The organism is Methanosarcina sp., from assembly GCF_049706645.1.
Lineage (GTDB): Archaea > Halobacteriota > Methanosarcinia > Methanosarcinales > Methanosarcinaceae > Methanosarcina.
This window is the reverse complement of sequence record NZ_JBNAKP010000034.1, coordinates 1-54,006: the sequence shown is the minus strand read 5'-3', so window position 1 is coordinate 54,006 and position 54,006 is coordinate 1. Positions and strand designations below refer to the sequence as shown.

The 54,006-nt window shown below is 40.9% G+C and carries 43 protein-coding genes; 25 read left to right on the top strand and 18 right to left on the bottom strand.

The genetic code is table 11. The features are described 5' to 3' along the window. Positions 1-381: 381 nt before the first annotated feature. The 9 genes from ACPK8D_RS12105 (at position 382) to ACPK8D_RS12065 (ending at position 16,358) form a co-directional block, all read left to right on the top strand. A complete protein-coding gene (locus tag ACPK8D_RS12105) occupies positions 382-1,239 on the top strand; it encodes a metallophosphoesterase (RefSeq protein ID WP_424718109.1) in 858 nt (285 codons plus the stop codon). A 770-nt stretch (positions 1,240-2,009) separates the two neighbouring features. Beyond that, complete coding sequence (locus tag ACPK8D_RS12100; protein WP_424718108.1) at positions 2,010-5,516, top strand: PAS domain S-box protein; 3,507 nt, start codon at positions 2,010-2,012, stop codon at positions 5,514-5,516. A gap of 604 nt (positions 5,517-6,120) precedes the next feature. Continuing rightward, on the top strand, positions 6,121-7,677 hold the full coding sequence (gene lysS, locus ACPK8D_RS12095; protein ID WP_424718107.1) for a lysine--tRNA ligase: 1,557 nt from the start codon (positions 6,121-6,123) through the stop codon (positions 7,675-7,677). A gap of 383 nt (positions 7,678-8,060) precedes the next feature. Next, positions 8,061-9,611, top strand: a complete 1,551-nt coding sequence (locus tag ACPK8D_RS12090; protein WP_424718106.1) for a PAS domain-containing sensor histidine kinase — start codon at positions 8,061-8,063, stop codon at positions 9,609-9,611. Positions 9,612-10,299: 688 nt separating this feature from the next. Next, complete coding sequence (locus tag ACPK8D_RS12085) at positions 10,300-13,173, top strand: DEAD/DEAH box helicase (RefSeq protein ID WP_424718105.1); 2,874 nt, start codon at positions 10,300-10,302, stop codon at positions 13,171-13,173. A 240-nt stretch (positions 13,174-13,413) separates the two neighbouring features. After that, complete coding sequence (locus ACPK8D_RS12080; RefSeq protein ID WP_424718104.1) at positions 13,414-13,710, top strand: nucleotidyltransferase family protein; 297 nt, start codon at positions 13,414-13,416, stop codon at positions 13,708-13,710. Beyond that, positions 13,707-13,877 carry a DUF86 domain-containing protein gene (locus tag ACPK8D_RS12075; RefSeq protein WP_424718103.1) on the top strand — a complete coding sequence of 57 codons (171 nt, stop codon included), beginning with the start codon at positions 13,707-13,709 and terminating at the stop codon, positions 13,875-13,877. The genes ACPK8D_RS12080 and ACPK8D_RS12075 overlap by 4 nt, the downstream gene beginning before the upstream one ends. A 362-nt stretch (positions 13,878-14,239) precedes the next feature. Beyond that, positions 14,240-15,553, top strand: a complete 1,314-nt coding sequence (locus tag ACPK8D_RS12070; RefSeq protein WP_424718102.1) for a beta-propeller fold lactonase family protein — start codon at positions 14,240-14,242, stop codon at positions 15,551-15,553. 292 nt (positions 15,554-15,845) lie between these two features. Continuing rightward, positions 15,846-16,358, top strand: a complete 513-nt coding sequence (locus tag ACPK8D_RS12065) for a hypothetical protein (RefSeq protein ID WP_424718101.1) — start codon at positions 15,846-15,848, stop codon at positions 16,356-16,358. Positions 16,359-16,819: 461 nt separating this feature from the next. Here ACPK8D_RS12065 and ACPK8D_RS12060 read toward each other — a convergent pair whose 3' ends face one another. Continuing rightward, on the bottom strand, positions 16,820-17,203 hold the full coding sequence (locus tag ACPK8D_RS12060; protein WP_424718100.1) for a YkvA family protein: 384 nt from the start codon (positions 17,201-17,203) through the stop codon (positions 16,820-16,822). A gap of 580 nt (positions 17,204-17,783) precedes the next feature. Between ACPK8D_RS12060 and ACPK8D_RS12055 the strand changes: the two genes are divergently transcribed. Further along, complete coding sequence (locus tag ACPK8D_RS12055; protein WP_424718099.1) at positions 17,784-18,296, top strand: GNAT family N-acetyltransferase; 513 nt, start codon at positions 17,784-17,786, stop codon at positions 18,294-18,296. A gap of 593 nt (positions 18,297-18,889) precedes the next feature. Here the strand turns inward: ACPK8D_RS12055 and ACPK8D_RS12050 are convergent. Further along, entirely contained in the window at positions 18,890-19,312 is a 423-nt protein-coding gene (locus tag ACPK8D_RS12050) for a protease inhibitor I42 family protein (RefSeq protein WP_424718098.1), read from the bottom strand. A gap of 326 nt (positions 19,313-19,638) precedes the next feature. Here ACPK8D_RS12050 and ACPK8D_RS12045 point away from each other — a divergent pair, with 326 nt between their 5' ends. Next, positions 19,639-19,917: a type II toxin-antitoxin system HicB family antitoxin gene (locus ACPK8D_RS12045; RefSeq protein WP_424718097.1), complete on the top strand. Its 279-nt coding sequence runs from the start codon at positions 19,639-19,641 to the stop codon at positions 19,915-19,917. Positions 19,918-20,075: 158 nt separating this feature from the next. On the opposite strand, the gene ACPK8D_RS12040 is transcribed toward ACPK8D_RS12045, so the two are convergent. Both ACPK8D_RS12040 and ACPK8D_RS12035 read right to left on the bottom strand, forming a co-directional pair. Then, positions 20,076-20,477, bottom strand: a complete 402-nt coding sequence (locus tag ACPK8D_RS12040) for a hypothetical protein (RefSeq protein ID WP_424718096.1) — start codon at positions 20,475-20,477, stop codon at positions 20,076-20,078. A 218-nt stretch (positions 20,478-20,695) separates the two neighbouring features. Beyond that, entirely contained in the window at positions 20,696-21,568 is an 873-nt protein-coding gene (locus tag ACPK8D_RS12035; protein ID WP_424718112.1) for an NADP-dependent oxidoreductase, read from the bottom strand. 1,497 nt (positions 21,569-23,065) lie between these two features. Between ACPK8D_RS12035 and ACPK8D_RS12030 the strand changes: the two genes are divergently transcribed. After that, positions 23,066-25,657, top strand: a complete 2,592-nt coding sequence (locus ACPK8D_RS12030; protein WP_424718095.1) for a NosD domain-containing protein — start codon at positions 23,066-23,068, stop codon at positions 25,655-25,657. A 368-nt stretch (positions 25,658-26,025) separates the two neighbouring features. Here the strand turns inward: ACPK8D_RS12030 and ACPK8D_RS12025 are convergent, their stop codons facing one another. Further along, positions 26,026-26,574, bottom strand: coding sequence for an N-acetyltransferase family protein (locus tag ACPK8D_RS12025; protein WP_424718094.1), 549 nt, complete (start codon positions 26,572-26,574; stop codon positions 26,026-26,028). Between the two features lie 340 nt (positions 26,575-26,914). On the opposite strand from ACPK8D_RS12025, the gene ACPK8D_RS12020 reads away from it, so the two are divergent. The 3 genes from ACPK8D_RS12020 to mtaA all read left to right on the top strand — a co-directional run bounded on the left by ACPK8D_RS12020 (position 26,915) and on the right by mtaA (position 31,882). Next, positions 26,915-28,006 (top strand): hypothetical protein, encoded by a 1,092-nt coding sequence (locus ACPK8D_RS12020; RefSeq protein ID WP_424718093.1) that lies wholly within the window; start codon positions 26,915-26,917, stop codon positions 28,004-28,006. Positions 28,007-28,822: 816 nt separating this feature from the next. Further along, positions 28,823-30,520 (top strand): histidine kinase N-terminal 7TM domain-containing protein, encoded by a 1,698-nt coding sequence (locus ACPK8D_RS12015; RefSeq protein ID WP_424718092.1) that lies wholly within the window; start codon positions 28,823-28,825, stop codon positions 30,518-30,520. Between the two features lie 336 nt (positions 30,521-30,856). Further along, positions 30,857-31,882 (top strand): methylcobamide:CoM methyltransferase MtaA, encoded by a 1,026-nt coding sequence (gene mtaA, locus ACPK8D_RS12010; RefSeq protein ID WP_424718091.1) that lies wholly within the window; start codon positions 30,857-30,859, stop codon positions 31,880-31,882. Here mtaA and ACPK8D_RS12005 read toward each other — a convergent pair. Beyond that, positions 31,874-32,821: a DMT family transporter gene (locus ACPK8D_RS12005; protein WP_424718090.1), complete on the bottom strand. Its 948-nt coding sequence runs from the start codon at positions 32,819-32,821 to the stop codon at positions 31,874-31,876. The two genes, mtaA and ACPK8D_RS12005, sit on opposite strands and share 9 nt — an antisense overlap. A 155-nt stretch (positions 32,822-32,976) precedes the next feature. On the opposite strand from ACPK8D_RS12005, the gene ACPK8D_RS12000 reads away from it, so the two are divergent. Beyond that, positions 32,977-33,690: a cupin domain-containing protein gene (locus tag ACPK8D_RS12000; RefSeq protein WP_424718089.1), complete on the top strand. Its 714-nt coding sequence runs from the start codon at positions 32,977-32,979 to the stop codon at positions 33,688-33,690. Between the two features lie 198 nt (positions 33,691-33,888). On the opposite strand, the gene ACPK8D_RS11995 is transcribed toward ACPK8D_RS12000, so the two are convergent. Then, a complete protein-coding gene (locus tag ACPK8D_RS11995; RefSeq protein WP_424718088.1) occupies positions 33,889-35,010 on the bottom strand; it encodes a hypothetical protein in 1,122 nt (373 codons plus the stop codon). A 242-nt stretch (positions 35,011-35,252) separates the two neighbouring features. Beyond that, positions 35,253-35,795: an IMPACT family protein gene (locus ACPK8D_RS11990; RefSeq protein WP_424718111.1), complete on the bottom strand. Its 543-nt coding sequence runs from the start codon at positions 35,793-35,795 to the stop codon at positions 35,253-35,255. A 461-nt stretch (positions 35,796-36,256) separates the two neighbouring features. Between ACPK8D_RS11990 and ACPK8D_RS11985 the strand changes: the two genes are divergently transcribed. The 3 genes from ACPK8D_RS11985 (at position 36,257) to ACPK8D_RS11975 (ending at position 39,506) form a co-directional block, all read left to right on the top strand. Continuing rightward, positions 36,257-36,655, top strand: coding sequence for a hypothetical protein (locus tag ACPK8D_RS11985; RefSeq protein ID WP_424718087.1), 399 nt, complete (start codon positions 36,257-36,259; stop codon positions 36,653-36,655). Between the two features lie 857 nt (positions 36,656-37,512). Then, a complete protein-coding gene (locus tag ACPK8D_RS11980) occupies positions 37,513-38,406 on the top strand; it encodes a prenyltransferase (RefSeq protein ID WP_424718086.1) in 894 nt (297 codons plus the stop codon). A gap of 176 nt (positions 38,407-38,582) precedes the next feature. Next, complete coding sequence (locus ACPK8D_RS11975) at positions 38,583-39,506, top strand: prenyltransferase (protein WP_424718085.1); 924 nt, start codon at positions 38,583-38,585, stop codon at positions 39,504-39,506. A gap of 80 nt (positions 39,507-39,586) precedes the next feature. Here the strand turns inward: ACPK8D_RS11975 and ACPK8D_RS11970 are convergent, their stop codons facing one another. The 3 genes from ACPK8D_RS11970 to ACPK8D_RS11960 form a co-directional block, all read right to left on the bottom strand. Beyond that, the gene (locus ACPK8D_RS11970; RefSeq protein ID WP_424718084.1) at positions 39,587-40,558 is read right to left on the bottom strand and encodes a dimethylarginine dimethylaminohydrolase family protein; all 972 of its coding nucleotides are present in this window, start codon (positions 40,556-40,558) and stop codon (positions 39,587-39,589) included. 28 nt (positions 40,559-40,586) lie between these two features. Further along, positions 40,587-41,612 carry an L-histidine N(alpha)-methyltransferase gene (locus tag ACPK8D_RS11965; protein ID WP_424718083.1) on the bottom strand — a complete coding sequence of 342 codons (1,026 nt, stop codon included), beginning with the start codon at positions 41,610-41,612 and terminating at the stop codon, positions 40,587-40,589. 93 nt (positions 41,613-41,705) lie between these two features. Then, the gene (locus tag ACPK8D_RS11960; RefSeq protein ID WP_424718082.1) at positions 41,706-42,776 is read right to left on the bottom strand and encodes a radical SAM/SPASM domain-containing protein; all 1,071 of its coding nucleotides are present in this window, start codon (positions 42,774-42,776) and stop codon (positions 41,706-41,708) included. 320 nt (positions 42,777-43,096) lie between these two features. Between ACPK8D_RS11960 and ACPK8D_RS11955 the strand changes: the two genes are divergently transcribed. After that, positions 43,097-44,047 (top strand): SPL family radical SAM protein, encoded by a 951-nt coding sequence (locus ACPK8D_RS11955; protein ID WP_424718081.1) that lies wholly within the window; start codon positions 43,097-43,099, stop codon positions 44,045-44,047. A gap of 191 nt (positions 44,048-44,238) precedes the next feature. Here ACPK8D_RS11955 and ACPK8D_RS11950 read toward each other — a convergent pair whose 3' ends face one another. Further along, positions 44,239-44,571: a carboxymuconolactone decarboxylase family protein gene (locus tag ACPK8D_RS11950; protein WP_424718080.1), complete on the bottom strand. Its 333-nt coding sequence runs from the start codon at positions 44,569-44,571 to the stop codon at positions 44,239-44,241. A gap of 268 nt (positions 44,572-44,839) precedes the next feature. On the opposite strand from ACPK8D_RS11950, the gene ACPK8D_RS11945 reads away from it, so the two are divergent. Then, entirely contained in the window at positions 44,840-45,013 is a 174-nt protein-coding gene (locus ACPK8D_RS11945; RefSeq protein WP_424718079.1) for a hypothetical protein, read from the top strand. A 65-nt stretch (positions 45,014-45,078) separates the two neighbouring features. Here ACPK8D_RS11945 and ACPK8D_RS11940 read toward each other — a convergent pair whose 3' ends face one another. The 6 genes from ACPK8D_RS11940 to ACPK8D_RS11915 all read right to left on the bottom strand — a co-directional run bounded on the left by ACPK8D_RS11940 (position 45,079) and on the right by ACPK8D_RS11915 (position 51,334). Then, positions 45,079-45,648: a GNAT family N-acetyltransferase gene (locus ACPK8D_RS11940; RefSeq protein ID WP_424718078.1), complete on the bottom strand. Its 570-nt coding sequence runs from the start codon at positions 45,646-45,648 to the stop codon at positions 45,079-45,081. A gap of 204 nt (positions 45,649-45,852) precedes the next feature. Then, complete coding sequence (locus ACPK8D_RS11935; protein ID WP_424718077.1) at positions 45,853-47,598, bottom strand: hypothetical protein; 1,746 nt, start codon at positions 47,596-47,598, stop codon at positions 45,853-45,855. Between the two features lie 123 nt (positions 47,599-47,721). Next, positions 47,722-48,426 (bottom strand): class I SAM-dependent methyltransferase, encoded by a 705-nt coding sequence (locus tag ACPK8D_RS11930; protein ID WP_424718076.1) that lies wholly within the window; start codon positions 48,424-48,426, stop codon positions 47,722-47,724. An 810-nt stretch (positions 48,427-49,236) separates the two neighbouring features. Next, complete coding sequence (locus ACPK8D_RS11925; protein ID WP_424718075.1) at positions 49,237-50,136, bottom strand: permease; 900 nt, start codon at positions 50,134-50,136, stop codon at positions 49,237-49,239. 245 nt (positions 50,137-50,381) lie between these two features. Continuing rightward, positions 50,382-50,768, bottom strand: a complete 387-nt coding sequence (locus ACPK8D_RS11920; RefSeq protein WP_424718074.1) for an ArsR/SmtB family transcription factor — start codon at positions 50,766-50,768, stop codon at positions 50,382-50,384. A 263-nt stretch (positions 50,769-51,031) separates the two neighbouring features. Beyond that, positions 51,032-51,334 (bottom strand): hypothetical protein, encoded by a 303-nt coding sequence (locus tag ACPK8D_RS11915; RefSeq protein WP_424718073.1) that lies wholly within the window; start codon positions 51,332-51,334, stop codon positions 51,032-51,034. Between the two features lie 252 nt (positions 51,335-51,586). Here ACPK8D_RS11915 and ACPK8D_RS11910 point away from each other — a divergent pair, with 252 nt between their 5' ends. From ACPK8D_RS11910 to ACPK8D_RS11895, 4 genes are all read left to right on the top strand, one after another. After that, complete coding sequence (locus ACPK8D_RS11910) at positions 51,587-51,886, top strand: ArsR/SmtB family transcription factor (RefSeq protein ID WP_424718072.1); 300 nt, start codon at positions 51,587-51,589, stop codon at positions 51,884-51,886. 466 nt (positions 51,887-52,352) lie between these two features. Beyond that, the gene (locus tag ACPK8D_RS11905; RefSeq protein WP_424718071.1) at positions 52,353-53,324 is read left to right on the top strand and encodes a permease; all 972 of its coding nucleotides are present in this window, start codon (positions 52,353-52,355) and stop codon (positions 53,322-53,324) included. Positions 53,325-53,417: 93 nt separating this feature from the next. Next, entirely contained in the window at positions 53,418-53,651 is a 234-nt protein-coding gene (locus ACPK8D_RS11900) for a thioredoxin family protein (RefSeq protein WP_424718070.1), read from the top strand. Positions 53,652-53,857: 206 nt separating this feature from the next. Beyond that, on the top strand, positions 53,858-54,006 hold a 149-nt coding region (locus ACPK8D_RS11895; protein ID WP_424718110.1), incomplete at its 3' end, for a DUF6951 family protein.

The window sequence follows — 54,006 nt, the reverse complement described above, 5'->3', positions numbered from 1 at the left end:
TTTCTGCAGAATTAGAGCATACATTTCTACAATCAGAAAGAATAGTTTGCCTGTTATAGAGGGTATTCTTGCGGCGCTCAAAGGAGCGCCGCTAACTATACCCTGAATAGTTACTTTTAGTTAAGAGATTCTTCTTTATGGTCTGGAGTTTTATGGTAAAAGCAGGAATATTGAAGCATGGTAAAAGCAGGAATATTGAAGCCGTCTGTATGCTTTAAGTCCATTCAGCCAGATTCAACCTTTTCTACTATTTTCCTTTTTATATCCTCTATTTTATTTATATGGCGTAAAGTATATATCTATACGCGTTAAGATTGAGCCTGTTTCAGGCTATCTTTTGATATGCAATTTTAAGTTCTGAAAAACAACTTTTCATCGATTATGCCACCCGAAATCATACCTATTATTGAAGAGCCTGCTCTAATTGTTACCAATACCGAAACCTCACTGGTAGTTGCCGATATCCACCTCGGGATCGAGTGGGATCTGTACAGGAGCGGGATCAATTTGCCCAGCCAGATGGAAACACGGCTGGAAAGGATTCTGGGCTATATCCAGGCAAACTCCCCTGACAGAGCAGTACTTCTAGGGGATATAAAGCATAATGTCCCTCAGGTGTCCTGGCAGGAGAAAGACGAAATTCCTCATTTTCTTGAAACACTTGCGGAATATACACACGTGGATATTCTTCCTGGAAACCATGATGGGGGAATCGAATTTCTTTTCAACAGGCAAAAGAATATCAGGGTTCATTCAGCACGCGGTGCGGTTCTCGATGGGGTAGGGTATTTTCACGGGCATACCTGGCCTGCGCCTGAACTGCTGGCTGCCTCTCATATAATTGTTGCCCACAACCATCCTGCGGTTCGTTTTACGGATGCTTTCGGCTACTCCATAGTTGAACCTGCCTGGATCAGGACAAAATTCAATGCGGAAATCCTCAAGGGCCGTTTCGGAAATCTTGATTTTGAGAATCCTGCACAGTGGGCAGATCCTGAACTCTTCGTAATGCCGGCTTTCAATGAACTATGTGGAGGCGTGCCTTTTAACGAATCCACTCAGGAGGATCTCCTGGGCCCGATTTTTTCTTCAGGCGGGATTGAACTTGAGGCTTCCGAAGTGTATTTGCTTGACGGGACAAGGCTAGGACTGCTCAAGAATATTCGGAAGCTGCAACATACAAGGGCTCGAACCAGGCCCTCCGGCAGGAGATATAAAAATTCTGAGAGCTCATTATGAGCTGACTGGAAAGCAGCCAGTAAATTCAGCTTTAAGTATAAATTGCTTTTAGTAAGGATCGCCTTTAAGTGTGGATTGCCTTTAAGTACGAATCGACAATCGGTATCAACAGGCGGTAATATAAGAGCAACCCGGTTGCAAAACAACTTTTCAGTCTAAGGTTTGCATATATTCAGGTCTTTCACACAAAATAAATACATTCTCGTTCCGAATTCTAAGGCTTTCTCCAAAAACGATATTATATTCAATTTTTTCTAATTTTTCTCTCAAAATCCTTTTAATATTAAGTTCTTTCAGTAGTATCCAAATGTTTTTATGAAATTGATGATTTATTGTTGATATAAATCTTTGAATAGTTTAGAGAGAATCTGAAGATCAGTAAGATAACAGATAATAATAACAGATAATAGAGAATTTAGAAAGATTAATATATAATTTATTTAAATGCTAATATAATATTGTAATTGTCAGGCAGATTGATCCTCTGTTTTTCTGAAAACGTGATCTTGGGACTTACTCTGCTTAACACGGCAGGAACTTCAGAAGAGTTCTATGGCGTCAAAACGATTACCTGCAAGCAATTTAATGTAAGTTTTTAAAATCATCTTCGTAATTGGGAAAGGCTGAATGAAGGAGTAACTGAGAAACTCTGATCTCGATTTATTGGAGATTTGCCTGGGGTCGTACTTATGTCAATTCTTCAGATAAATGATCTTTGATGGAAAATTTGATGAAAGTACTGATACCTATTTAAGACCGGTTGGAAAATTATGACTGTCTCGGATCGCCTGAGTGCCGACAAACTGGATAAAACCAATAAAGAGTTGCGCGCCGAAATTTTCGGATGCAAGCGCTTGAAGCACGAACTGATTGAACTTAAGGATAAACTCGAAGTAGAGGTTCGAGACACAAGCATTCTTCATAAACTGAGCACGCGGTATATCGAAGGCAGCGATTCATTTTCAATTTTTCAGGAAATGGTTGAAGCTGCAATTGCAATTACCAGAGCGGACAAAGGGAATATACAGATTCTTGATCTGTCAACAGGAAAATTGAAGATCGAAGCCCAGAGAGGTTTTAGCCTTCCTTTTTTAAAATTTTTCGAGTTTGTGGGTGCGGGGGAAGCGGCGACTTGCGGAGCTGCGATGGAAAAAATGGAACGTGTGGTCGTTGAAGATATTACTCACAGCCCGATCTTCTCCGGAAGTGAGGCCCTTGATATACTGCTGGACGAAGGGGTAAAGGCCGTTCAATCCACGCCTCTGTTTAGCCGGTCGGGCAAACTGCTTGGTATTATCTCCACTCACTTCAGCCAGGTTCACACTCCGGATGAGCGCGAGCTAAGGCTTATCGATATTCTGGCCAGGCAGGCTGCAGACATCATCGAGCGTCAGAAGGCTGAGGAGGAACTGTGCCAGAGCGAGCGGCGCACCAGGCTGAAATTAGAGAATCTTATATCGCCTTCCCTTGATACAGTTAACCTGGAGCTTGCTGAGATCATTAATATCCAGGCGGTCCATTCACTTATGGAAGATTTCCATAAATTTGCTCACATTACCATGGCCTTAATTGATCTCAAAGGCAATGTTCTGGTAGCCGTCGGCTGGCAGGATATATGCACGCGATTCCACAGGTTTCATCCTGAGACCTGCAAGTACTGCGTAGAAAGCGATACTGAGCTATCTAAGGGCATTCTTCCTGGAGAATTTAAGCTCTACAGGTGCAAGAATAATATGTGGGACATAGCGACCCCCATTATGGTGGGAGGCCAACGAGTCGGCAGCATCTTCTCAGGGCAGTTCTTTTTTGAGGATGAACCTCTGGACTATGAGCTCTTCCGAGCCCAGGCCAGAAAATATGGCTTCAATGAGGAGCAATATATAGACGCGCTTGAAAAAGTTCCACGGCTGAGCAGAGAGGCTGTGGACACAAGCATGGCCTTCTTTACGAAACTTGCCAATGTTCTTTCTCAACTAAGCTACAGCAATTTCAAGCTGACCAAGTCGCTGTTAGAACGGGATTCTCTGCTGGAAGCGCTGCGAGAGAGCGAGGAGAGGTTCAGATGGGTTATTGAGAACTCGCTGGATGCGGCATACCGGCGAAACCTTCAGACTGACAGTTATGATTACATGAGCCCTGTGATAAAACAGCTAATAGGCTTCTCTGCCCGGGAGATAGGTGTAATGAGTGTCAGTGAGGCTCTTGACCATATCCACCCCGATGACCGTTCTCTGGTTACTGAGAAGCTGGCCCAGGCTTTTAACTCGGGTTTCGGGACTCTTGAATACAGATTCAGGTGCAAGGACGGCCAGTACCGCTGGTTTGCCGACCACTTCACGGTTACTAAAGATCAAAATAGGAAGCCTCTATTCAGCGGAGGTATCGTCCGCGACATCACCGAGCGCAAGCAAGCTGAAAATGAATTGAAGGAGAGTGAAAAACGATTCCGTACCCTGGCTGAAAACTCTCCTGATGCAATTACCCGCTTTAATATCCAAAATCGTTACATGTATGCTAATCCAGCAGCTGCAAAGGTCTACAGTCTCTCTCAAGAGGAAATAATTGGAAAAACTCACAGTGAACTGGGAAGGGAACCTGAACTGGTAAAGTTCTGGGAAGAATGCCATCAGAAAGTTTTTGCTGCAGGAAAACCCGAAACAATGGAATTCCAGTATATATCGCCTCAAGGAAAAGAGTACTATTTTAATACGCGGGTAGTACCGGAATTCGTTAATGGTAAGGTGGCCTCTATTCTTGCGATTTCTCGTGATATCAAAGATAAAAAAGAAGCGGAATCCAGGTTAAAAGAAACCCTTGATAATCTAGAAGAGCTGGTTAAGGAACGTACAGCAGAGCTTGAGAAGGCTTATACCTCGCTGGAAGAGAGTGAAAAAGGTCTTGCTGAAGCCCAAAAAATGGCTCATATCGGAAACTGGGATTGTAATTTTATAACTTGTGAGGTTAACTGGTCTGATGAACTGTATCGTATTTTTGGATGCGATCCGAAAAAATTAGCACTATCTTACAATGAATACTTAGATCATGTACACCCCGACGATCGAGACTATGTCGATGATGCCTATACAGAAGCTATTAACGGAAGTCCCCTTGACATAGATCACAGGATTGTTCTGGCTAATGGAGAAGTCCGCACAGTCCATATAATATGCGAAGTTATTTCTGATGAGGAAAATATCCCTATTCGAGCGAAGGGAATAGTTCAGGATATTACTGAGCGCAAAAAAACAGAAGAGAAAATTCAGATACTGGCGAATGCTGTAGAATCATCAAACGATGCTATTTTAACCAAGTCTCTTGATGGTATTATTACCAGCTGGAATAAGGGTGCAGAGCAGGTTTATGGTTATTCGGCTGAAGAAATTCTGGGAAAAAATATTTCAGTACTTGAGCCCGCGAATTTAAAAGGGGAAATAAAACAGTTAACTGAGAAGATTAAAAATGACGAAAAAGTCAAATACTATGAAACTTTACGGCTAAAAAAAGACGGCACATTAATAAATCTTTCAGTAACCCTATCTCCGATTTTTAATTTATCTGGCGAGCTTGTGGCTATCTCGGCTATTTCCAGAGATATTACTGAGCGCAAGAAAGCAGAAGAAACTCTGGTAAAGATCGAGGACGCCAGAAAAAAAGAAATTCACCACCGAATAAAGAATAATCTTCAGGTAATTTCTTCCTTACTGGACCTGCAGGCTGAAAAGTTCGTGGATAATGAGGTACTCGAAGCTTTCAGAGAAAGTCAGGATCGGGTATTTTCAATGTCCCTTATCCATGAAGAACTTTATAGGGGTCAAGGAACCGATACACTAGACTTTTCGGCATATCTTCAAAAATTAGCTGAAAACCTTTTCCAGACTTACAGCCTTAAAAGTAGAAATCTCAGCCTATTAATGGATCTGGAAGAGAATGCATTCTTTGATATGGATATTGCCGTCCCGCTAGGAATTATTGTTAATGAACTCGTCTCCAATTCCCTCAAACATGCATTTACTGAAAATGGAAAAGGGAATATTCAAATCAGGCTCTGCAGGGAAGAAAAGAATGATGAAATACAGGAATCCCTTTTCAGCCTGACAATTTCAGATAATGGGAAAGGAATTCCCGAAAACATAGAATTTGAGCGCCTTGATTCACTCGGTTTGCAGTTGGTGAGCACCCTTGTTGACCAGCTTGATGGAAAAATCGAGATTAAACGTGAGCAGGGGACGGAATTCAGAATTACTTTCAACCTGGCAGAAAAATCATACTTCCTGTGAATTAATACCCGTAAGTTCTGTGAGTTATATCTTATGTCTATGAATTAACGAGAAAGAATTTTTACAATAGGCCTGTTAGAGTATTTTCTTTTCAGGGACCAGGGCTAATTTCACTAAATATCGATCCTTTTTCTCAATGTTTATATAAAATGCATGGCTCTATGGAAAAAAATAAATGTCAGGAATCATGGTAATAAGCAGTCATTATTCCTGATAATTCGGATCTTCAGCTATCAGTCGCCAGGGTAAGTACAGAATTCAAGTGCCTCCAGAAGATTCTCTTCTGTTTTGGATACCTGGGCTTGTTTGCTGATTATTGATTTATTTGTGCTAACTTACTGATAGATATTGATTGATTATTGATACTGATTGATATTGATTGATATTGATTTATTATTGATTGATTATTGATTGGTTATTGATTGGTTATTTATCGATAACTTATCGATTCCTGACCGATTACTAATTGATTATTTACAGATTACCGATAACCACTAACTAATTACTGATTGATTTACCGATCGATCACTGATTTGCTGGCTGATTACCGATCGATTTAAGGATTTATTTATTTGAATTCACCTGAAAAGGATGTACTGATTCGATGAGCATAGAACTTAACAACACGGAAATTTCGGATAAAATTACCCCTTCCGACAATAATGTTAATCTGTCTGACGATAGTAACTTATTAGAGAACAGGGTTTTTGACGACTCAAAAATTGCAAAATTAAATGGCATCAGAAGCCAGGGACTTAACCCATACCCCTATAAGTTCGAAAAGAATGGGGATATCTGTGAAATCCTGAAAAAGTTTGATGACTTTGAACAGAATGAAGGTTCAACGGTCAGAACCGCAGGCAGGCTTTATAATATCCGCAAGCTTGGAAAAATGATATTTGCCGATCTTGGAGACCAGGGAGGCAGAATTCAGGTTACTTTAAGGAAAGGAAATCTTCCTGATGAGAATTTCAACACTTTTAAAAACTTTGTCGATTCGGGAGATATCATAGGCATTCAGGGCGAACTTTTCAGGACAAAAAGAGGTGAAAACTCCATCAGTGTATCTGAATTTTCTTTGCTCTCAAAATCTCTCTGCGCCCTTCCCGAAAAATTTCACGGCTTAAAAGATATTGAAACCAGGTACAGGAAAAGGTATCTTGACCTTATAGTCAATGCCGAGAAGCGAGAGATTTTCGTCATGAGGAGCAAACTCATTTCCGAGATCAGGCGGTACCTTACTGACAGGGAATTTCTGGAATTTGAAACTCCGGTGCTCCAGACTGTGTACGGAGGCGCAAATGCAAGGCCTTTCATGACTTTCCATAACTGCCTCGGTCAAAACCTTTTCCTGAGAATAGCCCCGGAACTCTACCTTAAAAGGCTTGTTGTTGGCGGGTATGAGAAGGTCTTTGAGATTTGCAAGAATTTCAGGAACGAAGATATTGACACAACCCATAATCCCGAGTTTACTATGATCGAGGTCTATGAGGCTTACATGGATTATAATGACATGATGGACTTAACCGAAGGCCTTATCTCGGAACTTGTGTTCAAGCTGACTGGCGGCTACGAAGTCAAAATGGGTGAAAACACGATCAACCTCCGTTCCCCATGGAAGAGGATTTCCATGGAAGATGCCTTAAAAGAGTATGCCGGACTTGACGTCTTTGCCCACTCGCTTGAAGAACTGAAGAAAATCGCAATCGAAAACCGGATCGAAGATTACGAAAAAGCAAAGACTTACGGAGAGTTCCTTGCCCTGCTCTTTGAGGGCCTGGTAGAGGACAAACTGATAAACCCGACTTTCATATATGATTTCCCTGTGGAAAATTCCCCGCTTGCCAAAAACCACAGATCGAAAGAAGGCTTTGTCGAGAGATTCGAGCTTTTCCTGAACGGCTGGGAACTGGCAAACGGTTATTCCGAACTGAACGACCCTCTCGAACAGGAAAGAAGGTTCGAAGAGCAGGATAAGAAAAGAAAGCTCGGAGATCTTGAAGCCCAGACAGTCGACTACGATTTCATAAACGCTCTCGGATTCGGACTGCCCCCTACAGGCGGCATGGGGCTTGGAATCGACAGGCTTACCATGATCCTTGCAGGTCTGGAATCCATCAAGGAAGTAATCCTTTTCCCGCAGATGAAAAGGGAAGACTGATTGATTTCAGACTTAATTTTGTTCTGCAGGTCGGAGTTTGTCCTGCTCGCTGGACAGGCTAGCCGGGGAGAAAATCTCCCTTCTTTTTTATTCCGGAGAAGCCTGAACGGCATTTTCCTCGGGCAGCATAGAACTTGATTCGGCTGAAGTCTACCTGCTGGATGGAACAAAATTAGGGTCAGTAATCATATTTTTCCTCCCGATTTAATCTTCGACAATAAATCTTTATAATAAAACGTGATAAGTATTTTTACAGTATAAAATTTTTTACAATCGCTACTCATAATTTAAACTTCTTCAATCCCGGAAAAGTGCCTTTACTGAATCTGAGACAAAAATGAGAAAATAATCCGCTTTTAAGTAAACTGGCCGAGGACAATCTAATGGCTAAAGAAGAAATATATAAGGCTCTATTTGAGCAGTCCACTGATGCAATTTTCATAACAAAAGGGGAGCGTATTCTGGAAGTTAACCCTAAAGGCTGTAAACTTCTCGGATATGATAGGACTCATTTTGAAAAAATTTCCCTCCTCTCTCTATTTACTGAAGAATCTCTTTCCGGCTTCCAGAACGCATTGAACGTAACTCTGGAGAACAGATCGGCGTTTTTTGAGACGAAGATCAAAAGGTCAGACAATAGTATCCTCGACGTAGAGGTTAGTTCCTTAGCCATGTGTGACCAAAGAGAAACTCTCCTGATAATCGTCCGGGACATAACTTTGCGTAAAGAATCAGAGCGTTTGGTGCAAAAAGAAAGAGGGATATTGAGTGCTTTACTGGAAAAGAGCCTTTGCGGGATATTGTTAATCGAAGCCTCTAGCCACAAAATAGTTGATGTAAACCCCATTGCAATTAAAACGATAGGGAGATCAAAAGAAGAGATTGTCGGAAATATATGTCACCAATTTATCTGTCCTGCAGAGGTAGGAAGATGTCCTATCAGTGATCTTGGACTGAGTGTGGATAATTCAGAAAAAACGATCATCAATGCTCAAAAGGAAGTCATCCCGATCCTTAAGAGTGTGGTTCCGGTAACCATAGAGGACAAAGATTATTTTGTTGAATGTTTCATTGACCTGTCCGAGCGTAAAAGAACCGAAGAGAACCTCCTCCAGGCAAAACTGGAAGCTGAAGCTGCCAGCCGCACAAAGAGTGAGTTCCTTACCAATATGAGTCACGAGCTGAGGACGCCTCTTAACTCCATTATTGGTTTTTCGGATCTCCTGCTCGAAAAAGTTTTTGGGGATCTCAACGGAAAGCAGCTGAAATATGTTAATAACATCTCTGTCAGCGGAAAACATCTCCTTGGACTTATAAACGATATCCTTGACCTCTCAAAAGTAGAAGCCGGAAAAATGGAACTTAACTACAGTGAGTTTTCTATTGGCTCGGTTTTCGATGAGGCGAAATCCACTATCTCGCCCCTTGCTCAGGTTAAATCCCTTGAAATGGACTTTAATCTGGATCTGGATATTGGAGATATTCAGGCAGACAGAAGCCGCCTTATCCAGATCCTTTATAACCTCGTAAGCAATGCTGTCAAGTTTACCCCGGAAGGAGGCAAAGTCTCTGTCTACTGTAAAAAAAGCGGAAACAGAGCTATATTTTCGGTCACAGATACGGGAATAGGTATATCTTCTGAGGACCAGAAATACCTCTTTGAGCCTTTCAAACAGATTGATTCGGGCATGAACCGGCAGTACGGAGGTACTGGCCTTGGGCTTGCTCTGGTAAAACAGTTTGTTGATTTGCATAAGGGCAGAGTATGGTTTACAAGTGTTCAGGGAAAAGGGTCATCTTTCATATTTGAGCTGCCCGTAAATGGTCTGGATGAAACGGAAAAACCGGACAATGTATTTAAAGATAGTGCTACCGAGGCTGCGGTATCAGCTAACTTCTCAGGACGAATAATTCCAGATTTTAATGCGGTATAGTTCCAGGAAGGTTTTTCCCAGCCCAGGCGGTGAATAATGCACCGTTTATTGGATAACAATTTCTATTTGAAATCTCTGTTTAGTTACTTCAATTTCTACCCCTGGTACCGGTGTAATTGGAAATTGGCTTTCTATAGTTTCTCCCGGGAATGAAATGTATGATTCGTTAAATACAGAAGCGTTCTGGGTATTTAATAATTTACAGTAACTTCATGACTCGTATTACCCCAATTATGTATGAAAAAGAAATTTGTAATTTCACTATTAGCTTCTATTAAAGAATCATGCCACAAAAAATAGCCCAAAGTAATAATAACTAACAAAAGGCATATACCTACAGATATAATTAAAAATTTTCTTCGTGGCATTTGGATTCTTTTATTAAATTATCTAAATGTAATTTGTATCCAGACCTTTATAGATGTTACAAAATTTCAAAAGAAACGTTGCAACCTTTACCTTTGACTCCGTTCAAATTTTAAATTTCCATATCTTTACTTTTTATTTTAATATGGATTAATTTATATATTTTAATACCCATATCAATTTTTACATTTTTCTTCACTCTTTTCCCTGTTTTTTCGATTTGTCTCACTCGCTTTATTTTCATGCTTGCATCTAAATATTTATACCGGTACTAACTAACACGACAATTGAACATTTTAACCAAAAACCGATTACAAAAAATATGACATTTCATAACAGCTTCAATTCTTTCCATCCAAAAATTCAGGAAGCCCTTAAAATCCTTGGTTTTACAAAACCCACAGAACCCCAGGAAAGGGCTTTTCCCCACATAATGGATGGAAAGCACACCTTTTTAATTGCTCCTACAGGCTCAGGCAAGACGGAGTCAGCCGTGCTGCCCGTTTTTAACAGCATCCTGAAAAAGAAATCCGAAGCCAGAAGGGGAATCTCTGCTCTTTACATAACTCCCCTGAGAGCACTTAACAGGGATATGCTTTCCCGTATTGAGATTCTCGGGAAATTGCTCGATATCAAAGTCCAGGTCAGGCACGGGGATACTCCTCAAAGCGAAAGGCAGCGCCAGTCCAGAAATCCTCCTGATGTACTGATCACGACCCCTGAGACCCTTCAGGCAATGTTTACCGGCTCCCGCCTCAGGCAGAACCTTGAAACCGTAACCCACGTGATTGTAGACGAAATCCATGAGCTTGCAGGTTCAAAACGAGGAGCCCAGCTAGCTGTAGGGCTTGAGAGACTTGTGGAAATTTCAGGGGAATTCCAGAGAATCGGGCTTTCTGCAACAGTCGGGAACCCCTGGGAAATTGCAAAATTTCTTGCCGGCACAGGAAGGGATTTCACTGTAATTGAGGTAGCCCTGCTGAAACTGCTTGAGTTCGATGTGGTCAATCCCCAGGTTTCAGGAGGAGGAGAAATCCGGGAGAAAGAAGTCCTGGATATTGCAAAAACAGTAGGTTGCGAGCCTGAATTTGCCTCTCACCTGCTCTGGATCAGGAGAATTGTCGAAGATAGCCAGTCCACCCTGGTTTTTGTGAATACGCGGCAGAGTGCCGAGGCTCTAGCTGCCGGTTTTCGGAAGCTTGGGGCATCCCTAGGAGTGCACCACGGCTCGCTCTCTTTTGAAGCTCGTGTGGAAGCTGAGGAAGCTTTCAAATCCGGAGCCCTGAAAGGCCTTATCTGCACCTCGTCAATGGAGCTGGGAATCGATATCGGAAATGTCGACCGGGTAGTCCAGTACGGGTCTCCGCGCCAGGTTTCAAGGCTGCTCCAGAGGGTAGGAAGAGCAGGGCATAAGCTGCATGCGATCTCACGGGGTACTGTAATTTCCATGGAAGTGGATGATACTGCAGAAAGTATGGCAATTACAAAAGCTGCACTGGAAGGCAGGGTTGAAGAAGTTTCTCCACATATAAAGTCCCTGGACGTCGTGGCAAACCAGATTGCAGGCATGGTTATGGATTTCGGGGAGGTCGAAATCGATAAAATTCTCAGGATTTTAAGGCGGACGTACCCATTCAGGGACCTGGGGATCGAGGAACTGCAAAGGGTTGTGGACCAGATAGGGGATTACAGGCTGGTCTGGCACGAGAAAGGCTCGAGCCTGCTCAAAAGGCGCAGGAAAAGCTGGGAATACTATTACGATAACCTCTCCATGATCCCGGACGAAAAGAAGTACGAGATCTACGATATCGTGAGTGGAAAATCAGTCGGCGTGCTGGACGAAGCTTTTGTCGTGAATTTTGCAGAACCGGGCGCCGTTTTCATAACTAAAGGCTACATGTGGCGGGTCGTTGAGATGCCTGATCCCGGACGAGAGCAGGGAAAGGACAGGATTAAAGTCGAGCCTGTGGAAGGTATGGGCGAGGTCCCGAGCTGGACAGGCGAAGAAATCCCTGTGCCTTTTGAGGTAGCCCAGGATGTGGGAAAGCTCAGAGCGGAAATTGCAGCTTTTATACGTGCCGAACTTGAAGACGAAGCCATTGCCGAAAAGCTTCAGGCGAAATATCCCGTGGCAAAGAATGCCGTGCTTGAAGTGATCCGCCTTGTGCGCGAGCACGTAGAAGGAGGCTTCCCCGTGCCTGATGCGGATACAATCGTGATCGAAGACGAGGGCGATGCTGTGACCCTGAACGCCTGTTTCGGCCATAATACAAACGGCACCCTTGCTCGAGTCCTGACCTCGCTCCTTTCAGCCCGCTTCGGAAGCAGTGTCGCCCAGGAAGTCGACCCCTACAGGATAAGGCTGACCCTCCCGCGCCGGGTAGGCCCTGTCCAGATCCGGGACATGCTGCTCTCCCTCCGCCCTGAACACGTTGAGCCGATCATAGAAATGACCCTGAAAAATACAACCCTGATGAAATGGAAAATGGTCCACGTAGCCCGAAAATTCGGAGCCCTGTCCCGCGACGTTGACTACGACAGGATTAGCATGAAAAAACTCCTTGAAATCTACCAGGGCTCTTCAATGTACGATGAAGTCATCCGCGAAATCTTCCACGACCTCCTCGACGTCCCCAGGGCAAAAGAAGTCCTTAGAAAACTTGCAGCCGGCGAAATCTCAATCGAAGTCTCCCCCCCTACCCCGATAGGTTCAGCCGGCTTTTCCATGAAAAAAGACCTGGTCGCCCCGGAAAAAGCCGACCGCTCAATCGTCCTTGCCCTTAAGGAACGCATTATGAACGACCGGATCATTCTATTCTGTACGAACTGCAAGAAATGGACCTCCCGCCGCCAGGTCAAAAGCGTCCCTGAAGAAATCGTCTGCCCGGTCTGCGAATCCCGGATGATTGCAGCCCTCAAACCCTGGGAAGAAGAGGAAATCAACCTCGTCAAAAAACAGGGAAGAAATGTCAAGGTTTCCCCTGAAGAAAAGAAACGGGTACAGCGAGTCTACAGAAACGCAAGTATAGTCCGCTCCCAGGGGAAGAAGGCAGTTATCGCACTTGCCAGCCGGGGAATAGGACCTGAGACGGCGTCAAGGGTGATTGAAAAGATGAGGGTGGATGAAGAGGCATTTTACAGGGATATTCTGGTTGCTGAGAGGAATTACGTGAAGACGAAGAAGTTCTGGGAATAACTGAAATAAGTAATTAAATCGCTTAGTTTAATCTGCATAAATGATAAAGGAATAAAAATGTTGGATTTTCTGAATGATTAATATTACTTTTTCTATCATCATTTCCAGATATCCTTTGTTTTTAGAATGATCTTATTTGTCTCAGCCGTCTGACAGGCTTTTCCACAAGCTTCCTAAAGCTTCTTAGTTGCCATTCAAATCCATCATACGTTTAAATGATCACAAACAAAATATACTGACATGGAGAATGCTGCCCGGCATAAAGAGTTGTTCGAAAAAATCTCTTCTTTCCTTGAGAAAGAAGGAGCAACAAAGGTAGCTGTTTTTGGCTCTTATGCTCGAGGAGAAGAAAAGCAGGAAAGTGATGTCGATATTCTTGTAGAATTTTCAGAAACTAAAAGCCTGCTTACTCTAGTAAGGATTGAGAGAGAATTGTCAGAGTTTCTTGGGGTAAAAGTCGATCTACTTACTGAGGAGTCGATAAGTCCATACCTTATTGACGGGATTGAAAGGGAAGCAAAAGTGATTTCGGCATGAAAAAGAATGACCTAATTTACCTCAGCCATATCCTGAACTCAATTGAACGTATCGAAGAATATACTGAAGGTATGGAAAAGGAAGATTTTCTATCCAGCAACCTGGTTCAGGATTGGACTATCAGGCAAAATAGGTGGACTATCAGGCAAATTGAGATCCTAGGCTAAGCTACCAAAAACTTATCTAAAAATCTTCGGGATAAATACTCTCAGATTCTCTGTAGAGGGTTTAATTGCTGCTTTTAGAATATGAATGAGTTCAAAAGAAGATGTAATCAAATCTTGTACAATCAGAAGAGCTATTTCTTTCAGCTTTATATATCTATATGTATATATTACACTGTTATAAACATGGTTATCTGGATTAGGCAATTGAACAGAAAACAAATAAAATTTGACATTAGCTGTTTAAAATGTACTTAAATCCGGGTTTTATTTTACGATGTAGAACCTCAAATATACGAATCCTGCTAATAACTCATAGACAGTTCCAGTGAGCCGTGTTTTATATATTAAGGGGTTGAAGGTAAATGAAAAGGGGGATAAAACTATATTTACTTTTTTTAGCCTCTATAATCTTTCTCTCACTTTTACTTATTTTTGCATATAATGAGTTGACATCTACAACACCTGTTGATTCCCATACTGAATATGCATATGTACCAAACGGAAAAAGTGACAATTTATCTGTGATTAACACAAACACAGATGAAATTGAATACCATATAGATGTTGGAGATGATCCAGAAGGAGTTGCAATCACATCTGATGGAAAAAAGGTATATGTGACGAATAGTAACCTCGATATTGTCTCCGTAATTGATACAGCAACCAACAATGTTGTATCCACGATGCGTGTTGGCGATAATCCTATCGGAATTGCAGTCAGTAGTGACGGAGAAACAGTATACGTGGCAAATTATCACAGCGACAGTATATCTATAATTGATACAGCCACAAACGAAGCCAAATACCATCTGAATGTAGAAACCAATCCTATGGGAGTTGCAATCAATAAAAATGGAACAAAGGTATATGTGGCCAACCTGGGCAGTGGGACTGTCTCAGTGATTGATACAAATGCCCGGAGTGTTTTAAAACATGTAAATGTAGGCCCCAATCCTTATGGAGTTGCAGTCGTCCCGGATAAAAACAAGGTATACGTAACGCACGCTAATAGCGATAAGGTCTCTATAGTTGATACAGTTACATACAATGTGACAATGATCAACACAGGCACCGCCACGGAAAGCTTAGATTTATCTCCTTCTGGAATTGCAGTCAGTCCTGATGGGTCAAGGGTATATGTGGCGAATCACAGAAAAGTCATCAGAGGAGTTTCCGATACTCCCAGCGGTACTATCTCTGTAATTAATACAACAACAAACAATGTCATAGCCAATATAACTGTAGATAAATGCCCTTGCGGAATTTCAATCAACAAAAATGGAACAAAAATATATGTGGCGAACAGTGAGAGCAACACTGTCTCTGTGATTGACGCGGCAAGTAACACTGAGATAACTAATGTGCCTGTAGGAAATATGCCTTCTGCTTTAGGTCAGTTTATAGGCTCTCCCCCAGAAGTCCCTGAACATAATGCCATCAGGGAATTTATCAGTAGTATTATTGAATCAATCCATAGAATCTATAACAGGATTAATGAGGCCATTAACGGTATCCAAGGATACATTCTTGGAATCCTTACATTTTTTTCCAGGAAAATACTGTCATTTTTTGACAAAGTATTGTCAGACTCCATATCAAATAGCTTAAAGGAGAGATTAGAACCCATATTCGGAAGGACATTCGAGCGTGTGAAAAAGATATTTAAGAAAGAATAGCTCTCCTCCCTGTGTTCTCTGCAACTCTTTTTATACCCTTAGCTTTTTAATTCGGTGTTTTGGGCTCTATAGAAATTTTATCTATAACTAATGTGATTAGTAGGAGAATCTGAATGCTTGAGCGAAAATATAATAAAAAAGTAATTTAAACAGGTTGATTTGATTCAGAAGTCTCGGTATTCAAACTTTCTCGGGCCGAATTGACTTTAATTATAATAACTTCTTTCGTAGAAATCTTATAATACATCTCCTCTAACTTTATATAGTCAGATGGAATTCTAGTGGCGTGTATATGAAAAAATACATCTACTTCACATTTTTTATTTTGCTGGTTGCACTGATTGTCGGGAGTTTTGCCGGATCACAAAATGATAAAAATGCTTCTCAGGCCCAACCAGATTCACCGCAGAACCCCCTCAAGTCAGCCTACCAGGATATCGCATGGGGAGCTAACGTCCAGAAGCATTTGAAGATACTTAAAACCGATCTGGACGGTGTATCCGATGCTGCAAATAACTCTGATTATACCACGCTCGCGATGTATGCACAATACATTGTAAATGATACTCAGAACGCCATTGAGGAAAACGATCAATATACCGTATCTTCCAGACTCCAGGAGGCGCAGAAAGAATGGAGGACGGCTCTTCAGGACTATAATTCTGCAGGTCAGTTTTTGTTGCAGGGAGCAAATGAAGCGAAAAATGGTACTGGAGGAGCTGAAAATTTACAACAGGCCAGAACATTTAGCGATTCCGGTACAGCACATCTTAAGAACGCGTCTGAGTTAGCAGGAATAAAATAAATATTTTCTTAGCTCTTCGCTGTTTTAAGGGGGTAGCTTCCATTCATCTCCTGAACGTTGAAGTGACATATCTAAAGGCTGAAAACATTTGTTGTGTCTGGAAACATTTGTTATTTAAAGTCGCATTCAAACTTGATGTTTCTCTTTTTTTCCAAAATTGATGAAACAAAAGAGGCGCCTCAATCGGAGGATTTCAGGGAACTGGGGTGGAAATATAATAAAAAAGTTATATCGTTCCGATTTTTGATATTTTTCAGGTTTTCTTACGGATGCGTGGTTAAGGCTAATAAAGATCTTTCTTTCCACGTATCGTGAAAAAGCCTTTTTAATGTGCGGAAAAAATTGAGTGCATTAAATAATATATTGAAGGTATGAAAAAGTAAACTTTCAATCCAGTTCCCAGGTTCAGGATGTAACGATCAGGCGAATTGAGAACGTAGGTGAACAGAGTCCGCCATCAATTACTCATTTTTCCATACTCTATAATTTTCCAGGTCACCTTTAATAAGGCTAGCTGCAAAAGCAAGCACAGCGATATCATCCGCAAATCCAATTACGGGAAAAATATCTGGAGCGATGTCAACCGGACTTATGAGATACAGGAGAGCGAATGTTATCACGAATAACGTTTTCTTTGGAAGCGGATATTTCCCTTTAAAGGAGTCTAATAGCATAGAAAATAATAATCCTAAATAATCCCAGATATTTCTGAAATCTGTTGAACGATAGTCTCTTACTTCTTCAGGAAACCCCATGCTAGTATCAGAAACTTTGTTTGGACTGATATTAAAGTGTTCAAGATTTGCTTCAATTTGCTTTGTTCTGACGTTATCGATTTTCTCCATAATAATCCTCCAATTTTATTGGATTATATTCTGGGTTCCTTGAACAAACTCTCAAGTCGAATGTGTTTTTTACCTTAATTAAGGCAATCAATGGTCTTCCCATAAAACTAAATTAAATTCAGGCTCTGTAGATGTCCGAATTTGTTAGATTAATAATAGAATCTTTCAATTAACACACCTTGAGGATTATACCTGAGTTCGCAGGTGTACTAAAATGGAGTGCTAAAATAATAATGTATATATAAAAATAGTAGTAATATGTATATGAAGTTTATCGAAGCTGGTTCTGTAAAATCTTCATGGGCTGATTATCATACAGGTTCAATACTATACGGAAAAAACTCGAATCTCTTGAAAGCCTTGCAGAATCTCAATTTGCACTGATAAATTAAAGAGAACTAGGTAACAAATTCCATTGTATGGGCCAGAATTCCTGAGTTCTGGCCATCTATTATTTTCTTTATACTCAAAAACGCCAAGATACCATCATATAGAGATGGATGAAAAGATGGATGAAAAGATGGATGAAAGAATGGATTAAAAGATGGATGAAAAGATAGATGAAAGAATGGATTAAAAGATGGATGAAAAGATAGATGACCATAAAGGGATTACTGAAATGCAAAAAACAGTGAGACTATACAATTCCGAGGACTGCAGAGAGATAATTAAACTATTTTATGATACAGTCCATACAATTAATTTAAAAGATTACAATTCAGCACAACTTGACGTTTGGGCACCGGAAGAAATTGATGTGGACACGTGGGATAAATCACTTTCCAGTACCCATACGGTTGTAGTTGAAAGTAACGGTGTCATTCTTGGCTTTGGAAATTTAGATGATACCGGATGTCTTGACCGGCTTTTTGTCCGTAAAGATTTCCAGGGACAGGGAATAGCATCCATAATCGCAGACGAATCGGAAAAACATGCGCAGCAACATGGTACTCTGGTTATTACTACCGAAGCATCGATTACAGCAAGACCTTTTTTTGAAAAACGCGGTTATCAGGTAGTCAGGCAACAGAGCATTGAACGTAAAGGTCAAACTTTAACTAATTTTGTGATGGAAAAGCACCTTGCCAGATGAGCATCAGTCCTGGACGCGCCCTGGCTGTTCACCTTTTAGGCAAACAGGGTAATCCCCATACCGAGAAAACTGCTTTACAAAGTACCATCTCATCGGGATCAGTAGGCAGGCTGTGTTGTATGCATATGTTTCTTCGAGCGTCGATTCGATATTATATAGAAGTCCGGTTAATTTAAAAACAGAGCGAATTTACGACTTTACTATTGTTTTGTGTCCTCTTTGACTTTCGGAGAATCACGAAACTTATACTCGGTGGCGCAATAAGAGGATTTGGAGACGAGGCGGAAATATAGTTAAAAACTTATGCTCTTCATTAAAAGCTAAGCTCTCAATTTAGTACATTTAATTCCAGAAATACAGGACTCTGGAATTCTTGATTTAGTAACTGTCAGTTAACAATTGTGGAATCCAGTGTATTGTGGAAAGTCGCTCTTCAGCATTAGAAATAATTCTGAAGATAATTAATATACCTACTCTGATTTTAGAACGTGATCCTCAAATTAAAAAACGATCTATTTCTATCCAATTCTCAATTCAATCGAGTTTTAGAGGCTCTAAAAAGGGAGAATGGTATCAAAAGGGAAAAATACAATTCAGGCTACCATAACATTCAGTGTGAAGGTTTTTTCCCGGCCTGTTTCTGGCTCCCAGGGTCTTTTGTATGTTGCTGTTACTTGCCCGTTATTCATGGCTTTAATTTTCCATACATGAAATCCTCCCACACCAATAGAGAGAATTCCATTTTCTTCAGAAGATTCCCAGGGGTGGTATTTGTCCCAGAGCAGGTTAAGCCCATCGTCTAGGCTCAATTGCCAGGAATAGCCTGTACTTGGATTTTCATTTAGCTTTAAGATAAAAGTTTGTCCCTCTTTAAGATATATGGTGTTTCCATTCTCAGCTTCGGTTATCACTTTTTGTTGACCTGTTGTATCAGGTTTAGCACATACAGCCGTTGGAAGCGTTGCCAGAATCAAACATATTATTAAAACTGTTATTCCAGGTACAGTTCTTGACATTATAACACCTGCTACTCAAAGCAATTTATTTCCGAAATCGTTTTAGTTGCACTTCTTTTAATTTCTTGTCTCTATTTACTTAATCAGGGCTTCAAAGCTCAGCTTTATTTCAGCGAATCATAGCTTCAATCAATCAGATGCGTGGAAATTAAAAGCTCATACTACGGATAAATATATAAAGTAAATAGAATAAAATTTCCTTATAATAAATAATTACTGAAATGGTGGACGATATAAGGTAATAAAGCAATTTATTTGCAGGACGCTTCCTGCACGCCCATTTTTGTATTTTATCAAGCGGTAACTTGCGTTTCTGATCGAGCAGAATGAAAACAGTATATCTCGCAAAAGTTTCTGACGTCTGTGGTTATTGCACTCAGGGAAAAACCATTGAACAGGCTATGGAACGTATAAGAGAGGCGATTCAGGTCTGTCTTGAGGCTGAAGAATTATCAGATTTTTTTTCATTTACTTCAATTCTCTCAGGAAGTCTCTTCCGTATTTTTGCGGGCAGGTCGGCAGGCGGATATAGAGCTGCTTTCCTCTTTCCAGCAAGTTCTGGAAAGCCGCATTTGAGTGTGGAAAAAGCCCATGAGGTCGGTTAACATGGCTGCTCCTGCTTTGATTTTTACCTTTCTAAACTGGCTGCCTTCAAACTCAACATGCTTTTAATTCTGATAAGTTTGATCACAGGTTAAAAGCAAAAGCAGTCGGCGGCGGAAAAATCCAAACTTCTGCCATTATTTAACACGAAACACTTCAGTTACTGCGATTCTGAAATTCCGATTTTCTCGATTTCCAGATAGACTGTCCCGGGACTAAGCGGTTTGGCGTGCACATGATAAGTCCCGTTTTCTTCCACAGTAAACTCAGGATTGTTAGGAAGGTATCTTTTTCCGGAGTCTGTCAATACAAATGTACTTTCAAAAGCAACATAGGAACCTTTGCTTATTGTCAAATTTACTTTCTCGGGACCATCAGGACTATCAATCCAGAGTTTATAATTTACACCTTCATTGAGGTTGACCTCAAAATCCGATTCCTTAGACACGGCTTCTAAGAGGACATCATCCCCTCCCCCCTGAAATACAACAAAGATATAAAATAAGGTAATCATTATGTAAAGCGGTATAGGACTCCTGGACTTTTTCGGCTGTTCTGGCATTTTTCTCCCCTCTAGGTAGTCTAGGTGCTCAGATAACTTGCATCGATTGCTTCCTTCAAATTTGCTTTCAATGTATTTTTCTCTTTTATTGCGGCAGAAACCATGATTTTACAGGCAGGTCGACAGGTCGAGAGATACTTACAGCTCCAGCCATTATCTCTACTTCTAATTTCAGATCAAATTCCTCACACTTCCGTGCTTACAGGCGGGTTAAGGCTTTACTTCGGATCCTCTGCAACGCGCAGGACAATCTTTCCGCGGGCGTGGCGGCTTTCGCTCATCTCATGCGCTTTTTGGGCCTCGATCAGAGGAAGTACGGTCGTTACGATAGGCTTGATTTTCTGTTCGTCTATTATGGCTGCGATTTGAGTGAGTTCTCTTCCGTCAGCCTGTGTCATGAGTGTTTTTGCGCGTACTCCGTATTTTTGCGGAACTCCTTCGGGGATGCTGGCTACAGTCGATACCAGGAATCCGCCGGGTTTTAATACTCCCCATGACCTTTCGAATGTGTCTCCTCCTATCGTATCCAGCACTACGTCCAGATTGCTAACAATCTCCTCAAATCGCTGGTTCCTGTAGTCGATCACCTCGTCAGAGCCTATGCTTTTTAAGAACTCGGCATTTTTACTCGATGCAGTACCGATAACATATGCTCCCTTCCATCTGGCGAACTGGACTGCTAAGGTCCCGACTCCGCCCGCAGCGCCGTGAATGAGTACGCTCTGTCCACGCTCCAGGCCTGCAATATCAAAAAGTGACTGCCAGGCAGCCAGGCCGGCAGTAGGAATGGCAGCGCTTTCAATAAACCCGATACTTCTGGGTTTTTGCGCTACCTGTGCAGGATTGACAACAGTATATTCGGCATATCCTCCCTGCCCTATGGAAACTTTAGCAAAAACTTGATCCCCGCGCTGAAAGGAAGTCTCTCCCTGACCGACAGCGTCTACAAGGCCCGCAACGTCCAGTCCCATAATCGTTGGCAAAGGCAACTCACGTATATACCCGCTGCGGATCTTCCAATCCATTGGGTTAACTCCGGCTGCAATAATTCGAATTCTAATTTCCCCTGGCCCTGGCTGGGGTTCCGGAATATCCTCACACCTTAAGATTTCGGGCCCCCCAAACTCATGAATTCTTATCGCTTTCAGATTTTCACCTCAAAAGCTTCTTTAATTAATTATATCTAGTAATTCCATTAGCGAGTAATCTCTCCACGTCCCCTCAGTATAATATCTGTGCCTGCACATATCGCCCGAAATCTCCTTGCAAGAGGCCCGTTCAAAATCGTTCTGGCATCATTACACCGATTTTAATCCCGATTTTTAATATAACGATAATTCTATAAATTGGTTCTTATTGACCTTTTCCTGAAAACTAAGTTAAGGTCAGGCAAATGTTGAAAAACAGTTTCTCAAATTTGAAAGGACGCGGGAGCAGTATAAATTTAGCCATCAACATAGAGTAAGAGACCTGAGAAAAGGTAAAGATTGTAAATTAGAAGGTATGAACTTTAGATAAAAAGCCTGGCCTGTAAACTAAAAGGCGTAAACTGTAGATATTGCCTCTTGTGCGGCTTTTCGATATTTGCCTTATAATCAGACTCAGTTTGCATTCATCGGACTAATTGGCAAGAATTATAACGAAAGCAAAATTTACCATATTCAGTTGGAAATCCTGGATTTGTGAAATTATCAAAGTTATCTACAATTCCGTCCCTATAAGTTCCCCTGCTATCGTTATGGTTTCTTTCTATTTCTCCTGCTCTGTCTGACGGATGTATAGTCATAGAATTCGTGTTTTCTGTTCCGGCGTACCATTGCATGTTCAGAGTCTGGAATGTAAGAATTAAAACAAATATAAAAGGAAGCAAATCTCTCCTCAAATCTCTCCTCAAATTAATCCTTCACCACCCGTTTATATTTTCATTATTCTATTTAATCTTCCCTGTTTTATTATAGTGAACTCAAAAATTTATGGTTCTTGCGTTTCCTGGTTATATTTACAAGTTTTAAATTGCGGGTAAAGCTAAATTCTCAAGTCAGTAGAAAAACCGGTTTCTTATTCCGACACGAAATGAATCTAAGTCTAGAGAGTTTTTATTATTTTGAAGTTTTCTCATTTTAACACGCAGTTTTTGGCTCTTCAGTTAATCTTAAATAACATTACAATTTTTTTACATATGACTTCAATTCCAGAACTTATACAGTTCCTGCTAGAAAACGCTGTCTTCTTACACTTTAAAGATGGCCGGACCGTCAGGACAAGAAACCGGATAAGCTTCAAAAAAAGAAAAATTATTTTGAGTGTTTGGTTTGTTTCATCTTATTTTTAAGGACTGACCTCAAAGTCTGGAGTTTACAGGTAACTGTGAGCAATTTCACACGATCCAATCTAATCGATCCAATTGATCTGTCGGTCTAACCGATTAGTCGATCCAATTGATCCAATTGATTTAATATCAATTCTCTCGGGTTCTGGAACATCCTGTGATACTTCATATCAATTCTCCATATCCGGTTATTAACTAGACAATCACTGCAAAAACAAAAGCTCGCTACTTTACTTAAAATTTTACTATGGGGCTTACCATGAGGCAAGTAAAAGAAATATCCAAAATTATTTTTTTAGTAATTTTCGCGTTTCACCTGATGACTGCAGGAAGTGCGGCAGCTACTGTGATTTATGTAGATAACAACCCTGATCAGGTTGCAGATTTCACCTCGATCCAGGCTGCAGTAGATGCTGCCAATCCGGGAGATGAAATAGTTGTTAGACCCGGTATTTATGAGGAAAATATCGCAATCACCAAGAACATATCTATTGCTTCCGAATCAGGAAATTTCTCCGATACTATAGTCAGGGCAGCCGATGCTTCTCAAGATATTTTCGGTATCTGGGCAAACGATGTAAGCATTAAAGGTTTTGAGATAAACGGATCTGAATCTGCCGGGATTCATTTTTTTGGAGTTATTGACTGTCGTGTTGAAAACAATAAGCTATCCAATAACAGCTACGGTATCGATCTATACATGATAAGTTCACATAACACGGTTGATAATAACGATATTTCAGACTGTCAGGCCGGTATTAGCCTTGGAGGCAGCTGGTACAATATTTTGATTAACAATTCAATCTCAAACTGCAGTAATGGAATTTCACTTTTTGATTCGCCTAATAATATCCTGGATAATAATACAATCTTAGAAAACATAGAAGGCATTTCTCTCACAGGTGAATCAAGCGGCAATACCCTGATAAATAATACTGTAATTCTCAATGAAGAATTGGGACTTCAAATTTACGAAACTTCAAACAATCTGATTTATAATAACTGTTTCAATAATACGGTAAATGTAAACTCCGAAACGGCTTCGGATACAAATATCTGGAACACGACCAAAATCGAGGGTACTAACATAGCTGGCGGCCCTTACCTGGGCGGCAACGTCTGGGCAAGACCTGATGGTACCTTATATCCCGAAGGAGTCAGGGATGCTGACCTTGATGGGATTCTTGATTCCCATTATAACATTGAGGATAGCCAGTCCATAGACTATCTACCTATAAAAGAATTAAAGCCTGTAACCCTTACTGTAAATAATACGACAGGACAGGTTGCGGATTTTACCTCGATCCAGGCTGCAATTGACAACGCATTCCCTGGTGACACAATCCTTATTTTCCCGGGAATCTATGAAGAAAATGTCGATGTATACATAACCGATGTAACCCTGACCTCCGAATCTGCCAGTAATGGAGATACCATTGTCAAGGCAGCCAGCAGTCTGGATGATATTTTCTATGTTATTGCGGACGGAGTGACAATTAGCGGGCTGAATATAACAGGGCCTGTAGATTTCCCGAATGCAGGTATTCGCCTTAATGGAGTTAAGTACTGCAATATCGAAAACAACCAGCTATCTGACAACTACAACAGCACTGCTTTGAACGTTTCCAGCGAAAACAGTTCTCTCAATCTCAATAATTCAAGTTCGGACGCAGGATTTGGAATCCGCCTTGATTCTTCCAGCAGCAATATACTGAGGAATAATACTATATCAGGGAATGGCACCTCAGTTCTCCTGCGCAACTCCATGGAAAATGCACTTATCAACAATTCGGCATCTGGCAGCAACTATGGCATCTGGGTGGATTCTTCCAGCAATAATTCGCTGGATGGAAATAATCTGTCAAACAATGAAATCGGTGCCTATCTAAAAACTTCAAGTGGAAATCTTCTTAACAACAGTACGGTATCAAACAATACCGGCTCCGGTATCAATCTGTGGGATTCCGTAGGAAATACGTTAAGCAATTCCACAGCATCGAAAAACAATGTTTCTATTGTTCTGAAGAATTCCAGTGCAAACCTGCTTAATAATAATACTGTATCTGATAATTACTACGGTCTCTGGCTGTACTCTTCGAGCAATGGTAATAAGCTGGAAGGCAATACCGCATCGAATAATAGAGTCGGTATCCACATGAAGGCATCGAGTGGAAATGTGTTTACGGGCAACTTTGCATTGAACAATACCGGGTCCGGGATCAGTGTGTGGGATTCGATCGAAAATACATTAATTGAAAATGCAGCCTCGAACAGTGAAGTCTCGATTATTCTGCAAAATTCAAGCAAAAACACACTTTTCAATAACACGGTATCCGGCAGCAATTACGGGATGTGGATTGCTTTTTCCGGTAACAATAACCTGAGCGATAATAGCGCATCGAACAACACATTCGGTCTCTATTTGAAAAATTCCACCGATAACCGGTTGTCAGGTAACCTGGTAAACTCAAATTCGAGGCATGGAATCTATCTGGGTTTTTCCAGGAGTAATCTGTTGAATAGCAATAGGGTTATTTCGAATTCGGAATATGGGCTCTATATGCTGGAGTCGGGAAACAGCTCGATTTATAATAATTATTTCAACAACGCAAACAATACTTATCTTCAAGGCTCAAACGCAGGTACGAGCTTGAATACTACCCTGATACCGGCAAAGAATATTCTCGATGGGGCTTACCTTGGTGGGAATTTCTGGGCTACACCAGAGGGAGATGGGTTCAGCCAGACTCATGCAGACAAAAATCGGGATGGCATCTGCGATGTGGCTTACGCCGTGAATAAAGAGTGTATTGATTACCTGCCTCTCGCAGGTTCTCATACCACGAACTAATCCTGAGTGCTGCAAAAGGAGCGTTTTCCTGACTGTCAGGCACACCGACAGCAGGAACTCTCTGGCACGACCGAAAATCCTGGCTGTACAGCTTCTTCGAAGGATTCATAAGGAGCTGTACAGTTTTTAGAGGGTTAACCTGGGAATGTATAATCCTTTGAGGATGATCACTCCTTTATGTATGGATTATTTGGAGAATTACCAGACAGGGTTAAGTATACCTTTTCAATTAAAGACGTGTGCAGGTAACTGAATTTCTGTATACAGCCTGCCAAAAAACAGAAAGAAAAAATGATCAATACCGAAAATGATCAATCACTAAAAATGATCAATACCAAAAATGATCACACTAAAAATGGTCAACCACTTTAAGTTCTGTTTTCCGGGATTTCTTCCAGGCATTTCTGAAGCCACACAATATCAAAATATGTTCCGAACTTCTTTCCTGCAGCTTTAAACCTGCCGCATTCCATAAATCCATGCTTAAGGTGAAAATTCAGGCTGGCTTGATTTTTCGAGGAGACATTTGCAAGGAGGCTTTTCATATTCTTCTTTTTAGCATCCTGGCATAGAATATCCAGCAGCTTTGCTCCCAGGCCTTCTCTTGTATACTCTGGCAGTATAAAGTATGAGACTACACCTGTGTGCTGGAAATTCCTGAAGGGAAAATAAGGCCGAAGGGCTCCAATACCTATTACTCTGTTGTTTCCTTCGATTACATAAAAAGGAGAATGCTCGCTTTTATTAGATTCGCCCTCATCATGTGAAGTCTGGAAAAACTCCGGTCCGACAGGAGTTTCGAGGTAGGCTGCAAAACTATTTTCGATATAGTAATTAAAGATTTCAAGCATTCCCTGAGTATCTTCCGGCGTAGCCTCTCTTATTACAAGAGCTTTGAGCTTATCTCTTTCCTGCATATATTATAATCGAAATGCAGGTATTTAAACTCTTTAGCCAGTTGTAGCGCAAATCCGGTTTAATTCTCCTTTACCTGGATCTCTTATTTATCACGATTTATATTTATAATTTATTATCAGTAAGATTATATTTATATACTCATGTTATTGTATTCTTTTCTGCATTACTAATTCAATCCTACCCACGTTTCAGGCAGGATTTTTATTTTTTATAGGGGTCTAAAAACCCGAAATCCAGGAATGATCCTGAAACTTATATGTTCCAGCCAGTTAACTGCCTGAAAATAAAAAACACAAGAGAAAATATTTCTCAATGTACTTCTACAGAAGTGAAAAATAGATGTTCCTTAAACAAAACAAAATCATAGAAAAGATCTGTGAAATCCCGGTTACACTTGGAGATGTTTCCGAAAGCATCTTCGGAGGTGTAATCACGAAAAACGGTCTGCTTCACAGGCTTGCCCTTCCGGAGGAGGGCGGTTCCGACTCATATTATCTTTGCGAAGGCCTGTGTAGACCTGTATTTTTAGAACCTGAACTTGTCTATCCGTATGTATCAGGGGCTTTTTCCGAAAAATTTGCATTTCGCCCTTCCCCTTACCGTTTTATGCTGCCTTATGAATTGTCAGACAGGGGAAACAAGAAAGAATACAATGTAATTCCCCCCGAAGAACTGGAGGCAAGGTTCCCTATGACTTACGGGAGAATTCTGGAATTCAAAAGAGAGTTCCGCCATGATAACTCTCCCCTTAAATCTGCAGACTACGGTATAAGAGGTAGAAAATTTCTGGAGTATTTAAACACTCCTAAAATTATTGTCACCGAAGGCTATCATCTGCAGGCTGCATACGATGCTGCGGGAAAGTATGTATTTGAGAACGGGTGCGGCATTGTCCTCAAGGATCCGAGTAAGTACGCTTATATTACTGCAGTTCTTAACAGTCCGATTGCAAGGCTTTTTCCTTCAATCTGTAGGTCTGAAATGACGTACTCAGGGTATACTGCTCCTGCAGTGATGAAACGTTTCCCAATCATATTTCCTGATAGCAGGCTAACCGAAGATCTCATAAATACCATCTCCAGTTACCTTGTATTCCTTAACAGACAAAAATATGCAAGAGACTATGGAGTTCCGGATTGGCTTCGGGAACTCACAGGTTTCTACGAGCAGATTTCAAACCTTCTGGTTCTGGATACTTACTTCATAAACGACCTTGGCCCAGGGCTTCTGAATGCCCTTGAAGAGAATATCCATCCTTATTCCGGAGATATTGATTCTGAAGACAACGATTCTGAAGACACTGATAGTCTTCTGAGTGCGCTATATTATATAAAGCAGCAAATTCTTGAAGCTTCAAGTTCTGAAAACTACAAATTTAATATGGGACTACCTGGAATTCTCAATTTCTCTCAGGGCAGTGAAGAATTCTGAAGCATCCTTTTTTATTTTTATCCCGGAGAATAAAGGGTTTATTTTTTTTACCCGAACTTCCAAAGTTTTTTATTCTTCATTATTTTACATTTAGATTTTTATCAAAAAGTTTATATATTTTGACCCCTCCTAACCCAGGGGGTAAAAAGGCTCTCAGGGCAGAAAAGTTAGTTTTCCAGTAGAATGTTTAGAAGTGAAAGACAGTTTTGCTGCTTTAATGTATGAATTCCGGGCTCCATGCTGCGAAGTTCCGGAAGCAAATCAAGCGAATTATTCCCTCCTTAATGCTAGAAAATTCTTAAAAAACCGCCCTGAGAGAATTTTAACCTTCATTGAGCTGAAATCAGGGTTCTCTATAAAATCCTACGCTTACGCTCCGTACTTGCAGGATTTCTCGGTTCCAGGCGATCATTCCTCTTTCTCCTCTTCCGATTTCAAAAATAATCTGGTAGGAAAAGATTCTGGTCATTAAAGATTTTTTGAAAAGGAATTTTTGATTAGGAAACTTTCCTGAGGGTTCTTCTCCAGAAATTCCTTCTTTAAATTCTTCTTTAAATTCTTCTTTGAATTCCTCTTTAAACTTTTTCTATTTTTCCTCTTTTATCGGATGCATCGGTTCTGGATCAAACCTCAACAGAGTTCTGTATATGTTCTCACTTAACACATAAATTTATATACTTGGGCTTTGTGTAATTATTACAACACTTTATGTTTTTTTAATTTCGTTCACCCAGCTCTCCCCTATTTACCTGACATTTATACATAAAGGAAGGTAGTCTTATCCCTCTGCAAATTCACACCGCTGCGTTTCCCTATATGGGAGCATTAATCCTTTCAGGGCTTATATCTACTTTGCTTGCAATCAAAGCATACAAAGCCTTCAACTACCGCAGGATGTATTTCTCAAAATATTTCATATTTATTATGTTAAGTATGTCTCTCTGGTCCGTGAATTATGCCTTTGAGGTCGGACTGATGGACATCGAGCTTAAGTATTTCTTTGCACGTCTCGAATATATTGGGATTGCCTTTGTTCCGGTAGCGTGGTTTCTATTTGCAGCTGAATACTCAGGGGTATGTAAGGAATTCGTGAGAAAGTATGAGAATGCATTTTTAATGCTTCCTTTTCTCGCGATTCTTTCAATGCTTACAAATAGCTTTCATAGAATGCATTTTGCAAGCTATTACCTGGACATCTCAGGAGGCTTCCCTCTTCTTGTACTCATACATGGACCTTTTTTCTGGGTATTTTATTCTTATTCATTTATTTTAATTATACTTGGAATTTTCTTCTTCTTCAAACAGTTTGTCCATCTAACTGCGCCCTACAGGGCTCAGGCAGCAATTGCCCTCACGGCAGCTTGCATTCCAGTCATGGGAAATATTCTCCACATCGCCGATATAGGTCCCTTTGCGTTCTTTGATCCGACTCCGTTTACATTTACAGTTACAGGTTTGATTCTTTTCTGGGGCATTATACAGCATGAGTTCCTCAATATTATTCCGATTGCGAGAGAAAACGTAATCGAGTCTATGAGTGATGGATATATCGTGGTAGATCTTATGGATTCCATAGTAGACATCAATAAGGCTGCTCTTGAACTGGCAGGGAAAACGAAAAAGGAGGTTATCGGGAAAAAGTTAAATGAGCTTTTCGGGGACGAAGTAGAAATGTCTCAGACTGAAGCTCATGAGGGTAATTTCAGCAAAGAAATTTCCTTAAGGAACGGTCTTGAAACAAAATTCTTCACTCTCAGTGTCAGCCCCCTTATGACAAAAGATAATGCAGAGGGCAAGCTGGTAATGATCCACGATATTACCGAAACTTATCGGTATCAAGAGGCCCTGAGACAGGCTAACAAGAAGATAAATCTCATGAGCAACATTACCAGGCATGACATTCTCAATCAGGTGAATGTACTTTCCGGGTACACCGAATTAATTTCCGAAACTCTTCCTGAAGATATAAAGAATGATCCTCGAATAGGGAAGTATCTGAAAAATCTCAATAAAGGTATAGAGACTATTCACAGTCAGATTATTTTTACAAAAGACTATCAGGAGCTTGGAGTAGTTTCCCCGACCTGGCAATCCATAAATGATACCGCAAAAGAAGCAGCCTTTCCCTTTTCCGGCCAGAGCATTAAGTTTTACATCGAGGAAAGAGGACTCGAGATCTATGCCGATCCTCTGCTTAAAAAAGCCTTTTACAACCTGTTTGACAACGCAAGGGCACATGGAGAACATGTAACTGAAATCAATGTTAGTTCCCGCAAGGTTGCGGATAGTCTTGTAATCGAAGTAAAAGATAACGGCATAGGAGTTTCTCCTGTAATGAAAGAGCTGATTTTTGAAAAGTCCGTTGGGAAAAATACAGGACTGGGACTTTTCCTTGTCAGAGGCATTCTTTCCATTACAGGCATGGGGATAAAAGAAACCGGAATTGAGGGTACAGGTGCAACGTTTGAGATTACAGTACCTGCGGGTAACTGGCGTGAAAATGCTTCCCAATAAAGTTAATGCTTATATAAAAATCAACTAAATACAATAGGAGCACCAAATTTTTGAAACGCGCAGAATTCGGATCTTCTTGCACTATTCCATTCATTTTTTGTTTTCCCCATTGATCCCGATCTTTCACTCATGTCGACTTTTTTATCAGCACCAATTTTTATAACTCATACCGGTTTTTGGCTCATACCGATTTTTAACTCTACCGATTATATTTCATTTGGCGCCTTTGAGTTTTTTCATTTATACGTTTTTATATCTTCGTCTCAATATATTCTCAAACCGAAAAGATTCTCCAAAAAGCATCTTTCAGTCGATAACTACATTCTGGTGACAAAAATGAGTAAATTTACCCTGAAAGAGAGATTTGAAAAAGCACTCAAAGGAGAGGCTTTAGATATCGTTCCTGTCTGTTCGGTAACTCAGACCGGTACTGTTGAACTTATGGAAATAACTGGGGCATACTGGCCCCAGGCAAATTACAATGCTGAAAAGATGGCCGCGCTCGCACTGGCAGGGTATGAGGTTGCAGGATTCGAGAACGTACGCTGTCCTTTCGACACCACCGTGCTTGCCGAGACGCTTGGCTGCACAGTAGATGAAGGAAGTATAGATATACAGCCTTATGTAACGGACTTTCCCTGCAAGAAAAAGAAAGATATCAGGGATATAGCGGTTCCGGACTCGCTTCTTGAGAGCAGGCGGACCTCGGTAGTGCTCGATGCAGTTGAAATTCTGAGCGAAAAAGTAGGAGAGACCGTGCCTGTTGTTGCCGGGGTTGTGGGCCCTGCCGGGCTTGCCTCCATGCTTGCCGGAATGAAGAATTACCTTATATGGTTTGTGACGAACCCGGAAGTTGTTGAGGAACTCATGGGAATTCTTACCGAAGCCTGCATAGAATATGCCAATGGTCTGCTCGAAAGAGGGGCATCTTCCATAACCCTTATAGATTCCGAAGCAGGGCCTGACATTATTTCACCTCAAATGTTCGAAACATCGGTCTTTCCGCTCTACAGGAGGTTTTGCAGGAAAGTTAAAGACCTGAAGATTCTTCATATGTGCGGTGACGCCACTGCAGTTCTTGACCCACTTGCAGATGCAGGATTTGACGGAATAAGCATTGAAGAAAAAGTAGGTGTAAGTTTCGCAAAAGGGATTACAGGCAATAGGATATGCCTTATAGGAAATGTTTCCCCATCCGATACCCTGCTGACAAAAGGGCCTGAAGCAGTTCGGATTGAAGCCACTGCCTGCCTTGAAGACGGAATTGACATTCTTGCCCCGGGTTGCGGGCTTGCCCCCCATACTCCACTTGAGAATATAAAAGCGCTTATCAGGGCAAGAGATAGTTACTTCTCACAGTGAATCTTCACTTATAGTCTCCGGATAAATCTCTTTAAACGAGGGCTTTCTATCTCTTTCCTTTATATTTTCCGAACCTCTCAGGCTTATGAAGGTTGCAGAAGCCAGTATAAGTGCACAACCTGCGAGTGTCTCGGAAGATAATCCGATTCCCAGCACAGCTATATCAAAAAATACCCCGCTGACGGGTTCTATCAGAGCAAGAAGGCTGCCGGTCTGGGCTTTGAGATTGGCAAGCCCGAGAATTGTAAATATCTCTCCAAAACCTATGGAGACTATCCCGAAGGCTATAAGCACTTTCAGGTTGCCATACAGAGCATCAGGAGAAATCTCAAACGCAAAGGGGCTTAGAAGCAAAAGGGCGATCCCCATAGGCCAGAACATAATTGCAAGCTCCGTGTATTCGGTTTTCAGGATTTTTACGTTCATAATCAATGCCGCAAAGATCACTCCTGAGAGCAATCCAGCTGCAATGCCAAGCATATAGGTGCCTGTAAATTCAATACCCGAAAAGCTTTCCGGCTTTACTATAAGGAACACTCCTGCAATTGCTATAAAGAGAGCAATTACACTTTCCTTTCCGATTTTCTCGTTGAGGATAAGAGGGGAGGCTAGCATTACGTAAAAGGGGGCCGTATATTGGAGCAGAATGGCAATAGAAACACAGGTAATTTTCAGGCAGGTAAAGTAAAGCAGCATGCACGCGACAACAAGTACTCCCTGCAGGAGAAGGCTTACCCTTCTTTTCTTCAATCTCAGGTCTGAAGTTTTCCCCCTGGCAGCTATATAGGCAAAAAGAAACAGTAAGCCGAAGAATAGCCTGTAGAATATTATGGGAGCAATCGCCATATTATGAATACGGTCAATGAAAAGCCCATTCATGCCGTAGAATATGCAGCCTGCAATTACTGCCAGATGCGGCTTTTTGCCCTCTAGAAACATTCGAGAAAGATATGCCTGTAGCGTTTATATACCTGCTGAAAAAGTCGTTGAACGAAGCTTGGAGCCCCGAAATTTTCAGTTCTGGGGCAGTTACTATCGGCTGATCTTAATAACAATTACTGTAACCCAGAAAAATTTATGGAAGGAATTAATCCATGGCAGGAAATAGTTCGAAAGCGATTAGGGATCTTATACCTGAAATTCTCAGACTTTCAGGCAGGCAATGCATTGTCAGAGAGCTTTCAGATTCCAGTTTTCTTCCTGAGCTTGAAGGTAAGCTCAAGGAGGAACTTAAGGAATATCTCGAAAGCAAGGAGCTTGAGGAGCTTGCAGACCTGCTTGAGGTAATCTATAGAATAGCAGAACTCAAAGGTTCTTCAAAAGCTAAACTTGAGACAATGAGGCAACGGAAAAAACACGAAAAGGGCGGATTTGAGAAAAATCTTCTCCTTCTTAATCCGGTCGAAGAAAGCTTTCATCCGGATTTAAGGCCTGCTGGCTCTGTAGAATCCAGGCGTGTCGTTTTTAAGCCTGAGGACGCGGCAGTAATTGAGAAATATGGCATGAAGATGAGAATCTGCACCACCAAAGCCGAATCCGCAAATGCCGCAGTACTGTATCAGGAAACACAGAAAGGGCATACCGAGGAATTCCTGCATGAAAAAAGCGATTTCATTTATTATATCCTGGAAGGTAGCAGCGTCTGGATAATTGAAGACCGGGAGTTTGAGGCACGAGCCGGAGACGTAGTTGTCGTGCCTGCAGGAAAAAGATTCTGGTTCCGGGGAAATCTCAAGCAGGTCTGCGTAACTGCTCCGGCCTGGGAAGAACAGTATGAGCATCACATAAGAGACCTCAAAATCGTATAAGAAACCTTGAAATCGTATAAGAGGCCTCAGAATCATATAGAAGGCCTCGAAATCGTTTAAGATATCTCAAATGTGAAAGTATAAAGTTCGGTTGTAAATTACTTTTTGCCTTACCGAAGCCTCAAAATTTCGACGCTTTGAACATGTTGAAGCCTTATTCCTGGTGTTTCCAGGTAAATCAACCGGGTGCAATCTGGATTAATTTTTTCCTCTCCTGCGCTGCGTGACAGTTGCAACAAGATACGCCGCTAGAATGGCGGATACTGCAGGGTAAATGCCAAGAGATGATTTCGCTGCGGTTTCGGCTTTTTCCGCTTCCGCTTCAGGTTCCTTTTCGGGAGCACTTTCTGTGAACATGAAGATATCCATTGTCCCTTTGCGCTTATCCTGCCAGACTATCCTGTTGCCGCTGATTGAGGGATTGCTCTCATATTCCGAAGCTGTAGATACGACTTTTTCCTGTCCTGTTGCGATGTCATAAGTAAAGATATTTGTACCCTTAATCCTCCCGTCAGCCCAGACTATTCTTCCATCCGAAATTGCAGGAGTCTTCTGTGGGGACGGATCGGTAGTAACTACCTTTTCCTGCCTCGTGGAGAGGTCATACAGGTAGAGATCAAGGTTTCCGGCGCGCCTGTCTTCCCAGATAATGTAGTTACCTTCAATAGCAGGTTTTGCCTGTTCTGCAGGGTCCGTAACTACTGCGGTCTCTTTGCCTGTATTGATATCATACATATAGATGTCATCGTTATCATTACGCGTATCTTTCCAGACTATAATGTTTCCCGAGATTGCAGGCTGAGTCTGGTCGGATTTGTCTGCAGTTATTCGCTTTTCCGTACTGGAGGCGAGGTCATATATGTAGATATCCATATTCTGATTCCGCCGGTCTGTCCAGACTATCCTGTCCCCTGAGATTGCAGGCTCAGTCTGGTCGGATTTGTCCGAAGTTATCTGGGTTTCCTTACCGGAAGCAAGATCATAAAGATAAATATCAGAGTTGCCTCTCCTGTCACTCGAGATAACTACACGGTTGCCTGAGATTGCAGGCTCCATTTCATCTTTCGAGTCTGAAAAAATGGCGGCCTCTGCCCTTCCGGATGAAAGGTCATACACGTAAATGTCCCAGTTTCCGCCCCTCTGGTCCTGCCAGATAACATAATTTCCTGAGATCACCGGGTTAACCTGATTCCCGTAAGCCGTGGTAATTTCCTCTTCAGTTCCCGTTAGAGTTTCACTGGCAGCCGAACATGAGAATGTCCCCATTCCCACAAGTAAAATGAGTAAAACAAGCAAAATTGAAAAGCTATTATATCTCAAGGTTTACACTTCCAATATTCCCTTTAAATTTTATTATGTGGTCTTGAGTATAAAACGTTTTCAATCTTAGGCATGTCCTCTATATACAAATTAAAGGCTCATTTACAGTTGAAAGCCTTCTAAATTAAGTGCCTTACCTTGTGATTCTTAATAACTCCTATAACCTGCCGCACTTTACTTTTTCTCCCTCTTAATCAGGAGTTTTCGGGGCAGTTAGTCCGAGCGCAAGCAAATTGATGAAGCTAAAACCTTTCAAGCTCAGCCTTATTTTTTGTCTCATCTCTCACTTTTTTAATGAATTCATCTTCAAATTCCTTTTTTACAAGGAGAACGAACTCTACGGTGTCCGAGTACGTTTCCTTTTCAATTATTCCGTATTTTCCTATCAGATTTCTTACCTTCTGGCTTTCCGCATATCCCAGATGTATTCTTAATCTGACCTGCTCGAAAACTTCGATAATTCCTGCTTCTTCAAGAGCGGAAAGTGCCGTATCCCGGTATGCTCTCGAAAGCCCCCCGAAACCCAGTTTTATTCCCCCAAAATACCGTGTCACGACTACGACCGCGTTCAGGATCTCTTTTGATTCCAGCATCTTAAAAACAGGCTTTCCTGAGCTGCCCGAGGGCTCCCCGTCATCGTCGTATTTGAGGGCAAAAGAGCTTCCCTGTCTTATAAAATAAGCCGAAACATTATGGTTTGCATCCGGGTGTAATTCCTTTACCCTTTTTATGAAAGCTTTTGCTTCATTTTCGCTTTCTACAGGACTGGCATAACCTATGAACAGGGAATTTTTGAACTCTTTTTGAGCTTTGCCACAGCACTTAAGAGTTTTGTAACTTTTCAGTGTTCTATCCTCAAACCGCTTTCATATACTTTTTACAAACCGGGTGCTTATAGGTTTGCACTTCTTCAACGGGGGAATATTATGCCACCTTTAAATACTTTTCTCTCACCAACTGGCTCTCCTTTCTAAATCCCTTATGCATTTATTCGCTTTCTGATATTTATTTTAAACATTTCACGAAAAAATAAGTGGCACGGAGTTTTATAACTCCTGCCTTGTTAAATGTAGCCACTGCGGGGTATGTATTCTAATTATATAAACTATTTCGTTGTATTATTTTTTTACCAAATCGAAAAGTTTTAATGTTATTGGCGGTTCATGCATAAATATCTCATATGAAAATCCCATTATTTTGTATGAGCTGGGTGTAAAAAAGGAAGAGAACTTTAGAGGTATTATTAATGAAAAAAATGTTAAAGATTATAGCAATGCTCCTCGTTATTGCTACTGTTGTCTTTGCAGCCGGCTGTGCTGAAGAGGCTGAACCAGAAGCAGAAGAGGGAGTAGAAGAAGCGACTGACGAAGCAGCAACCCCAGTAGCAAATGAAGAAGTTGAAGCTGGAGCCGTAGATGCAGCCGAAGCTGAAGCAGCCCCAGAAGCTGAAGCAGTCCCAGAAGGCGAAGCAGCCCCAGAAGCTGAAGCTGAAGATGACTTAGCTGTAGCAGACGCTCCAGCTCCAGAAGCAGAAGCTGAAGATGACTTAGCTGTAGCAGACGCTCCAGCTCCAGAAGCAGAAGCTGAAGACGACCTAACTGTAGAAGCTGAAGAAGCTCCAGCTGAAGAAGCTGAAGAAGCTTAATTTAGCAGTATAGAATAAGAAATATCCAAGTAGCCTTTTTAAAAGGCTACAATTTTAGTTTTTCAAAAATAGGTTTGTATGAATCAATTCTGTTTCATGTTTCTTGAAATGGAAAATTTTCCATAAAATATTTAGATATAGTAATTTCGGCTTTTTTTAATATTGTCGTCAGAGAAAATTTCAAAAATATTTAATAAACTCATTTATAAAAATAGGCGTCAAGGTTATTGAAGTTGTTCTGAAGACTCTTTTGCTTCTTGCTTTACTCTGGATTATCCGGAAAAAATCCACAGGCAGTTATTGAAACCTGTAACACCGGGCAAGTTACCGAAAATGGCTGAAAACAATTGATATTTTGATACGCCATGTTTCCAGCTCGGTCAAAAAGCTGGAATCTTGCAAACTCTCAGCCCTAACTAGCAAAAAGCAATATTACTTATCCATAATTAGCCCGCCGAACGTAGCTCAGTATCTTTATTATAAATCAGCCCGCCTGAATGAATTAAAATAACTTCTCTTGTCCATAGATCAGCCCTCTTGAGCGCAAGCGTTGCGCCGGTTGATCACGCCGACAATTCCGTTTTCGATCAAACCTTTTTAAAAAAGGTTTGTGATCACGCCGGATAGGGCCTTTGGTCAAGCTTTCCGCCGGAAAGGTTGTGGTCAAGCCTTTTTTGAAAAGGCTTGTAGGATTGCGTTTTTGATCAAACTTTTTCTAAAAGTTTGCGGAACTCGGGCGGCACCCGGATTTTTATATTCTCAAAAATAATAATTTTTTAACCGCAAATTTAACCTATTTTCATAATTTTTATGTAATAGCTTCCCTTAATTACCGCCATTGTTATTGAGGCCAAAAAATGATAGAAACCCTGAAAGCCTACTTTGACCTTGTACGTGCCCATTTTCTTCCGGCCTGGCCCCTGATCTTCTGCTCCGGGCTGGTGCTTGCTTTTGCAAATTACGGGGGCTTTTCCTGGCTGCTAATGATTAAAGCTGCCCTGATTGGCCTGTTTGGTTTCGAAGCCGGTTTCGTGCTTAATGACTACGTGGACAGAAATAGAGACAGGTTTGATGTGGAAAACACGCTTACTCGATACTGGAGGCCTTTTAAACAGAGACCCATTCCGTCAGGGAAGCTCTCTTCAAAAAATGCCTTCTTGCTGTTTATCCTACTTGCAGGAATTACTTCTGCCCTTATCTTCACGCTTCCGTATCCGAATTCGCTCTATGTCTTTACAATAATGCTGTACTCGTACGGCATCGAGGCTTTTTACCAGGTGAAGAAAAGAGACCAGAAATACCCGGTTGCGCAACTCCTGGGTAGGACGGATTTCACGCTTTTTCCGGCAGCAGGTTACCTCTGCTACGGGCAGCCTGACGTGACAATGCTTCTCTATATCGCTTTCTTCTATCCCTGGACAATGGCGCACCTGGGGCTGAATGACTTTATAGACCTGAAAAACGACCGGGCAAGAGGCATGAAGTCCATAACCGTGCTCTATGGCGAAAAAGGGACAATGTATTGGATTACAGGCTTTAAGGCCCTTCATTTCCTTGCAGCCGCTTTTTTTCTCAGGGAGCTTGGAAATATCGCCCTTTACGGTTTTTTCGCAGGGTTTATACTTCTGACAGGATCAAACCTTTATCTATGGAAAGAAAAAAGTACCGCAGCCGGCTTGAGGGTACTTCCCATTTTCCATGGAACCCTGGTAATCTATGCGGTCTCGATTATTCTTGACTTTATATACTGAATAGGAAAAAGAGATCTGTTTAGATGGGGAATCCAGGGCTATTCTCCCTTTACATGCCTTTTTTTCGTTTTCTACTTTTTATCATTTTTAATGTAATATTAGCGATTTGAGTCAGCATCTCTGAATTAACTGCTGTTCTTTTCTTAATGCCTTTTACAAAAAGTATAAACATATAATTGTCTTTTATATTACTCGGGGGAGAGGGCACGAGAGAAACCATTAAAGCCTTGGTAGATCTGACAAGAGCTCACTTTTTCCCTGTCTGGATTTTGCTTTTCTCCTCAGGCCTTGCGCTTGCTTTCAATAACTATGGGGATTTTTCCTGGCCAGTAACCTTAAAGGCTATTTTAATCGGGTTTTTCGGATTTGAAGGCGGGCTTGTACTCAACGACTACGTTGACAGGAAAAAGGACAGGCTTGATGTCGAGAGCTCCCTTACAGCTTACTGGAGGCCCTTCAAAAGCCGGCCGCTTCCTTCCGGAAGGATCTCCCCGAACTTTGCCCTGACAGTTTTTTTACTGCTCTCCGGGCTCACAGGACTGGTAATGTTTACTTTGCCTTATCCTAACTCCTTTTACGTATTCGGGGCAATGCTTTCATCATGCATTCTTGAATATTTCTATCAGGTTAAAAGAAAGAACCAGAGTTTTCCTGTAGCCCAGCTTGCAGGCAGAATGGACTTCACACTTTTTCCGGTAGCAGGCTATCTCTGCTACGGACGGCCTGACATGTCTGTACTGCTCTACCTGCTCTTTTTTTATCCCTGGACGCTTGCACACCTTGCAGTTAATGATTTCATCGATACGGAAAACGACAGGGCAAGAGGAATAAAATCAATTCCGGTACTTTACGGTACTGTGGGAACTTTACTCTGGGTTTCGGGTTTTACGCTTGTGCACTATTTCACAGCATTTCTTTTTTTAAAACAGCTTGGAAATATTGCATATTATGGCTTTCTGTCAGGGTTTCTGGTACTCGGGTTTGCAAACTATAAGCTCCTCCGCGTAAAGAGTCAGAAAACAGGCCTGCTTGCACTTTTCCTTTATCACGTTTCACTCGTGATCTATTCTATCTCAATCATTCTTGATTCCCTTTTCTGATCCTCCTGGCCCTCTCTAAACCTTTTCTGGCTCTTTCCGACTCTCGATCTGTCCCCTCTCTGATTTTTTCTCGTAAAAACCTAATTTTTTCTTCTGCACAGCCTCAGGGTATGGCAGCGCAAGCTTCCTCCTCCCGCAAGCAAAGCGTCGGGGTGGAAAGGAATAATTTCAATGCCTTCATTTTCAAGGCTCTTGCTGGTTTTTTGATCAAGTGAGGTATCGTAGTGAAAAATAGTTCCGCTTTCAAGAGGAACGAAAGAACAGGCGAGGCGGCTTTGCTCGGAGTCCGAAACAGGAATAATTTTCACCCCTTTCTCCCGCATGAAAGCTTTAAAATCGATTTTTTCTCCTGAATCTTCCGTAAACAGGCAGGTCTCCTCAAATGCAGGTAGATATGCCAGGGCAAGATCCTCCCTTATCCTGTTGAAAACGGTATCAGGGTGCATGTATCGTCTGGCTTTGGGAATCCGGACGTAAATAACCTCATTAAACTCTTTCAGAATATTTGAAATAAATTCCCGGATAAAAGGGTAAGTGTGTCTTTCTGTGTCCGCTACAAAGACCGTTTCTTTTGAGAGCAGTAGACAGCCTTCGAAAAAACCCTGTCCTCCATTGAATTCACTGAGAATGGGAATTCCCAGGTTATTCAGGGCCTCCTTTACGACAACCTCTTCTTTTTCCCGTGCAGGAGGGCGCATTCTGGAAAGTATAGCCCCCTTTCCGGAGATAACTGCAGTGTCGTGAAGAAAAGTTAGATTTGGCTTCTTCCTTATCAGGTCTATATTCTCGTCCACATAATCTCCAAGTTCATAGACCTTAACGCCGTTTGATTCCAGTAAGTCCTGATAACTTCTATGTTCTTTGATATATCCGGAAATATCAGGAACCTTATCATAAAGCCAGTGTCTATAGTTCGACTCGTTGACCAGGGACAGTTCTTCTCCAGGCGTATGCATAAGTACGCTTTTCAGCTTCCCAAGTTCATCGCACCCGTAAGCGATATCTGGCCTTACTTTTTCGGCCCTGTGCAAATCCTCTATCTCGAAACCCATACCCCGAACCTCCCTTCTGTTTATGTCATTATATGCGTTTTTTTGCAAGGATTATGGCATTTGCCCGGTCTTCACTCAGGAAAGCCCTGAGGATATCAAATCCGCAAATATCCAGGAAAGCCGTAATCTGGTCATAGGTATATTTGTAAGTAAAACCCATACGGATGACATCTCCTTCCCTGAAACCTATAGTTTCTGCCCCGATTGTGAGTTCAGTATCCTTCAGGATATACAGGCTCTTCCTTGTCCGGTATACTCCACCTATTCTTGAGTTTACATGTGCAAGCAAAAGCTCGAAATCAAAGTCTTCAAGAGTCATTCCGTACTGAAGCAGGGGATACATATTGAAGAGAGCATTCTCTCTTGATGCATATGTGCCCAGTACGGATTTCCTTGCGGACTGTGCCTCCGGGCCCTCAGTAGGGAGCAGGTTGGCGTCGAAGAAGAAAAGGTCTCCCTGCTCAAGATTTTCACGTACAAGCTGAAGAATGAATTCTGGCTCGTAATTGCAAAAGGTATTTCCCAGAATACAAAAAAGAATCGGGAGACGCCAGTTCTTTTTAAAGGTTGCCATATCCTCTATTAATCCAACTATCCCTATCCTTTCGACAGGCAGGTTTTCGACCTTTTCAAGGGCGATATCTACAAATTCGCTGTTTATATCGATAGGGTAATAGCGTATCGATACTTTTCCTGAAGCTGGGTTTTCAGCCAGATTTTTCCTTACGAGTGCTTCGAGAAAAACTTTCTCCTTTTCCCCGTTTCCCACTCCAACACTCACGAGGCTCATGCCTGTCGGAATAAATCTCACTATTGATTCAAGATTTTCCTCCAGAAGGGCTTTAAGTTCCCTGGCTACAGGAAACGTCTCAGCCCCGTCAAGTTTCAGCCAGTTTCTTGCTCCACCTGTGCCTGTGTATAGGAGGTAATCAGGCAGTTCATGGTTTTTCAAGGACTCACAGAGTTTTGCTTCGATATCCTTCTTGCTGGTAATTATTATTTTTTCCTTATTTCCGGAAACCTGCCATGACTCCACTTTTCCCGTACTGTTCAATTTCTCACCTTATCCTGAGACTACTCAGCAGAACTTACCTTAAACTATTTCTCCTGAATTATTTCCAAGTTCCGATTTTTACCATTCTGCCGTTTATTTAAAACACTGCTGGCACTCCATTCTGAGGGCCTTTATTGGGTCAACACCATTGTTTATTCCTACGCTGTAAGCATATCCGCGGCAGCCTATGCACTCTTCCAGATGCTCGCAGTTCCCGCACCTGCCCTCTAGCACTTTATCGATGTTTCGGACATATGTGAAGAGATCGGAGTCATAAATCTCCCGAAGGCTCATTCTATTTATATTATAGGGGTATTCCCCATCAACTCTAAGCGCAGGATGTTCATCCAGCTTTGTAGGTGCACAGGGCCGGACATTTCCTTCGATATTGATATACAGGCTGTAAAGGTGTTGAAGACAGCCGCTTGCGGTAATCGGTGTGTAGGGCAGCCAGTCGTACCCGTAATATCTCCTGTCGATTTCCAGCAGTTTTAATTTGTATTCCTTTATCTCTTCAGCCGTCAGCAACTTATCCTCAAGTTCGTCATTTGCCCTGCCTGTCGGCGTTAGAATTTCCATATTGGGAAAAATATTATTTTGCCTGCAGAAATGCCAGATTTCTTCAATCTCTCCCAGATTCATTTTATTGCTTACGAAGGAAACTCCCAGACGGAGCTCCCCCTGTTCTGCAGGTTTTGAAAAGCCTGCTTTAAGAAGGTTTTCAAGCCCCTTTCTGATCTCTTTGGAGGCCCCTTCTCTTCCTGCCAGGTAATCCTGAACTTCAGGCTTAAGGGAATCCAGCTTTCCCATTACTGAGGCGTTGTGTTCGTACAGGAACCCTGCAAGTTCTTCTGTCATCAAAACCGTATTAGAAAAAACCATAGGGATTATCCCCAGGGAATCGATATAAGCGATCAAATCCCTGAAATTCGGGTACAGGGTCGGCTCTCCACCCCCTATCACAACCACAGACCTGATCCCTAGTTCTTTTGCTTCCAGGACTATGCGTTTGAGGGAACTGAAATCGGCTACCTTTGCCGAATCCTCTCCACTCTCTGCATAGCAGTAACGGCAGCGGAGATTGCATGATTTATTCGTTTCAAGGCGTATGGCTAAAAGTCTGTTTGAGTCCCGGGCCTTCCGGGCTTCCTGTGCCCCGTACATATACCCCTTCAGTACCGGAGGGGGTGAAAACAGGTTCAATGCATCAAAATCTTTCGGTTCTTTCCCCAACATATTAAAAGGTATGGGTTCAACTCCTTATCAAGTTACAAGAAACTAAGTGATACTTTCAGGCACAGTAGATTGATTTTATCCCAGGTGACTACTCTCTCCTTTCTCTTTCAAGCCGTTCGTTTTTCCTTTCTCAGGATTTTTTCCAGGAGTGCAAATAGGCTGATTTTGTCCTTACTGGAAAGCTGCTCAATTTTCCGGGATTTCTTTTGTTAAGTTTATTATAGCTTTCGACCTTATTCTGTTCCGGGATGTTTGAGGAACTCCGGGTTACAAAAGCTTTGAATAAAATAAAGGCAACGAGCAGGCTCACGCTGCCATACTCCTGGGACTTGAATATTTACAGGGGATGCGAGCATGGCTGCCATTACTGTTATGCAATCTATTCTCACCGTTATCTGGAAAAGGAAGAAAAAGATTCTTTTCCAGGGAAAGAATCCTCAGGGAGAGAAGACTGTGCTTTTTTTCAGAGGATCTGCGTAAAGACAAATATTGCAGAAGCCCTTGAAAAGCAGCTTGGATCAAGAAGCTGGAAAAAAGAAGTAATCAATATAGGCGGGGTATGTGATAGTTATCAGCCTGCAGAAGCAAAGTACGGGTTGATGCGAGAGGTTCTGGCGCTAATGATCAAATATCGAAATCCGATTACTATATCTACAAAATCGGACCTTATCCTCAGGGACTTTGATCTTCTTAAAGAGCTTGCTGAACTTACATATGTAAATATCGCAGTTACGGTTACAACAATGGATAAGAATTTAAGCACCTTGCTGGAACCACTGGCTTCTCCTCCTGAAAAGCGGCTTTCAGTCCTGCGGGCTTTTAAAGATACAGCCGCTGTCACCGGACTTCATATGATGCCGATTCTTCCTTTTCTTACCGACAGCCCTGAGAATCTGGAGCGAATTCTTTCTCTCGCGGCCGGGTGTGAAGTAGACTATGCCCTGCCTGGAATTCTTTACCTCAGGGGTGAAACCAGAAAGCATTTCTTCGATTTCCTTGCATGTAACTTTCCAGAACTTGTAGACCCGTACCGCAAATTGTATGCAAAAGGAGGAGCTGACAGAACCTATAAGGCTGAACTCTACGGGGTGCTGAGTTCTCTTATGGAAAAATACCGTCTGTCCGGAGACTACATGAAACCCATGCAGGTAAAACTTTCCCGTACGAAACAGCTTAAACTCACTGATTTTCAAAAGTGATTTTTTAATTTTCTCCATAAAGCGGACTAGAAAATGAAGAAAAAGAAAAACTAAAACTTGAATTTTCAGGCTCCGGATTTTCAATTCTGAACAGGTTCAGAGAGAAAAAGAGCATAAGTCCTCAAAACTCCGAGTTTAGTCTCCCTGGTTTAATTTTTAATCAAACTTAACAACACTTAACGGGAATGGGCTTATTCTTCATCTCCTGCACAGCTGCACGAAATATTACCTTTCAGGATTTCTTTCCAGTCGCCGATTACATCATGGGTCCAGCAATCGTCAGCGCCTGCGGCTTCTCGCATAACCAGGGCAAAAATATATGAAAGTTCCTTAACTGTAGCCCCGGCTTCGAGCGCACCTTTAAAATGTTTTAGGACGCAGGGCTTTGACCTGGCTTTGATGGAGAGGGCAAAGCAAATGAACTGATAAGTTTTTTCGTCAATCATCTTTTTTTCAGCGTAAAGCTGATCAATTTCTTCCAGCTTCTGGGTGAACTCCGGGAAAAATTCTTCCAGCATTCTCATTTCTGTGGCTCCTTTTTTGCCTGCATGGTTTCAGGCTCATGCTATTGAAGCAATATCTGTAATATGGTAATTTCATTATTTAAGTGTTAGTTCAAATTATTTTGAAATAATCTAACGCCTGCGATAAAAGGAACGTTACATAGTAACATTATCTATTCCAGTTGGTTCCAGACTTAATCGTAAAATCCAGTCCAATGCTTCAACGTACCCTGCAAAGTTACAGGATTGGAGAATAATTGCTCTATAATTTCTCGCGTGGAAAATGTCCATGGCGGAAATCCAGGATGTTAAATATGACTGTGTGACTGATAGAGCTCAGGAAGAAAGTGCAAGAATCGATTTTACGCGCTGCCAGTATACCTTCTCACTGACAGGTGTCCTGAAAACCTGGCTAATAATTATAATAAAAATAATGCACTACTCGGGTGAATTGAAAAAATAAAAGTTAGGAATGCACAGTACAGATAAATATGTTGACAAAAGTAAATTATATAAGCCAGAGAACGTCTAAACCAGACTCAATTCCATTTCATAACATCTTTCGTTCTCGCCGCAAATATTTTTTATTTCTTTGATTATTCGAAAGCCCAGTTTTTCATATAATTGTATAGCAGACAGGTTATTTACATTTACATACAATAGGACCGAAGCTATTTTATTTAGCCTCATTTCCCTGATACTCTCTTTTAATAATTTCTCTCCAAAACCCTTCCCTCTGAAATTCCTATCAATTGCAATTGAACAAACTACTGATTTTTTCTTGAAACCTTTGAAGGAAGGTACCAGCCGTATATAATATGTAGAGTAACCTACAACTTGATTCTGACTCTTAATAACATAAAAAATTTTCCTGAGCCTTTTTGAATATTTTATAAGTTTATCCGGACTCTGGTTTTTAAACCCTTCTTCCTGAATTCTTAAAATCTCAGGAAGCATAACATCCTCTAAAGGCGTAACGTTTTCCTTTTCCGTCTGTTCCCAGTTCCTTAGAAGAAGAGCCCCAATGATATATCGCATCAGTCTACTAAAACTCGTTAAATATACAATGGGATTAATCTGGATTTTTGAGAGGCTCATAGAATCACTTTTAAGTGAGTAAAGCTGTTGGTGAAATTTCAAAAAGAATTTTAATTATTCTTAACTATTAAGAGCAATCTATTTTTAATCACTCATGCTATCATCCAGATTTAGATAAGCAGGTCATATGATTATAAACGAGCAAACAAGATTTAGATTACAAAACATAGTTCCAAAATATATTTTCCACAGAACATTATCTTATTATTCTTTAACGCTATTTAAATATATATCATAAGTGTGGTTATTCTCAACCCAGAAAGTAATCGAATTATCCTGCTCTATATTATAACTGAGAAATTTTTGGGATGTATTATCGTAAACCTGTGTACTCCTTCCAGCATCTATGTTTACATTTACAAGGGCAATGGCACCGTTTGTGCGTGCATCAAAAGTGATAAAGTGTTCGGTATATTGAAGGTCCTCAAAGCGGGCGTCGTATGTGTTTCGGCTTATTTGACCATACTCATAAAAAGACATCGTGGATATGTTATTTGAATTATAATTCTCTATCCAGTTTTGAAATTTTGACCGGCTAATTGAATATTTTATAGCTGGATCCTGATCAAGTTCGTGGGTAAAAACAGGATGTACCATGCCTGCTCTGGAGGCTGTTTCCCACCATTCCCAGGTGTTATCGTCCAGATTCCCAATATCTTTTTCCGTATGAATTCCCGAATCTCCATTTCTCCAGAACATTCCTAAATTTTCATATGCATAAATAGCATGTTCAACGGTGTCCCTGTTTCTCATCGAGCACCAGCTTGTTGGTTTTCGCCCGATTTTTTCATAAACATATAAATGCCCTTGATCCATTATTTTATATGCCTGTTCAAGTGGAAGGCTATTCAATTCCTTAGAGTAATGTACTCCTATATCCCATGAATCATTGATTATCAGACCGCGCAAGTATTCAAGGTCGGTTTCATTGCACTGCTCAAGGATCTCTATATCAAACCATATCGTTCCTTTATTGTTTTTGCTATTAAGGTAACGTATACCCCGCTCCGTTGTGTTTCTAACATGCGGTCCATCAAGTCCGAAAGCCAGCATCCTGTTATTTCCGATTGCAGTTATGAGCTTCCTGGCTGCGGTCTGGTTTATACTGTATATGTCAACATCAAGGTACGTTCCTTTTCCCATTACAAAAGAAGTGAATTTAATGTACCCGTTTGAAAAATCAATATATGGTAATCTCTGCCTATCGGTGTTATAAAATGGGGTGATGATACTGTTGCCGTCTTTTGCGTAAATAGTGTTTGTTTTAGCATATCCATCAAACACAATTTTAAAATCGGATCTTTCTGCCGCACTCCCGATGCATATGGTTTCAGATTTAATGTCCTCAAAAGAAGCTTTAAAATAACTTTTTAATATGATATCATTATTTATTTTTTGGATGATTAACTTTGAACCCGGGCTGCTAAGCTCAACAAAACTTTGAGGATCATCCGTTTTTACATCTATCGAGATTTGATAGGTACATTTAACCATTGGTATAAGACTACAGATGTAAAGTGATCCAGTTTGCCTTGGTTGCTCCCTATAATGAATTAGTGGTATAGAAGCGGCTTCGCAGAATCTGCGTATCTCCGAAGATTTCATTAAATCTGCTGTATATCCATTTATTCCGGATTCTATAATAGTGTCTGTGAAAGGAAATAAATTGTAAGGAAATAAGCAAGAGTCTCTTGTGACTTTATATTTCAGTGCTTTTGAGATATCGAATGAAATCTCGGATTTCAGCGTTCCGTAAATTGCAGAATATAGCTTGTCATAAATCTTATTACCCTGAAGTTTTGCAATAAAAATGTTATTCGGAACACTGTTAGCTTTAGAGTAATTTTGTGAAAATAAGGCAAGAATGCCCCGATCAATATTCTCATGGATTTTTGGAATAAGTTTACTTGGGAAAGCTTTAGTTTCTCCAGAAAATAAACTGCTTGACATAGATAATGTGGGAAAAAACGTTATTACATGACGACGGCTGTTCACTAAATCACCATATCAATTTTAATATTAATTTCAACTCGACCCGGTTCTTTTTAATTCAATGCCAACCTGAACAACCGTTTAAGCCCGAAACATTATTGCGTGATATTTGTATTCGTAATACATTGAACGCACGCAGATCATTACAAAACCATGCTTATTTGCAATTTTTTCAACTTTGTGGGGATTGTGGGCGAATCCGAGAATGTCTTTTGGACGATTTTTTAGGCTTGCCGATACTATAGTCCGAAACTCGAAACCAGCTTTGTGTAAAATTTTCAAGCCATTTGCATTTTGTGAGAATAGCCCTAGCTTCCATAATGGATATAAGCGGGAATCCAATAAGTCAAAAAATACTATTTTGCCCCCTCTATTCAGATGTTTTGATGCATTAGCAATAAAGGCGTCAATTTCTTGAAACGTTAAGTACTGGATTACTCCGGCTGCAGTTATCCGATCAAAAGAAGTGTCCAGTTTTTCCCAGAGGGTTTCATGGTTAGCCAGGATCAGGTCAATATTAGTGCATTTTCTTTCTCTGATCCTTTTACTCGCTTCGCCAAGCATGGATGGAGAAAAATCCACTCCTACAAGCTGTTCATATTCCGGAGCATAATAAGTCAGGAGTTCTGCGGAGCCGCATCCGAAGTCAAGAAGCGTCTTACCTCCGTCAAGGTGATATAATTTTTCCCTGGCTTCCATAGCAAGAAACTCCTCAGAAGAATACCTGTGCCCTCCGTTTGTTTTGTCTTTAAAAAAATCTTCCCAGATGTTTTTTGGTTTCGACATGTTTTTGGACTCCCAAATTTTGCTCTTTGCCATACTCTTCCCAGGCGACCTGTACTTCTAAACTAATAGTTCTTCAGTTATTACGTGAACTGGCTCATAACTGCAAAAGGGATAAATAAATTCCGATTTCACACATATGCGCATAAATATTTATAATTTTCTAACTTGAATTATGAGATCAATGTTATGAAATATCAGTATCTCTGCCGTATTACTTCATAAATTCGAATGTACTCGATTCTATTCTTAATGTGCATAACTTCTAATATTATTTTAAAGATATTTAAAATAATATATAATTTCTGCTTCAGATTTGTTTGAAATAAATAATCGAAATTCTTAATTGATATAACGAATCTACGGGTTACTGCATAAGTACATTTTCATGCTCTTAAAGGTTATCTGTTACATTAAAATCAATAGTAATAAACTGATTTGTAGCTCGACTGAATGATTTCACTCACTGACCTGGGCAGGGAATATCAGGTTCTCACAGTGCGAAATTTCGGATGCAGAATAAAAATCGAAGTGGTAAGCATATATCTGAAAAAAAGAGGAGCAAAATCAAGGAAAGGGAAACGAAAATGAACTGCCCGACCTGGAACTACCGACTAAACCTTCCAAAGCAAGAAAGGTAATTCACAAAAATTTTGAGAACCCTGCCGCGGTTGTGAGACTGGAAGAAGAGCGGCTCAGAGTCTTCCGGCGAGTCGGAAATAAGACCAAAGACTGGATCTTGCAAACATTTAAGAAATGATACCAGGTTCTCTATCTGTCTGCCTGGTTCATCCCAATTTTTCTTGGCAGCTTTCATAACGCCAGCAGATTAGCCGAATATCCTGCAACTATAGCTATTGTGAAAATAGTTACTACGAAAGCAATCAGTAATTTTTTCCTAAATATAGCTGAAAGAAGCGTTAGCTCTGGGATACTAGCTCCTGCACCTCCAATTATTAGTGCCAGGACTGCTCCCACACTCATTCCCTTCCCAATAAGCGCAAGTCCAATTGGGATCATAGTCTCTGCTCGAATATAAATTGGAATACCAACAATTGCAGCCACAGGGACTGCCAGAGGATTGTTCGGCCCAGCGAGGCGGGAAATGATCTCTGTGGGCACGAATCCGTGGATGAATGCTCCAATGCCAGCTCCAATAACTAAATAAGGCATTAGCTGACGAAATAAGCTCATTGCAAACCCTGCAGATCGTTGTATCCTTGATTTTGCGTCGTCTGCCTGCTGACCATTACAACAACTTCGTACAACGGCCGCTGGCTTAACATGGCTGGCGAAGCCTAGCCCGTCGAGCAAAAGACTAATGATAACTGTACCCACGAAGGTGATGGCAAAATATAAAGAAGCTATCTTCCAGCCCAACAAAATGACGAATAGGGATATTATCACCGGGTTTAGCAAGGGTGATGAGAACAAGAATGCCATTGCTGCGGCAAAAGGCACCCCAGCGTTGAGCATTCCCAGTAGCATCGGTATGGTTGAACAGGAGCAAAAAGGGGTGAGAGCACCAAATCCAACCCCAATGATACTGCCTACAACTTTGTGCCGCCCTCCCATAGCTTTTTTTATGGTCTCGTCCGAAACGTACTCCTGAATCAGCCCCACGAGAAAGGTTATCCCTATGAATAAAACAGTAAGCTCTAAGGCGATTTCAATAAAGTAGTTGACTGCCACAGATAAATTATTCCAGAACATATTGATCTCCCTTAAAACTAATTTTCTTTCAAGCTTCTACTTTTTGATAGTCCCGTTGCACTATGTGTTTATATACATTAAAATGAATTTAATTACTAATTTATTAACAAAAGCTACCGCTAATCAAATTAAAATTACAGGATTATTTTTCTGGAACCTTATTTTTTTGAAAAATAAGCTGTTTTTGAAAGGTTCGAATTTGTCCTAAATCTTACACTTTTCAATAGGAGAACTTCATCCCGGTATTACTCGTCAATAAGCAGTTTTGCCTGATTAAGGATTTCAATGACTGCCCCATCAGAAAGACGAAAATAAGACCATTTTCCTTCTTTTCGTTCCTTGATCAGCCCCGCCGTTCTCAGTACAGAAAGATGGTGAGAAACTGTCGATTGAGAAGTGGAAAGAGCAGTAGTCAGTTCGCAGACACAGAGTTCTCCTTCCTTTAGTAATTTTATAATCTTGAGACGATTTATATCTGCAAGAGCCTTAAAAATTCTGACCTCCGAAGGTAATATCTTTTCATCCAGCCCACTCGACAGAGAACTGAGCCTTTGCGCCCTTATTTCAAGCTCTTTTTTGTCAGAGATAAAGCGCTTCAATCTTTCGATTTCTGTTTCAGTTTTTTCTGTCATGGTGGTCTTCCTTTCCCTTCATTTTCCATGTAATTACCTGCAACAGCCGCTCCCCACTTCTAAAGGAAGCAACTTATTTTTACTCTGTTCATTAGACCAGCAACCTACACAGAGCTTTACATTTCCTAAATCTTTGTGATTCACCCTGAATAAAGAACTCTCTTCTTTTCCACAGATCTTACACTTAAGGTTCATTAGCGAGACCTCGGAATAAATTGATGTTTAAATGTGGGCTCAATTATATCTACAAATATCGATATGATTTAATGCTTATTCTGCTGCCAGTATGTTATATATTCTTTCAAGATTGCTGTTTTAAAATTTTCGAATTCTTTTTCAGGAATTACATTAATTTTCAACAGATTTTGCATGAGCTCTTCGGCGTCTATGTTCTCTGGTGTCTTGTCTGCCTCAAAGTGTTTTTTAAATTCTTCATCCAACCCGGCTACATTAGTATCTTTGTCATCAACCCTAATAGTTCTAATACTTACTATAGAAGGGCCACAACAGCAACTTTTATCGCTTCCGGTGAGTTTTCCAAGTAAATTTTTGCCAAATTTGCCCATTAAAGCACACCTCATTTACTACTATCTGATAATATCATTATATCGAAATACATCGATATGAAATATAAAGGTTATGATTTATGATAGATTGCCTCTAAAAATATCCTGGATCTCAAGAGCATAAAATCTTCTTTACTTAGTCATCCTGAGGAAATGTGCTGGTCAAATAGTCTCTACTTCCTTATAGCAATAAGTCTAATTTTCCCAATTTAGAAAAATATATATAGTTTCACAGATTCAATGATTGTTGATATGATTAATGAGGCAAATATACAGCTGTTCAAAGCCCTAAGCGAAGATACAAGGTACAGGATTATTAAGGCTCTTCTTGAGGCCGAGCGCAAATCCAGAGAAAATAAATACGGTAACAAAGGAGAACTATGTGCCTGTGAGATCCCGGAAATAATTGGCCGGACGCAATCCAATACCTCAATGCACCTTGCGAAATTGCAGGATTGGAGGATAATTAAAGTACGAAAAGAGGGGAAAATGAGGCTGTATTCCATAGAAAATGACAGAATCAGGAAGATTCTGGAAGTCCTTGAAGAATAAGATCCTGTACTACTACAGATAAAGTTCAAGAGTTATATTATCTAAAATGTAGTAAATAAAATAATTTTTTCAGGGATTCTGTGCAGCAGCCGTACATTTCTTAAATGGAGTTCTTTTTTTCTTTTTTATCTTTCTTCAACAATCAACGAAATCTTTAGTGTTTCAACCTATCACTATTTACTGAATAAGGAGGTTCTCATTTTTCGCTAACTGTGCATTTACTTACACCTGAGTTTTCCAGAAATTTTTTGTTTTTTGTATAGTTTTTTCAATTTTGCAGTGAACGTGCGGACTTATTTAGAAAACACACTCGAAATATCCATTGATGCCAATAAAATGTTCCGAATTCAAAGCAAATAATATTTCAGGCACTATGGAAATATTTATATAACACAGGGAATATCAATGTATATTGATATATTTGGGAATAAAGCGTTAATAAAGAAATAATAAAGAAGGATCCAAAATGGTTGATATATTTTATCCTCTTCAATGGATTGCTGATAAACTGACCTATGAGATCTTCGGGATTGCACCTGATACACGCCTTGCAGCAAGTGTCAACTTTGTTATTTACGATGTAATGAAAATCTTTGTCCTTCTAGCTGTAATGATCTTTGTTGTATCCTACCTCAGGACATATATCACTCCCGAAAGAACAAGGCAAGTTCTTGGAAGCAAGCAAGGACTCAGATATTATTTTCTTGCATCTCTTATAGGAACGATAACTCCTTTCTGTTCATGTTCGTCTGTTCCAATCTTTATAGGGTTTGTGGAAGCTGGAGTGCCCCTGGGAGTCACTTTCGCCTTTCTGATCACTTCTCCTCTTGTAAACGAAGCCGCAGTTGCTGCTCTATGGGCAACTCTCGGACTCCAGGCTACAGTAATTTACGTCATATCAGGAGTTTTACTGGGTGTTCTGGGAGGTTATTTAATTGGCCTTCTGAAACTTGAAAGATATGTAGAAGACTTTGTATATAAGATGAAAGTGGGAAAACAAAGCACTGAAGATCAAAAACTAACAATGAGAGAAAGAGCAGAATACGCCTTTGAAAGTGTAAAAGATATTGTGGGCAGGGTATGGCTCTATGTAATAATAGGAGTTGCTATAGGAGGCATTTTCCATGGATACGCTCCTGAAGGCATACTCGAAAAATACGCTGGTGAGGATAATCTGCTTGCAGTGCCGATTGCTGTCCTTATTGGAGTACCCCTTTACTCGAACGTTATGGCAATGATCCCTATTGTAGAAAGCCTGATTGGAAAAGGGCTTCCAGTCGGAACTGCCCTGGCCTTCCTCATGTCTGTCACAGCCGTATCTCTACCTGAGATGATTATCCTTAGAAAGGTACTGAAAAAAGAACTGGTAGCAATTTTCGTCTCAATTATAACATTATCTATCATTTTTACAGGATATCTATTCAATATGTTGTTGTAAGTCTTCTACTGTATTTTAAAATTTAACAATATAAAGCTGTAAATAAAGGCAAAGTCGGAACAGAATTCAACTAATGAAAAAGGAGGAAAATATATGAAAATAGAAATTCTCGGAACAGGATGCTCCAAGTGTAAGAAAACAAAAGAAACGATTGAAAAAGTACTGAAGCAAACTGGCGTTGAAGCTGAAGTAATTAAAGTTGAGGATATTGAAAAAATTATGAGCTACGGCGTTATGGTTACCCCTGCAGTTGTTATTGATGGAGACGTAAAACTTGCAGGCAAAGTTCCGGACGAAAAGGACGTTCGAAAGTGGATTGCCCAATGAAAGAAGATATGTGCCTATACTGAATTGGGTATCAAAAAGAATAAAGATAAAGATCCCAAGGACAATGAAATCTGAGAAGCTCTAGAAAAAACCCTTGGGATACTGCAGTCCGAGTGATCTCGGACTCAATTAACTTCTATATCGTCATTTACAGCTATTTTTCTAAAGAATCAAAAACTTAAATGACCAAAATCGAAGGTGGCATATTGACCGAAATTATCGTAAATTCCACTATCTGTGGGTTTGTTCATACAATCCATGGAAGCAAAAAGGGAAATAAAATTATTATTGACATCGAAACTCCGTGTGAAAAGATAAAGAAATTCTCTCATATGGAAGTTCCCATGACAGAAAT

Excerpts from the sequence above, each read along its gene's own strand:
- ACPK8D_RS11930 (WP_424718076.1), bottom strand. The coding sequence starts at position 48,426 with ATGTCGAAACCAAAAAACATCTGGGAAGATTTTTTTAAAGACAAAACA.
- ACPK8D_RS11970 (WP_424718084.1), bottom strand. The coding sequence starts at position 40,558 with ATGGGTTTCGAGATAGAGGATTTGCACAGGGCCGAAAAAGTAAGGCCA.
- ACPK8D_RS12075 (WP_424718103.1), top strand. The coding sequence starts at position 13,707 with ATGAAAAAGAATGACCTAATTTACCTCAGCCATATCCTGAACTCAATT.
- ACPK8D_RS11915 (WP_424718073.1), bottom strand. The coding sequence starts at position 51,334 with ATGGGCAAATTTGGCAAAAATTTACTTGGAAAACTCACCGGAAGCGAT.
- ACPK8D_RS11950 (WP_424718080.1), bottom strand. The coding sequence starts at position 44,571 with ATGAGAATGCTGGAAGAATTTTTCCCGGAGTTCACCCAGAAGCTGGAA.
- ACPK8D_RS11900 (WP_424718070.1), top strand. The coding sequence starts at position 53,418 with ATGAAAATAGAAATTCTCGGAACAGGATGCTCCAAGTGTAAGAAAACA.
- ACPK8D_RS11955 (WP_424718081.1), top strand. The coding sequence starts at position 43,097 with ATGTTTGAGGAACTCCGGGTTACAAAAGCTTTGAATAAAATAAAGGCA.
- ACPK8D_RS12060 (WP_424718100.1), bottom strand. The coding sequence starts at position 17,203 with ATGGAGAAAATCGATAACGTCAGAACAAAGCAAATTGAAGCAAATCTT.
- ACPK8D_RS12065 (WP_424718101.1), top strand. The coding sequence starts at position 15,846 with ATGAAAAAATACATCTACTTCACATTTTTTATTTTGCTGGTTGCACTG.
- ACPK8D_RS11905 (WP_424718071.1), top strand. The coding sequence starts at position 52,353 with ATGGTTGATATATTTTATCCTCTTCAATGGATTGCTGATAAACTGACC.
- ACPK8D_RS12005 (WP_424718090.1), bottom strand. The coding sequence starts at position 32,821 with ATGTTTCTAGAGGGCAAAAAGCCGCATCTGGCAGTAATTGCAGGCTGC.
- ACPK8D_RS11940 (WP_424718078.1), bottom strand. The coding sequence starts at position 45,648 with ATGAGCCTCTCAAAAATCCAGATTAATCCCATTGTATATTTAACGAGT.
- ACPK8D_RS12090 (WP_424718106.1), top strand. The coding sequence starts at position 8,061 with ATGGCTAAAGAAGAAATATATAAGGCTCTATTTGAGCAGTCCACTGAT.
- ACPK8D_RS12020 (WP_424718093.1), top strand. The coding sequence starts at position 26,915 with ATGTTCCTTAAACAAAACAAAATCATAGAAAAGATCTGTGAAATCCCG.
- ACPK8D_RS12015 (WP_424718092.1), top strand. The coding sequence starts at position 28,823 with ATGGGAGCATTAATCCTTTCAGGGCTTATATCTACTTTGCTTGCAATC.
- ACPK8D_RS12105 (WP_424718109.1), top strand. The coding sequence starts at position 382 with ATGCCACCCGAAATCATACCTATTATTGAAGAGCCTGCTCTAATTGTT.
- ACPK8D_RS12025 (WP_424718094.1), bottom strand. The coding sequence starts at position 26,574 with ATGCAGGAAAGAGATAAGCTCAAAGCTCTTGTAATAAGAGAGGCTACG.
- ACPK8D_RS12000 (WP_424718089.1), top strand. The coding sequence starts at position 32,977 with ATGGCAGGAAATAGTTCGAAAGCGATTAGGGATCTTATACCTGAAATT.
- ACPK8D_RS11925 (WP_424718075.1), bottom strand. The coding sequence starts at position 50,136 with ATGTTCTGGAATAATTTATCTGTGGCAGTCAACTACTTTATTGAAATC.
- ACPK8D_RS12100 (WP_424718108.1), top strand. The coding sequence starts at position 2,010 with ATGACTGTCTCGGATCGCCTGAGTGCCGACAAACTGGATAAAACCAAT.
- ACPK8D_RS12050 (WP_424718098.1), bottom strand. The coding sequence starts at position 19,312 with ATGTCAAGAACTGTACCTGGAATAACAGTTTTAATAATATGTTTGATT.
- ACPK8D_RS11960 (WP_424718082.1), bottom strand. The coding sequence starts at position 42,776 with ATGTACGGGGCACAGGAAGCCCGGAAGGCCCGGGACTCAAACAGACTT.
- lysS (WP_424718107.1), top strand. The coding sequence starts at position 6,121 with ATGAGCATAGAACTTAACAACACGGAAATTTCGGATAAAATTACCCCT.
- ACPK8D_RS12040 (WP_424718096.1), bottom strand. The coding sequence starts at position 20,477 with ATGCCAGAACAGCCGAAAAAGTCCAGGAGTCCTATACCGCTTTACATA.
- ACPK8D_RS11945 (WP_424718079.1), top strand. The coding sequence starts at position 44,840 with ATGGCGGAAATCCAGGATGTTAAATATGACTGTGTGACTGATAGAGCT.
- mtaA (WP_424718091.1), top strand. The coding sequence starts at position 30,857 with ATGAGTAAATTTACCCTGAAAGAGAGATTTGAAAAAGCACTCAAAGGA.
- ACPK8D_RS11910 (WP_424718072.1), top strand. The coding sequence starts at position 51,587 with ATGATTAATGAGGCAAATATACAGCTGTTCAAAGCCCTAAGCGAAGAT.
- ACPK8D_RS11920 (WP_424718074.1), bottom strand. The coding sequence starts at position 50,768 with ATGACAGAAAAAACTGAAACAGAAATCGAAAGATTGAAGCGCTTTATC.
- ACPK8D_RS11935 (WP_424718077.1), bottom strand. The coding sequence starts at position 47,598 with ATGTCAAGCAGTTTATTTTCTGGAGAAACTAAAGCTTTCCCAAGTAAA.
- ACPK8D_RS11980 (WP_424718086.1), top strand. The coding sequence starts at position 37,513 with ATGATAGAAACCCTGAAAGCCTACTTTGACCTTGTACGTGCCCATTTT.
- ACPK8D_RS12080 (WP_424718104.1), top strand. The coding sequence starts at position 13,414 with ATGGAGAATGCTGCCCGGCATAAAGAGTTGTTCGAAAAAATCTCTTCT.
- ACPK8D_RS12055 (WP_424718099.1), top strand. The coding sequence starts at position 17,784 with ATGGATGAAAAGATAGATGACCATAAAGGGATTACTGAAATGCAAAAA.
- ACPK8D_RS12070 (WP_424718102.1), top strand. The coding sequence starts at position 14,240 with ATGAAAAGGGGGATAAAACTATATTTACTTTTTTTAGCCTCTATAATC.
- ACPK8D_RS11985 (WP_424718087.1), top strand. The coding sequence starts at position 36,257 with ATGAAAAAAATGTTAAAGATTATAGCAATGCTCCTCGTTATTGCTACT.
- ACPK8D_RS12085 (WP_424718105.1), top strand. The coding sequence starts at position 10,300 with ATGACATTTCATAACAGCTTCAATTCTTTCCATCCAAAAATTCAGGAA.
- ACPK8D_RS12030 (WP_424718095.1), top strand. The coding sequence starts at position 23,066 with ATGAGGCAAGTAAAAGAAATATCCAAAATTATTTTTTTAGTAATTTTC.
- ACPK8D_RS12045 (WP_424718097.1), top strand. The coding sequence starts at position 19,639 with ATGAAAACAGTATATCTCGCAAAAGTTTCTGACGTCTGTGGTTATTGC.